Origin of the sequence: Novosphingobium sp. NPDC080210, assembly GCF_050281025.1 — a bacterium.
GTDB lineage: Bacteria > Pseudomonadota > Alphaproteobacteria > Sphingomonadales > Sphingomonadaceae > Novosphingobium.
The window spans coordinates 169377-226129 of the sequence record NZ_JBNNWL010000003.1; the positions used below are offsets into that span (position 1 = coordinate 169377).

At 61.7% G+C, this 56753-nt stretch carries 49 protein-coding genes (2 of these 49 cut by a window edge); 15 read left to right on the forward strand and 34 right to left on the reverse strand.

The genetic code is table 11. The features are described 5' to 3' along the window. The 3 genes in view from ACQKOE_RS09770 to ACQKOE_RS09780 are tightly spaced (each overlapping or abutting the next) and all read right to left on the reverse strand, a layout consistent with a single transcriptional unit that may run on beyond the window. Window positions 1–155 carry the 5' end (the start) of an ABC transporter permease gene (locus ACQKOE_RS09770; protein WP_427512618.1) on the reverse strand. The gene continues 2209 nt to the left of window position 1, outside the view, so the window shows 155 of its 2364 coding nt (coding positions 1–155); it begins with the start codon at window positions 153–155; its stop codon lies beyond the left edge, outside the window. Further along, complete coding sequence (locus ACQKOE_RS09775) at window positions 152–850, reverse strand: ABC transporter ATP-binding protein (RefSeq protein ID WP_427512619.1); 699 nt, start codon at window positions 848–850, stop codon at window positions 152–154. The genes ACQKOE_RS09770 and ACQKOE_RS09775 overlap by 4 nt, the downstream gene beginning before the upstream one ends. Further along, window positions 847–2451, reverse strand: coding sequence for an MBL fold metallo-hydrolase (locus tag ACQKOE_RS09780; protein WP_427512620.1), 1605 nt, complete (start codon window positions 2449–2451; stop codon window positions 847–849). The genes ACQKOE_RS09775 and ACQKOE_RS09780 overlap by 4 nt, the downstream gene beginning before the upstream one ends. A 93-nt stretch (window positions 2452–2544) precedes the next feature. Between ACQKOE_RS09780 and ACQKOE_RS09785 the strand changes: the two genes are divergently transcribed. From ACQKOE_RS09785 to ACQKOE_RS09795, 3 genes are all read left to right on the forward strand, one after another. Further along, window positions 2545–4269, forward strand: coding sequence for a class I adenylate-forming enzyme family protein (locus tag ACQKOE_RS09785; RefSeq protein ID WP_427512935.1), 1725 nt, complete (start codon window positions 2545–2547; stop codon window positions 4267–4269). A 128-nt stretch (window positions 4270–4397) separates the two neighbouring features. Continuing rightward, the gene (locus tag ACQKOE_RS09790; RefSeq protein ID WP_427512621.1) at window positions 4398–6566 is read left to right on the forward strand and encodes an autotransporter domain-containing protein; all 2169 of its coding nucleotides are present in this window, start codon (window positions 4398–4400) and stop codon (window positions 6564–6566) included. Between the two features lie 72 nt (window positions 6567–6638). Further along, on the forward strand, window positions 6639–6761 hold the full coding sequence (locus ACQKOE_RS09795) for a hypothetical protein (protein WP_427512622.1): 123 nt from the start codon (window positions 6639–6641) through the stop codon (window positions 6759–6761). Here the strand turns inward: ACQKOE_RS09795 and ACQKOE_RS09800 are convergent. From ACQKOE_RS09800 to ACQKOE_RS09810, 3 genes are all read right to left on the reverse strand, one after another. Beyond that, window positions 6750–7496, reverse strand: a complete 747-nt coding sequence (locus ACQKOE_RS09800) for a sulfite exporter TauE/SafE family protein (RefSeq protein WP_374590321.1) — start codon at window positions 7494–7496, stop codon at window positions 6750–6752. The genes ACQKOE_RS09795 and ACQKOE_RS09800 overlap by 12 nt on opposite strands. Window positions 7497–7509: 13 nt before the next feature. Next, a complete protein-coding gene (gene thrS / locus ACQKOE_RS09805; RefSeq protein WP_427512623.1) occupies window positions 7510–9501 on the reverse strand; it encodes a threonine--tRNA ligase in 1992 nt (663 codons plus the stop codon). 238 nt (window positions 9502–9739) lie between these two features. After that, window positions 9740–11392 carry an alkaline phosphatase D family protein gene (locus tag ACQKOE_RS09810; protein ID WP_427512624.1) on the reverse strand — a complete coding sequence of 551 codons (1653 nt, stop codon included), beginning with the start codon at window positions 11390–11392 and terminating at the stop codon, window positions 9740–9742. A gap of 106 nt (window positions 11393–11498) precedes the next feature. On the opposite strand from ACQKOE_RS09810, the gene ACQKOE_RS09815 reads away from it, so the two are divergent. The 4 genes from ACQKOE_RS09815 (at window position 11499) to ACQKOE_RS09830 (ending at window position 18917) form a co-directional block, all read left to right on the forward strand. Beyond that, window positions 11499–12230, forward strand: coding sequence for an alpha/beta hydrolase (locus ACQKOE_RS09815; protein ID WP_427512625.1), 732 nt, complete (start codon window positions 11499–11501; stop codon window positions 12228–12230). A 13-nt stretch (window positions 12231–12243) separates the two neighbouring features. Continuing rightward, a complete protein-coding gene (locus tag ACQKOE_RS09820) occupies window positions 12244–13059 on the forward strand; it encodes a tetratricopeptide repeat protein (protein ID WP_427512626.1) in 816 nt (271 codons plus the stop codon). 76 nt (window positions 13060–13135) lie between these two features. Next, window positions 13136–14116 (forward strand): LLM class flavin-dependent oxidoreductase, encoded by a 981-nt coding sequence (locus ACQKOE_RS09825; RefSeq protein ID WP_427512627.1) that lies wholly within the window; start codon window positions 13136–13138, stop codon window positions 14114–14116. Between the two features lie 130 nt (window positions 14117–14246). Next, window positions 14247–18917, forward strand: coding sequence for an NAD-glutamate dehydrogenase (locus tag ACQKOE_RS09830; RefSeq protein WP_427512628.1), 4671 nt, complete (start codon window positions 14247–14249; stop codon window positions 18915–18917). 105 nt (window positions 18918–19022) lie between these two features. Here ACQKOE_RS09830 and queG read toward each other — a convergent pair whose 3' ends face one another. Continuing rightward, window positions 19023–20096: a tRNA epoxyqueuosine(34) reductase QueG gene (queG, locus tag ACQKOE_RS09835; RefSeq protein WP_427512629.1), complete on the reverse strand. Its 1074-nt coding sequence runs from the start codon at window positions 20094–20096 to the stop codon at window positions 19023–19025. A gap of 68 nt (window positions 20097–20164) precedes the next feature. Between queG and ACQKOE_RS09840 the strand changes: the two genes are divergently transcribed. The 3 genes from ACQKOE_RS09840 to ACQKOE_RS09850 all read left to right on the forward strand — a co-directional run bounded on the left by ACQKOE_RS09840 (window position 20165) and on the right by ACQKOE_RS09850 (window position 23805). Continuing rightward, entirely contained in the window at window positions 20165–21130 is a 966-nt protein-coding gene (locus ACQKOE_RS09840) for an ABC transporter ATP-binding protein (protein ID WP_427512630.1), read from the forward strand. Beyond that, window positions 21127–22359, forward strand: a complete 1233-nt coding sequence (locus ACQKOE_RS09845) for an ABC transporter permease (protein ID WP_427512631.1) — start codon at window positions 21127–21129, stop codon at window positions 22357–22359. The genes ACQKOE_RS09840 and ACQKOE_RS09845 overlap by 4 nt, the downstream gene beginning before the upstream one ends. 111 nt (window positions 22360–22470) lie before the next feature. Further along, entirely contained in the window at window positions 22471–23805 is a 1335-nt protein-coding gene (locus ACQKOE_RS09850; protein WP_427512632.1) for a cytochrome P450, read from the forward strand. Between the two features lie 21 nt (window positions 23806–23826). On the opposite strand, the gene ACQKOE_RS09855 is transcribed toward ACQKOE_RS09850, so the two are convergent. Genes ACQKOE_RS09855 through ACQKOE_RS09865 form a run of 3 tightly spaced genes read right to left on the reverse strand, consistent with a single transcriptional unit; the run spans window position 23827 to window position 27642 of the window. Beyond that, window positions 23827–25629, reverse strand: a complete 1803-nt coding sequence (locus ACQKOE_RS09855; RefSeq protein WP_427512633.1) for a hypothetical protein — start codon at window positions 25627–25629, stop codon at window positions 23827–23829. Further along, a complete protein-coding gene (locus ACQKOE_RS09860; RefSeq protein ID WP_427512634.1) occupies window positions 25626–26033 on the reverse strand; it encodes a GtrA family protein in 408 nt (135 codons plus the stop codon). Before ACQKOE_RS09860 ends, ACQKOE_RS09855 begins: the two co-directional genes overlap by 4 nt. Window positions 26034–26037: 4 nt before the next feature. Next, window positions 26038–27642: an NAD(P)/FAD-dependent oxidoreductase gene (locus ACQKOE_RS09865; protein WP_427512635.1), complete on the reverse strand. Its 1605-nt coding sequence runs from the start codon at window positions 27640–27642 to the stop codon at window positions 26038–26040. 236 nt (window positions 27643–27878) lie between these two features. On the opposite strand from ACQKOE_RS09865, the gene ACQKOE_RS09870 reads away from it, so the two are divergent. Then, window positions 27879–28019 (forward strand): hypothetical protein, encoded by a 141-nt coding sequence (locus ACQKOE_RS09870; protein WP_427512636.1) that lies wholly within the window; start codon window positions 27879–27881, stop codon window positions 28017–28019. Continuing rightward, entirely contained in the window at window positions 28019–28180 is a 162-nt protein-coding gene (locus ACQKOE_RS09875; protein WP_427512637.1) for a hypothetical protein, read from the forward strand. Before ACQKOE_RS09870 ends, ACQKOE_RS09875 begins: the two co-directional genes overlap by 1 nt. Window positions 28181–28320: 140 nt before the next feature. Here the strand turns inward: ACQKOE_RS09875 and ACQKOE_RS09880 are convergent, their stop codons facing one another. From ACQKOE_RS09880 to ACQKOE_RS09975, 20 genes are all read right to left on the reverse strand, one after another. Next, window positions 28321–29361, reverse strand: coding sequence for a tyrosine-type recombinase/integrase (locus ACQKOE_RS09880; protein WP_427512638.1), 1041 nt, complete (start codon window positions 29359–29361; stop codon window positions 28321–28323). Between the two features lie 10 nt (window positions 29362–29371). Continuing rightward, a complete protein-coding gene (locus ACQKOE_RS09885; RefSeq protein ID WP_427512639.1) occupies window positions 29372–29836 on the reverse strand; it encodes a hypothetical protein in 465 nt (154 codons plus the stop codon). A gap of 119 nt (window positions 29837–29955) precedes the next feature. Continuing rightward, a complete protein-coding gene (locus ACQKOE_RS09890) occupies window positions 29956–30360 on the reverse strand; it encodes a hypothetical protein (RefSeq protein WP_427512640.1) in 405 nt (134 codons plus the stop codon). Window positions 30361–30598: 238 nt separating this feature from the next. Then, window positions 30599–30787, reverse strand: a complete 189-nt coding sequence (locus ACQKOE_RS09895; protein WP_427512641.1) for a hypothetical protein — start codon at window positions 30785–30787, stop codon at window positions 30599–30601. Further along, a complete protein-coding gene (locus ACQKOE_RS09900) occupies window positions 30787–31797 on the reverse strand; it encodes a hypothetical protein (RefSeq protein ID WP_427512642.1) in 1011 nt (336 codons plus the stop codon). Before ACQKOE_RS09900 ends, ACQKOE_RS09895 begins: the two co-directional genes overlap by 1 nt. A gap of 28 nt (window positions 31798–31825) precedes the next feature. Beyond that, window positions 31826–32098: a hypothetical protein gene (locus ACQKOE_RS09905; protein ID WP_427512643.1), complete on the reverse strand. Its 273-nt coding sequence runs from the start codon at window positions 32096–32098 to the stop codon at window positions 31826–31828. A gap of 410 nt (window positions 32099–32508) precedes the next feature. After that, on the reverse strand, window positions 32509–33117 hold the full coding sequence (locus ACQKOE_RS09910) for a phage adaptor protein (protein ID WP_427512644.1): 609 nt from the start codon (window positions 33115–33117) through the stop codon (window positions 32509–32511). Between the two features lie 6 nt (window positions 33118–33123). Further along, on the reverse strand, window positions 33124–33441 hold the full coding sequence (locus tag ACQKOE_RS09915; protein ID WP_427512645.1) for a hypothetical protein: 318 nt from the start codon (window positions 33439–33441) through the stop codon (window positions 33124–33126). A 62-nt stretch (window positions 33442–33503) separates the two neighbouring features. Next, window positions 33504–34427: an SU10 major capsid protein gene (locus ACQKOE_RS09920; RefSeq protein WP_427512646.1), complete on the reverse strand. Its 924-nt coding sequence runs from the start codon at window positions 34425–34427 to the stop codon at window positions 33504–33506. 36 nt (window positions 34428–34463) lie between these two features. Next, window positions 34464–35483, reverse strand: coding sequence for a hypothetical protein (locus ACQKOE_RS09925; protein WP_427512647.1), 1020 nt, complete (start codon window positions 35481–35483; stop codon window positions 34464–34466). Continuing rightward, entirely contained in the window at window positions 35480–35785 is a 306-nt protein-coding gene (locus ACQKOE_RS09930) for a hypothetical protein (RefSeq protein ID WP_427512648.1), read from the reverse strand. The genes ACQKOE_RS09925 and ACQKOE_RS09930 overlap by 4 nt, the downstream gene beginning before the upstream one ends. Window positions 35786–35787: 2 nt before the next feature. Continuing rightward, window positions 35788–37833, reverse strand: coding sequence for a portal protein (locus tag ACQKOE_RS09935; RefSeq protein ID WP_427512649.1), 2046 nt, complete (start codon window positions 37831–37833; stop codon window positions 35788–35790). After that, window positions 37833–39416, reverse strand: a complete 1584-nt coding sequence (locus tag ACQKOE_RS09940; RefSeq protein ID WP_427512650.1) for a hypothetical protein — start codon at window positions 39414–39416, stop codon at window positions 37833–37835. Before ACQKOE_RS09940 ends, ACQKOE_RS09935 begins: the two co-directional genes overlap by 1 nt. Continuing rightward, window positions 39416–40057: a hypothetical protein gene (locus ACQKOE_RS09945; protein WP_427512651.1), complete on the reverse strand. Its 642-nt coding sequence runs from the start codon at window positions 40055–40057 to the stop codon at window positions 39416–39418. Before ACQKOE_RS09945 ends, ACQKOE_RS09940 begins: the two co-directional genes overlap by 1 nt. 237 nt (window positions 40058–40294) lie before the next feature. Further along, entirely contained in the window at window positions 40295–43015 is a 2721-nt protein-coding gene (locus ACQKOE_RS09950; protein WP_427512652.1) for a hypothetical protein, read from the reverse strand. 341 nt (window positions 43016–43356) lie between these two features. Next, window positions 43357–44673: a hypothetical protein gene (locus tag ACQKOE_RS09955; RefSeq protein WP_427512653.1), complete on the reverse strand. Its 1317-nt coding sequence runs from the start codon at window positions 44671–44673 to the stop codon at window positions 43357–43359. Between the two features lie 14 nt (window positions 44674–44687). Continuing rightward, a complete protein-coding gene (locus tag ACQKOE_RS09960) occupies window positions 44688–45824 on the reverse strand; it encodes a hypothetical protein (protein WP_427512654.1) in 1137 nt (378 codons plus the stop codon). Between the two features lie 11 nt (window positions 45825–45835). Then, entirely contained in the window at window positions 45836–46156 is a 321-nt protein-coding gene (locus ACQKOE_RS09965) for a hypothetical protein (RefSeq protein ID WP_427512655.1), read from the reverse strand. 170 nt (window positions 46157–46326) lie between these two features. Beyond that, window positions 46327–47964, reverse strand: a complete 1638-nt coding sequence (locus ACQKOE_RS09970; protein WP_427512656.1) for a hypothetical protein — start codon at window positions 47962–47964, stop codon at window positions 46327–46329. 6 nt (window positions 47965–47970) lie between these two features. Beyond that, window positions 47971–48444 (reverse strand): hypothetical protein, encoded by a 474-nt coding sequence (locus tag ACQKOE_RS09975; RefSeq protein WP_427512657.1) that lies wholly within the window; start codon window positions 48442–48444, stop codon window positions 47971–47973. Window positions 48445–49759: 1315 nt separating this feature from the next. Here ACQKOE_RS09975 and ACQKOE_RS09980 point away from each other — a divergent pair. From ACQKOE_RS09980 to ACQKOE_RS09990, 3 genes are read left to right on the forward strand one after another with little or no spacing between them, the layout of a single operon-like run. Further along, window positions 49760–49936 carry a hypothetical protein gene (locus ACQKOE_RS09980; protein ID WP_427512658.1) on the forward strand — a complete coding sequence of 59 codons (177 nt, stop codon included), beginning with the start codon at window positions 49760–49762 and terminating at the stop codon, window positions 49934–49936. Between the two features lie 24 nt (window positions 49937–49960). Next, window positions 49961–51850, forward strand: a complete 1890-nt coding sequence (locus ACQKOE_RS09985) for a hypothetical protein (RefSeq protein ID WP_427512659.1) — start codon at window positions 49961–49963, stop codon at window positions 51848–51850. A 28-nt stretch (window positions 51851–51878) separates the two neighbouring features. Continuing rightward, window positions 51879–53003 carry a hypothetical protein gene (locus ACQKOE_RS09990; protein WP_427512660.1) on the forward strand — a complete coding sequence of 375 codons (1125 nt, stop codon included), beginning with the start codon at window positions 51879–51881 and terminating at the stop codon, window positions 53001–53003. A gap of 588 nt (window positions 53004–53591) precedes the next feature. On the opposite strand, the gene ACQKOE_RS09995 is transcribed toward ACQKOE_RS09990, so the two are convergent. From ACQKOE_RS09995 to ACQKOE_RS10010, 4 genes are all read right to left on the reverse strand, one after another. Further along, window positions 53592–53900, reverse strand: a complete 309-nt coding sequence (locus ACQKOE_RS09995; RefSeq protein WP_427512661.1) for a hypothetical protein — start codon at window positions 53898–53900, stop codon at window positions 53592–53594. A gap of 354 nt (window positions 53901–54254) precedes the next feature. Further along, window positions 54255–55790: a hypothetical protein gene (locus ACQKOE_RS10000; RefSeq protein ID WP_427512662.1), complete on the reverse strand. Its 1536-nt coding sequence runs from the start codon at window positions 55788–55790 to the stop codon at window positions 54255–54257. 208 nt (window positions 55791–55998) lie between these two features. Further along, window positions 55999–56556 (reverse strand): hypothetical protein, encoded by a 558-nt coding sequence (locus tag ACQKOE_RS10005; protein ID WP_427512663.1) that lies wholly within the window; start codon window positions 56554–56556, stop codon window positions 55999–56001. Between the two features lie 29 nt (window positions 56557–56585). Further along, window positions 56586–56753: the 3' portion of a hypothetical protein gene (locus tag ACQKOE_RS10010; RefSeq protein ID WP_427512664.1), read on the reverse strand. The gene runs 72 nt beyond the window's last position; only the last 168 of its 240 coding nucleotides appear in the window; its start codon lies beyond the right edge, outside the window; its stop codon occupies window positions 56586–56588.

The window sequence follows — 56753 nt, forward strand, 5'->3', positions numbered from 1 at the left end:
GCGTAATAGGCGTCCCGCGTTTCCACCAGCGAGCGGTGCACGCCCAGAGAAAGCACGAAGGTCGCCGTCGCCGCCGCCAGGACCAGGGCAATGGCAAAGACCTGCCCGCGCATGTGCCACAGGTCGCGCAGCAGCTTGAGATCGAGCGCCTTCACCAGGTCATTTCCGTGGGCGAAGCGCGGCGCGCGTTGCGCTCGATCCGCGCGATCCGCCCGTCAAGGAAGTGGAACACCCGGTCCGCCATGGCGGCGATCCCCGCGTTGTGGGTGATGATCACCAGGGTTGCGCCCGTTTCGCGGTTGGCCGCCGCCAGCGTCTCCAGCACCTTGACCCCGGTGGCGCTGTCCAGCGCGCCGGTCGGTTCATCGCAGAGCAGCACGCCGGGCTGCTTGGCAATGGCGCGGGCGACAGCGACGCGCTGCTGCTCTCCCCCGGAAAGCTGGGCCGGAAAGTGATCGCGCCGCTCGGTCAGCCCCACCAGTTCGAGCGCGCGGGCCGGGTCCATCGGATTGCGGGCAATGTCGGTGACCAGCCGGACATTCTCTTCCGCAGTCAGGCTGGGGATCAGGTTGTAGAACTGGAAGATGAACCCCACCCGGTCGCGCCGGAAATTGGTCAGGTCCGCATCGTCCAGCGCGGTCAGGTCGAGATCGCCGCTCAGCAATCGGCCAGACGTGGGGCGATCCAGCCCGCCCAGGATGTTGAGCAGGGTCGACTTGCCGCTGCCCGAGGGACCGAGCAGGACCAGCACCTCGCCCGCTTCGATTTCCAGGTCGACGCCGCGCAGGGCCTGCACTTCGGTCTCGCCGGTGCGGTAGACCTTGCGCAGGTCTTCCCCGCGAAAGTTCATTGGCGGTGCCGCTCGCGCCGCGCATCGCGGTGCGCGGTATATTCGTCGAGCACCTTGCGCATCGCCCGGATCGCTGCCTCGCGCTGACGTTGATCGTCGATCCGGGCCAGCTCCCGCTTCAGTCCGGTGACGAAATCGGCATAGGAATTCTGCCAGTCGCGCCCCAATGCCTCGCGAATGTCCATGCGCCCGGTCTTGAGACGCCGCGCCGGCGCCGCAGGCGGCAGGGCGTAAAGCTCGCCAATCTCGGGCGTGGTCACGTTGGTGCCGGGCAAGCGCTCCGCGGCCAACTTGCGCAGGGCTTCCACCGCACCGGCCTCGCCGTGGTCCAGAAAGACAGTGCCGCTGACCGGCGCGCGAGCGGCGATCCAGTCGGCCAGTTCGGTCTGGTCGGCATGGGCGGAATAGGAATCGATCCGCCGGATCTGCGCCCGCACCATCACGTCCTGACCCGAAATCCGCACCCGCTGCGCGCCTTCCAGAATGACCCGGCCCAGCGAGCCTTGCGCCTGATAGCCGACGAACAGCACAGTGGATTCGCGCCGATGCAGGTTGTGCATCAGGTGGTGGCGAATGCGCCCCGCCTCGCACATGCCCGATGCCGCCATGATCACCGCGCCGGACACGGCATTCAGCCGGATCGATTCGGCCACGCTTTCGACAAAGCGGAAGGCCGGGTTCTGGAATACACTGGTTCCGTCGATATCCTCCAACCCCTCGGCATGGCTGGCGAAGACCCGCGTCGCCTCTCGCGCCAAGGGAGAGTCGATGAACACCGGCACGCTGGGCAGGGCCTTTTCCCGCACCAGCCAGGCAATATCCAGCAGCAGTTCCTGCGTCCGTTCCAGGGCAAAGGTCGGGATCACCAGATTGCCGCCCCGCGCCAGGGCACCCCGGATCTCTGCCGCCAGCAATTGCCGCCGCGCCTCGATCGTCGTCTGCTCGCGCTGGCGGTCACCATAGGTTGATTCGCAGATCAGGTGATCGATCCCGCTTGGCGCTTCGGGATCGGGATGGAACGACTTGTTGTCCGGCCCCAGATCGCCCGAACAGACCACCCGCGTTCCCCCCGCCTCGATCTCGACCGAGGCAGAGCCCAGGATATGCCCGGCATTCCACAGCCGGGCGCGAAAGCCCTCAGCCGGTTCGAACCAGTCGTTCAGTTCCACCGCATGGGCCTGTCCCCAGGCGGCCAGGGCGTCGGCTTCGGTATAGAGCGGCTCGAACGGTTCCTCCCCGGCGCGGTCGCGCCGGCGGTTGCGGCGTTCGGTATCGGCTTCCTGGATGCGCCCGGCATCAGCCAGCATCGGGCGCAGCAGGTCGGCAGTCGCGGCGGTGCACCAGATCCGCCCTTCGAATCCTTGCGCGACCAGGCGCGGCAGCAGGCCGGAATGGTCGATATGGGCGTGGGTCAGGATCACTGCGTCGATCTTCTTCGGATCGAAGGCAAAGTCCTCGCGGTTCAGGGCTTCCAGGCTGCGCGATCCCTGGAACAGGCCGCAATCGACCAGCACCCGCGCGCCGCCCAGCGTGAACTCCATGCACGAACCTGTCACGGTCCGCGCCGCTCCGTGGAAAGCCAGCGTCAGTTCCCTGCCCATGACGGCATGGTGCGACTTTTCCGGGGCTTTGCCAATCCGTTTTAAAACGCTACCGAAGGTCCAAACAAAAGGAGAGTGCGTGTGACCAAGGCAATGGGATTTCCCGGGGCAATTCCCGCAGGCTGGCCGGCCAAGAGCCTGCCCGAAATCCAGGAATTGCTTTGCGCACCCGGAATGCCGTTCGAAATGGAAACGGTCGAAGTGCGCGGCATTCCCACCCGCGTGTGGAAGAATGCCCTGCCCAGCCTGGCCGCGCTGGCTCGTCACGGCCGCAGCCATGGCGATGCGACTTTCCTGATCTATGAGGACGAGCGCGTTTCCTATGACGCCTGGTTCCGCGCGGTCGCTGCCCTGGCCGCGCACCTGCAGGCGCTAGGCGTGCAAAAGGGGGACCGGGTGGCCCTGGCCATGCGCAACCTGCCGGAATGGCCGGTCGCCTTCTTTGCCATCACCGGCATCGGCGCGATCTGCGTGCCGCTGAATGCCTGGTGGACCGGGCCCGAGCTGGAATACGGCCTGGCCAACTCCGGCGCGAAAGTCCTGATCTGCGATGCGGAGCGGCTGGAACGCGTCGCCCCGCACCGCGCCGCCCTGCCCGCGCTGGAACAGGTCATCGTGGCCCGGCTGGACCACGCGCAGGAAGGCGTGTCGCGGCTTGAGGACGTGATCGGCACGGCGGCGGACTGGGCCAGCCTGCCCGATGCAGACCTACCCGCAGCCGACATCGCCACCGACGATCCGGCCACGATCCTCTACACCTCTGGCACCACCGGCAATCCCAAGGGCGCGCTGGGCACCCACCGCAACCTGACGACCAATATCCTGTCCGGCGGCTATGCCGCGGCCCGCGCCGTGCTGCGCCGGGGCGAAGCGCTGCCCGCGCCCGCGCGCAAGACCATGCTGACGGTGATCCCGCTGTTCCATGCCACGGCCTGTTCGGCCACGATGATGGGCGCGATATTCGGCGGGCACACCCTGATCTTCATGTACAAGTGGGATCCGGTGAAAGCCTTCGGCATCATTGAGCGGGAAAAGGTCAATGCCACGGGCGGCGTGCCGACCATTGCCTGGCAATTGCTGGAGCATCCCGAACGCCAGAACTATGACCTCTCCAGCCTGGAATCGATCGGCTATGGCGGCGCCCCTTCCGCGCCCGAACTGGTCCGCCGCATCTTCGAGGAATTCGGCGCCCTGCCCGGCAATGGCTGGGGCATGACCGAGACGACCGCCACGGTCACCACCCATTCGGGCGAGGACTATCTCAACCGACCGACCAGCTGCGGCCCCGCCGTGGCCGCTGCCGACTTGGAGATCCGCGCCGAGGACGGGGTGACCGTCCTGCCTGCGGGCCAGATTGGCGAACTGTGGGCGCGCGGGCCGATGATCGTGGCCGGTTACTGGCAGAACCCCGAAGCCAGCGCGGCAACCTTCGTCGATGGCTGGGTCCGCACCGGCGACCTGGCCTATCTGGACGAGGAAGGCTTCTGCTTCATCGCCGACCGGGCCAAGGACATCGTGATCCGTGGCGGCGAAAACATCTACTCTTCCGAAGTCGAAAACGCCCTTTACGAACACCCCGCCGTGATCGACGCTGCCGTGGTCGGCATCCCGCACCGCACCCTGGGAGAGGAACCGGCCGCCGTGGTCCAGCTTTCGCCCGGCGCCACGACCAGCGAAGCCGAATTGCAGGACCACGTGCGCGAACGCCTCGCCGCGTTCAAGGTGCCGGTGCGCATCCTGTTCCACGCCGAAACCCTGCCGCGCAATGCAAATGGCAAGATCCTGAAACGGGAATTGAAAGCGCTGTTCGCCGACTGAACTAAAAAAACAGCAAAATTAGAGTATTCTCATAAATAACTGAAAATACTTGAACTTCTTGCGCATTCGTGTTTGACGCCGGGCTTTCCACCTTAGCCCGGGGTCGCATCTCCATGAATACCGCAGTCATGCTTCGCGCACGCCGCCGCACGCGCTTTTCAACGCTCCTTTCGGTCCTGGCCGGAACCACCATGCTGGCCATCGCCAGCCCCGCAGCCGCGCAATCGGCACCGTCCATTCCCTACGATACCTTGGTCGAAATCCCAGGCTTGCCGGAAAGGCCGTTTGTCGAACTTTCGGACATCAGCGACGATGGCAACGTTGTCGTCGGTGGAGCCGCGATGGGCGTGGAAATGAGGCCGATCGCGGTCCGCTGGACGACCCAGGGAATGCAAGGCCTTGGCTCGCTGGGCGGCAGCTTCAGCATTGCCCGCGCCGTCAGCGGCGATGGCAAGGTGATCGTTGGCGATAGCAGTACCGGGGACGAAAGGCGCGCGTTTCGCTGGACGGAAAGCGGCGGAATGCAAAGCCTGGGGAACCTGGGTTTCGCTTCCTATGCCATTGCGGTCAGCGGCGACGGCAGCGTCATTGCCGGCGAGATCATGTTCGAGAACTTTGACTATCGCGCCTTCCGCTGGACGGAAAGAGGCGGGATGCAGGATCTTGGCACTCTGGGGGGAAATGCATCCTACGTAGCTGACATCAGCGCTGACGGGCGGGTCATCGTTGGCGGGTCTTATCTCCAACCGGATGTCTACGAAACCAGGGCCTTCCGCTGGACCGAGGCCACCGGAATGCAAAGCCTCGGCTCGCTCGGTCGTGAATCCTCCGCCTACAAGGTTAGCCGGGATGGCACGGTCATCATCGGCTTTGCCAATCTGGAGAACGGATTCTCCGTCGGCTTCCGCTGGACGGAAACGGGGGGAATGCAGACCATCCAGAGCCTGGGCGGCGACTTCTATCAGGTCAGCGACCTGAGCGACGATGGCAAGGTAATCGTCGGTGCTTCGGTACTTGCCGGCAACAAGTTCAGTCACGCTTTTCGCTGGGTCGAAGGACGTGGCAGCCAGGATCTCGACACCCTGGGCCGGGAGTGGTCGTCAGCCACCGCTGTCAGTGGTGACGGGTCCATCGTCGTGGGCAGGGTCGCTGCTTCTGCTGGCTTGGCCGAGTTTGCTGAGGACAGCCACGCCTTCCGCTGGACCGAGGAAGACGGGATGCAGGATCTTGGCACCCTGGGCGGGCTCCGGTCCGAAGCGACCGGGATCAGCCGGGATGGCAGCACCATCTATGGCGGATCACAGAACGCCGCAGGCGATTGGCGCGCCTTCATCTACCGCAAGCGAATGATCGACTTTACCAACATGATCGCCTCTTTCGCGCTGACCGCCAGCGATGTCGAAGCCGTGGGCGAAGGGCAGCGGCAGAACCTGGGCTGGGTGCTGGACAGCACGTGCCAGGTCAGCATCGGCGGCAAGGGCTGCATCGGCGGGGCGGTGCAGGTGATGCGCGTCGCTGCTGACGACAAGGCCGTGCTGATGCGCCGCCACGATCAGGGGGTAAAGGCCAATGTCGGCGTGCGGCTGACTGGCGCGCTGTCCATGGGCGCGGGCTTTGGCCTGTTCCAGCAGGAAGACCGCGCCTTCTCGCTAAAACCGGGCACCGCCTTCCACTATGGCGCCTGGCTCGATCTCGCGCCGGGCGGCACGGGTCCGCTGGGCTTCAAGGCGCGGCTCGCGGCGGGCGGCGCGGTGCAGGGCAATACCATCGAACGCGGGCGCGGGCTGGACAATGTCGAGCTGACCCCGGGCCGGGCGGATCTCGCCACGCTCACCGCGCAGGGCCAGGTGCAATATGGCATTGCCTTGGGCAAGCTGGCCCTGATACCCAATGCCGGGATCACCTGGCAGCGCAGCACGCTGGGCGCCTTTACCGAAGCGGAAGGGGATTTCCCGGCGCAGTTTGACCAGACCCGCTGGCAGACCAGCTTTGCCTCGCTTGGCGCGGACCTCTCCGTGCCGCTCGGCGAAGGCACCCGCGCAGTGCTGGGTGGCAAGGCCGACTTTGACCTCGATAGCGATGCGGTTACCATGACCGGCACTTCGACCATCCCCGGCATGGAAGCGGTCAAGGCCACGTCGCTCTACACCCGCAAGGACCGCCGCGGCCGCTTCGAACTGGGGCTGGAGCACCTGTCCGGCAAACTGGGCTTCAGTGCCCGCGCCGGTGTCCACACCCCGGTGATCGGTTCCAAGCCGACATTCGTGGTCGGCCTCGGCTTCGGCGCGGGGTTCTGATCTGACCCGCTCACCCTGCGCACCGCATCGGCGTTTACGGTTTCGTAACGCAGTGCGGCGCAGGGTGAGTGGATGCAGACGCAAAGCCCCATCACGCCGCCCCGCAGCCTGGAGTTGCTGCGCCGGTTCATCGTCTGGGGCTGTGCCGCGGCGGTGATTGCCGCCGGCCCGGCGCTGCCTGCCTTAGGCCTGTAACAGCTTCCACAAGGCGGCGAGGGCCGAGAGGCCGAGCACGCCCCCGGTAAAGATCCGCCAGGCGGATTCGCTGACCTTGCCAAAGGCCAGGTGCCCCAGCCAGTTGCCGAGCAATACTGCCGGAAAGAGCACGAAGGCCAGCAGCGGCTCTCGCCAGGTCGCCACCCGCAAGGCCAGCGACGATCCGACGCCGGAAATGGAGGTGGCGAGGAAAATCGTCATCATCGAAGCGCGCGCCAGCTCGGGCGCAATCTCGCGCCGCAAGTAAAACGGCACGACCGGAAGGCCGGGCATTCCGGCAAACCCGGTCAGCGCCCCGGCGGCAAAGCCTGTCGCCCCGGTCTCGATTGCTCCGGGCGCATAGTGGGCGGGCTTCTTCGGCAGCAGGACCAGGGCAAAGGCAGCCAAAGCAATCATCGCGATCAGCAGCCGGGCAAAGGCCGGATCGGTTCTGGACAGGACCCAGACGCCCAGCGGTGTGGCCGCAATCGCCAGCGCCGCGATGATCAAGGCGCTTTTCTCGCTCGCGCCGATGATCTTTTTCAGGCCGACCAAGCCGATCAGCAGGCCCAGCCAATTGCTGACCACCACCGCTTCGGCAGGGGGAACGGCCAGCCCCAGCACCGGCACCAGCAGGATTGCCATGCCGAACCCGGCCAGGCCGCGAACGAAAGCAGCAGCCAGCGCCGCCGTGATGGCGACGCCGATCTGAACTTCGGTCAGCCCCAGGATCAACGACGTGCCGATCCTAGACCAGGTCCGGCGCGGTGGCTTCGCGGCGGATCAGGGCGATGGCATCGGCCAGCGGCATGACCTTCTGGTGCTCTGCCCCCAGGGTGCGGACGGCGACGGTGCCTTCCTCTGCCTCGCGCTTGCCGACGACCAGCAGGTGCGGAACCTTTTGCAGCGAGTGTTCGCGGACCTTGTAGTTGATCTTCTCGTTGCGCAGGTCGGTCTCGGCACGGATGCCCGCCGACTTCAGTTGCGCTGCGACATCTGCGGCATAGGGGTCAGCATCGGAAACGATGGTCGCCACCACGGCCTGGACCGGCGAGAGCCAGACCGGCAGGCGGCCCGCGAAATGCTCGATCAGGATGCCGATGAACCGCTCATAGGAACCGAAGATCGCGCGGTGCAGCATGACCGGGCGGTGCTTTTCCCCGTCCTCGCCGATGTAGCTGGCATCAAGCCGTTCGGGCAGCACGCGGTCGGACTGGATCGTGCCGACCTGCCAGGTGCGGCCAATCGCGTCGGTCAGGTGCCATTCCAGCTTGGGCGCATAGAAGGCGCCTTCACCGGGCAGTTCTTCCCACCCGTATTCCTCGGTCGCCAGACCGGCCTCGATCACGGCGTTGCGCAATTCATCCTCGGCCTTGTCCCAGTCAGCATCGCTGCCGAACCGCTTTTCCGGGCGCAGCGCCAGCTTGATCGAATAGGTAAAGCCGAAGTCCTTGTAGACCCGGTCCGCCAGTTCGCAGAAGGCGCGGACTTCCGAAACGATCTGGTCTTCGCGGCAGAAGATGTGCGCGTCGTCCTGGGTGAACTGGCGCACGCGCATCAGGCCGTGCAGCGCGCCGTGCGGTTCGTTGCGGTGGCAGCAGCCGTTCTCGTAAATGCGCAGCGGCAGGTCGCGGTACGACTTGATCCCCTGACGGAAGATCAGGACGTGGGCCGGGCAGTTCATCGGCTTCAGTGCCATCCAGTCCGCATCGCCCGAGACGACGGGGCCTTCGTCCTCGGTATTCGGGACTTCGTCGGGGATGACGAACATGTTCTCGCGGTACTTGCCCCAGTGGCCGGACTGCTCCCACTGGCGCGAATCCATTACCTGCGGCGTCTTCACCTCGCGGTAGCCGGCAGCGTCGATCGCGCGGCGCATATAGGCTTCCAGCTCGCGCCAGATCAGGTAGCCCTTGGGGTGCCAGAAGACCGAGCCGTGGGCTTCCTGCTGCAGATGGAACAGGTCCATTTCGTTGCCGAGCTTGCGGTGGTCGCGCTTGGCGGCTTCTTCCAGGCGGTGGAGGTGCTCTTCCAGCTGCTTCTTGTTGAGCCAGCCGGTGCCATAGATGCGGCTGAGCATGGCGTTGTTCTGGTCGCCGCGCCAGTAGGCGCCCGACACGCGGGTCAACTTGAAGGCATTGGGATCAAGCTTGCCGGTGCTGGGCAGGTGCGGGCCGCGGCACATGTCGAGCCAGTCCTCGCCGGACCAGTAGACCGTCAGCGGCTCATCGTCCGGCAGTTCGGCCGCCCATTCCGCCTTGAAGCTTTCGCCCTGCTGCTTCCACCGGCTGATCAGCTGTTCGCGGCTCCACTCCTCGCGCCGCAGCGGCTTGTTGGCAGCGATGATCTTGCGCATTTCCGCTTCGATCGCGGGCAGGTCCTCGTCGGTGAAGGGCCGGTCCTTGGGCGCGAAGTCATAGTAGAAGCCATCGTCGGTCGACGGACCGAAGGTGATCTGCGTGCCGGGAAACAGCGCCTGGACCGCTTCGGCCAGGACGTGGGCGAAATCGTGCCGCGCCAGGTCCAGCGCATCGGCCTCGTCCCGCGCCGTGACCAGGGCGAGCTGCGCATCCGCGGTGAAGGGGCGGGTCAGGTCGACCAGTTCGCCATCGACGCGCGCCGCCAGGGCCGCCTTGGCCAGGCCGGGGCCGATTGCCGCCGCCACGTCGGCCGGAGTCGAGCCAGCGGGCATTTCGCGCACGGAACCATCGGGCAGGCTGATCTTAAGGAGTTCGGACATTCGAATAACTCTCACCGGTTTCGGCGCGCTTTGGCACAAGCCGGGGCGCACCGGAAGGGGCAGCGTCTATGGAGCGGGTTTCGGGAGGAGACGCCTGCCACCCGAACCCGGGTGGCGGCACGCTTCGCCTAGGCGAAAACGGCCCGCCCCGGGAAGCCCGGGGTGGTGGTAGTAGTCAGCGTTGAGGCGCAAACCTTGTGCATGGCGCGCCTTTAGCAACGGACCGGTTAAAGGGCAACTAAACCGAAAACCTGCGCTGACCTGCCAGCACCACCATGCCCTTGGTCCCGGCAAGCGCCGTGCCCCGCTGGCGGACATTGGCCAGGAAGCGCCATTCGCCCAGCGCAGCCGTGGGGGTCAGTTCCACCGCCAGGTAACCGCGCCGCGAAGTATCGCACCATTTCAGTTGCTCGTTGCGGGCGACGATGTCCTTGGCCAGGTCTTCCGGCCTGCGCCAGCGGACCGAATTCTCGGCGCCCGGTGAAGTGACCGAATGGCCCGCCATTTCCACACCGACCCTCTGCCCCTGATGATCCAGGTCGAAAGCCCAGGCATTGTGGCTGTCGCCGGTAAAGACCAGCAGGTTGGCCTCGGCTTCCAGCGAGGAGCGGTAGAGCCGTTCGCGCGCTGCGGGGTAGCCGTCCCAGGCGTCCATGTTCCACGGCAGCCCCTGGGCCGAAGCGGTGGTGGCTGACTGGATGCGCTGCTTCAGCCAGCCGGGCGCATCGGCGGCCATGCCTTCGGCCAGGTTCTGCGGCATGGCAAGATTGCCCATGATGACCTGCTGGACCAGCACCTGCCACGGCTTCTTCGCGCGCGCGCTGGCCTTCAGGCCCGCACCAAGCCAGACCTCCTGCTCTGCACCCAGCAGGCCCCGGCGGGCATCGCGCCATTCCCCGTAGCGGAAAGCCGCCAGCGCGGCCTCGGCCTTGCCGGGGCCGGCGGCGGCGAAGATCTCGTCGAGTTCGAACGGCTTGTCGCGCGCGATGTGCCGCGTCTCCAGCCGGAACAGCGTGGCCAGATCGCCAAGCTCATAGCTGGCGTAATAGTCGTCCGACACCGGCAGCCATTCGCGGTAGGCCTTTTCCGACATCGCCTTGCGCGTGGCCCAGTCACCTTCATCGGGCTGGTGATTCTCGGCCCCGTCGCGCCAGGTGTCGTTGGCGGTTTCGTGATCGTCCCAGACGGTCACGGTGGGATAAAGCTGGTGGAGCCGCTGCAAGTCCGGGTCGGCGCGGTAGGTGGCAAAGCGTTCCCGGTATTGCGCCAGGGTCACCGTCTCGTTGATCGGCACCAGCCGCTCTGCCAGACCCTGCTTTTCGCTGGGATAGACCCCGCGCTGATACTCGTAGAAGTAGTCGCCCAGATGCACGGCCAGGTCGAAATCGCCCGCCTCGCAGGCATGGCCATAGGCGTTGAACCAGCCAAAGCCGTAATTGGAGCACGAGAATACCGCGATCTTGAACCGCGGCACCTTGCCCACCGGAAGGGTCCGGGTGCGCCCGATCAGCGACACTTCGCCGGTGGGCGCAATGAAGCGGTAGTAATACCACTGCCCCGCCTCCAGCCCCTTGGCCCAGGCCTTGGCGCAGCAATCGTTGGCGGGGGAGGCGGTGCAATCGCCCTGCGCCACAATCCGGGCAAAGTCCGCGTCCTGCGCCACTTCCCATTTCAGCGCCGTGTCCTGATCGGCCAGGTAGCGGGTCCAGAGCAGCACCTGCTGCGGCCCCGGCTCGCCGCTCGCCACGCCGTGGGTAAAGCCGCGCGCGCCCTGGGCCAGAGCCGGCGCGCCAAGACCGGTCAGGCCGAGCAGGCCCAGCTTGAGCGCATTGCGGCGATTGGCGGTGAGCAGCGGGGTGTGATCGGCGGCTTCGGGCAGCGGGCTTGGCATGGCGGTTCCTCCCTGGCTTTTGCCGCGCAGACTAGCCGCCTTTCGTGACAGGACAATGGCTGTTCGATCCGCTTGCCCTTGGCGCGCCGCTCCACCACAAGGCGGCATGACTGAAACGCGCTTTCATAACCTTCCTGACGGCCGCCGGATCGCTTTCCGCCATGCGCCCGGCACCGGGCCGACGCTGGTTTTCCTGCCCGGCTACATGTCCGACATGGCGGGCGGCAAGGCAACCGCGGTGTTCGATTGGGCCCGCGCCCAGGGCCGCGCCTGCCTGTTGCTGGACTATTCCGGCTGCGGGGAAAGTTCAGGCACATTCGCCGATGGCACGCTGAGCCGCTGGCGTGAGGAAGTCACCACCCTGATCGAGGCGCATTGCCCCGGTCCGGTCGTGCTGATCGGTTCGTCCATGGGCGGCTGGCTGATGCTGCTGGTCGCGCTGGAACTGCAGAGCCGGGTAGCGGGACTGATCGGGATTGCCGCCGCGCCGGACTTTACCGACTGGGGTTTTGACGCGGAGCAAAAGGCCCTGCTCGCCAGCGGAGAGACGCTGTTCGAAGACAATCCCTATGGCCCGGAACCGACGCCGACTCATGCCGCCTTCTGGCAGGATGGTGAGTGGTTGCGACTGCTGGATAGCGCAATCACGCTGGATTGCCCGGTGCGCCTGCTCCACGGTCAGGCCGATCCCGACGTCCCGTGGCAAGTGTCGCTGCGGCTGGCAGAGGCGCTGCGTTCAGCCGATGTGCAGGTCACGCTGATCAAAGACGGGGATCATCGCCTGTCGCGCGATGCGGACATTGCCCTGTTGCTGCGAACCGTCGCCGCGCTGGGCTGAGCAGGACCACGCCATGCCCCTTTCCATCCTTATCCCCCTGATGCTCCAGGTCGGACCCGGCGGCGCCTTGCCGCAGGCGCCGCTGGCGATCCCCAAGAAAAAGGCCGAAGCCGTGGCTCCTCCGCCCCCGCACAGCGATATGCTGAAAGACTGCCTGCAGCTCGCCATGACCCGCCCCGCCGACGGGATCGAAGTGGCAGAGGCATGGCTGGCCAAGGCCAAGACCATGCAGGACCGCGCAGGCGCGAAGCAATGCCACGCCATGGCCCTGACCCGGATCGAGGGCTGGGCCGAAGCGGCGCCGCTGTTCCTCGCGGCCCGCGCCGATACCCCGGAAAGCCAGGCCGACGAACGCGCGCGCCTTGCTGCCCTGTCCGGCAATGCCAGCCTGGCCGCACAGGACCCGGCGGGGGCACTCACCGCGCTGGATCTGGCGGCGGCGGATTCGGCCAAGGGCAGCGACCGCAAGCTGCGCTCTGCCGTGCAGGTCGACCGCGCGACCGCGCTGGTTTCACTGGACCGCCCTGCCGATGCGGCTGCAGCCCTGGCGGCGGCGCGCAGCGCCGATCCGGTCAATGCCGAAGCCTGGCTGCTTTCCGCCACGCTCTCGCGCCGGCAAGGGGATCTGGCCGCAGCGCAAGCACAGATCGAGCAGGCCGCGCAGCTGATGCCGGTCGATCCCCGGATCGGGCTGGAGGCGGGCGTCATCGCCCTGCTGCTCGGCCGCGAGGATGCGGCGCGGAAAAGCTGGCAATCGGTCCTGACGGCCGCGCCCGGCAGCGATGCGGCAAAGACCGCGCAGACCTATCTGGACCAGCTGGGGAAATAAGCGCGGCATCCGGGCTTGCGCAAACCGCGCTGGATTGCTTCGCTGCACTCGCAATGACGACTCTATAGGCTGAACGATGGTTTCCTTGTCCGTCCTCGATCTGGTCACCGTGCGCGAAGGGGGCAGCGTGGGCGATGCGCTGCACGATGCGGCAGCGCTGGCGCAGACGGCAGAGGCCGCCGGATACAAGCGGTTCTGGGTGGCCGAGCATCACGCGATGGAAGGCGTGGCCGGGGGCGCCGTCTCGGTCGTCCTGGCCCATATCGGCCAGGCCACGCGCGCGATCCGGATCGGTTCGGGTGGGATCATGCTGCCCAACCACAACCCCTTCGTGATTGCCGAGCAGTTCGGCACGCTGGATGCGCTGTTTCCGGGCCGGATCGACCTGGGCCTGGGCCGCGCTCCGGGTGCGGACGCGCGCTTTGGCCAGGCCCTGCGCAAGGACCTGTCCCGCGCGGCGGAATATTTCCCGCAAGACGTGATGGAACTGCGCGCGCTGCTGACCGGTGAGCCGGAGCTGCCGATCCGCGCCACGCCCGGCTATGGCGCGCAGGTGGAAATGTGGATGCTCGGCTCCAGCTTGTTCGGCGCGCAGCTCGCCGCGATGCTGGGCATGCCCTATGCCTTCGCCTCGCACTTTGCGCCGGACCATCTGGACCAGGCGCTGGACATGTACCGCAAGCAATTCCGCCCCTCAGCCTGGCTGGACAAGCCGTATGTCATGGCGGCCATCAACGTGATCGCGGCAGAGGATGACGAGGAAGCCGCGCTTCTCGGCACGTCGATGGACCAAAGCTTTGTCGCGCTGCGCAGCGGCACGCCCGGAAGGCTGAGGCCACCGGTCCCCGGCTATCGCCAGACCTTGCCGCCCAGCCAGCTCGCCATGCTGGAACATATGCGCCAGGTCAGCGCGATTGGCGGGCCGGAAAAAGTCCGTGCCGATCTTGCGCGGTTCGTGGAACGGACCGGCGCGGACGAGATTATCGTATCGGGTGCCACCTATGATCCAGCCATGCGCCGCCGCTCGCTTGAATTAACGGCAAAAGCCGTGGCTTAGGCTTAATTCCGTAGGGGAAAGGTGGTTGCAGCTGTGACTACTTTGGCCTAGGGTGTGAAAAATTGCTACGCATGATAGCAATAATATAACACACAGGAATGGCGGTTTCCCCGCCGAGGAGCCAGAAGCGATGAGTTCGAAGCCCGCCCCGGCCAGCCCCCTTGCCCCGGTTCTGGCCCAGCGCCTGTCGGGCGCAATGTTACCCGGCGATCCGCCGTTCCAGGGTGACGGTCTGGCCCAGGCTGCCGAATTCACGATTTCCGCCGCTTCCGCCCGCCAGGCCGGTGAACCAGCCATCCGGATCGAATCGGTTTCAGGCGCCGCCGGTGAGCGCTTCATGCGCCTCGCCCTGATCAACGACGACATGCCGTTCCTGGTCGATTCCATTGCCTCCGCGATTGCCGCGCAGGGCCTGTCGATCGACCGCCTGATCCACCCGGTCATCCCGGTCCGCCGGGATGCGGAAGGCCGGTTGACCGAGATCGTGGCGGGCGAAGCTGCCGGCGAAAAGCGCGAATCGATGGTCTATGTCGAGACCCGCCGGGCCGACGCACGCCACCGCCGCGAACTGGAGCGCGCCCTGCAGGCGACCCTGGCCGATGTCCGCGCCGCCGTGCAGGACTGGCCCCGGATGCAGGCCGTCATGGCCAGCGATGCCGACACTTGCCCGGACAGCGAAGGCGCGGCCCTGCTGCGCTGGTTCAAGGACGGGATGCTGACCCAGCTCGGCCATGTCACCCGCCACCGCGATGGCAGCCAGACCGATGCGCTGGGCATCTGCCGCACCAGCGCGAGCGAATTGCTCGGCCCGGTTTCCTATGAACGCGCCTTTGCCTGGTTCGAGGGGCAAAAGGGGGCGCGGGTTCCGCTGGTGGTCAAATCGAACCGGACCAGCCAGGTCCATCGCCGCACCCCGCTGGACCTGTTCATCCTGCCGGTGATCGAGCAGGGCCGCGTGACCGCGCTTTCGGTCCACGCCGGAATCTGGACCAGCGCCGCTCTGGCCGCTTCGCCCACCCAGGTCCCGCGCCTGCGCTCCAACCTGGCGGACCTGACCAGGCGCTTCGGCTTTTCCGCGCAGGGCCATGCGGGCAAGGCGCTGGTCCATGCCCTGACCACCCTGCCCCACGACCTGCTGGTCAGCTTTGGCGAGGCCGATGTCGAGCGGCTGGCCACTGCAACGATGAGCCTGACCGACCGCCCCCGCCCCAAGCTGGCCCTGGTCTGCGCCCCCTTGCAGCGCCACCTGTTCGCTTTCGTGTGGATTCCGCGCGATGCCATGTCGACCGGAACGCGCCTGCAAGTCCAGGCCATGCTGGTCGAAGCCGCTGGCGCCCCGGTCATGGACTGGAGCACGCAGATCGAAGGCCAGCTCGCCCTGATCCAGGTCGTGCTCGACCTGCCCGAAGTCGCGCGCTTGCCGGACGAGGCGGCGCTCGATGCGCGGCTGGGCGCCATGCTGCGCGGCTGGGCGGACGCGGTCGAGGCAGAGATTGCCGCCAGCGAGGAACCCTCGCGCGCGGCGGCCCTGGCGCACCGCTATGCCGAAGCTTTCCCGCTGGCCTATCGCAATGATTACGGCGCGGCAGAAGCGGCAGTCGATATCGGGCGTCTGCGCCGGCTGGCTGGCGAAGGCGAGGCGGGTCTGCGGCGCGGCGCGCGCCTGCACCTGGTTGCGGGCGACGATGCCGGAGTGTTGCGGCTCAAGCTCTATCAGCGCACCGGGGCGCTGGCCCTGTCCGACGTAGTCCCGGCGCTGGAGAACTTCGGCTTCCGCGTGATCGAGGACGTGCCGACCGAACTTGACGGCGGGAAGCTCGGCACGATCCACGACTTCCTGCTGTCCGTTCCAGCTGGACTGGAGCCAGCCACGCTGATGGACCGGGCCGAAGCGATCGAGGCGGCGGTCGGCAATGTGCTGAACGGCGCGGCGGAAGATGATCCGTTCAACCGCCTGATCTCTGCCGTCTCGCTTTCCGCAGGGGAGGCGGACTGGCTGCGCGCCTGGTATCGCTATCTGCGCCAGGCGGGGCTGAACTATTCGGTCCCCACCGCCGTCGATGCCTTGCAGAACGCGCCCGGCGTTACCCGCGCCCTGGTCGCGCTGTTCGTCGCGCGGCACGATCCGCTGTTCCAGGGTGACCGCGCGAGCGCCGAAGCCGCAGCACAGGAAGCAATCCGCGCCGGGCTGGCCCAGGTCAAGGCGATCAACGACGACCGCCTGCTGCGCCAGTTCCGCGCCGTGGTCGAAGCCTGCCTGCGCACCAATGCCTTTGCTCCGGCCGGTCAGGCGGCCCTGGCCTTCAAGCTGGATTCGGCGCTGGTTCCCGGCCTGCCCAAGCCGCTGCCGTGGCGTGAAATCTTCGTCTATTCACGGCGGGTGGAGGGCATTCACTTGCGCTCCGGCCCGGTCGCGCGCGGCGGGCTGCGCTGGTCGGACCGGCGCGACGACTTCCGCACCGAAATCCTGGGCCTGATGAAAGCGCAGAAGGTGAAGAACGCGGTGATCGTTCCCGCCGGAGCCAAGGGCGGGTTCTATCCCAAGCAATTGCCCGACCCGGCGCGTGACCGCGATGGCTGGCTGGCGGAAGGCAAGGAAAGCTACAAGCTGTTCATCCGCACCCTGCTGTCGATCACCGACAACATCGTCGGCGGCAAGGTGGTCCACCCGGCCCAGGTGGTGATCCGCGATGGCGAGGACCCCTATTTCGTGGTCGCCGCCGACAAGGGCACGGCCACCTTTTCCGATACGGCCAATGCCATCGCCGAAGAGCATGACTTCTGGCTGGACGATGCTTTCGCCAGCGGCGGATCGAAGGGCTATGACCACAAGGCCATGGGCATCACCGCGCGCGGGGCCTGGCTTTCGGTGCAGCGTCATTTCCTGGAAATGGGCGTGGACGTCCAGAGCGAGCCGGTCCGCGTCGCGGGCTGCGGCGACATGTCCGGCGACGTGTTCGGCAATGGCATGTTGCTGAGCCAGGCGATTCTGCTGGTCGCCGCCTTCGACCATCGCCACATCTTCCTCGACCCCGATCCCGATCCGGCGAAAAGCTGGGCCGAGCGCGCCCGCATGTTCGCCCTGCCGCGTTCAAGCTGGGAAGACTATGACGCCAGCCTGATCAGTCGGGGCGGCGGCATTTTCCCGCGCAGCGCCAAGGAAATCCCGCTCAGCGCCGAGGTCCGCGCCATGCTGGGGATCGAGGCGGAGAGCATCGATCCCGACAGCCTGATCACCGCGATCCTGAAAAGCCAGGTCGACCTGCTGTGGTTTGGCGGGATCGGCACCTATGTGAAAAGCAGTGCCGAAAACAACGTGCAGGTGGGCGATCCGGCCAACGACGCCCTGCGCGTCGACGGCGCGGATGTTCGCGCCAAGGTGATCGGCGAGGGCGCGAACCTGGGCTGCACCCAGGCCGGGCGGATCGAATTCGCCATCCACGGCGGGCGCAACAACACCGACTTCATCGACAATTCCGCGGGGGTCGATTGCTCCGACAACGAGGTCAACATCAAGATCGCCCTGGCCGGAGCCAAGCGTGCGAGACGGCTGGACGAAGATGGCCGGGTCAAGCTGCTGGCCGAAATGACCGACGAGGTCGCCGATCTGGTGCTGGAGGACAACCGCCTTCAGGCCCTGGCCCTGTCCATTGCCCAGGCCGATGGTCCGCAAGCGACGGCATCGCACTTGCGCCTGATCGAAACGCTGGAAAGTTCCGGCCAGCTTGACCGCAAGACCGAAGGCCTGGCCGATAGCGAGGTCTTCACCCGCCGCGCCGCCGACGGGCGCGGGCTGACCCGCCCCGAACTGGCCGTGCTGCTGTCCAGCGCCAAGCTGGCCCTGCAAGCCGCCATCGAGGATTCCGCCCTGCCCGACGATCCGGGCCTGGCCGATGACTTGCTGCGCGCTTTTCCCGCACCGATGCGCAGCGAGTTCCAGCAGGACATCCTGGACCACCGCCTGCGCCGTGAGATCATCGCGACCAAGCTGGCCAACCGGATGATCAACCGCCTGGGCCTGATCCATCCGTTCGAACTGGCCGAGGAGGAAGGCGCGAGCCTGGCCCAGGTCACCGCCGCATTCGTCGCGGCCGAGCGGCTGTTCGGCATGGCCGACATCTGGCAGCGGCTCGAAACCGCTCCGATGAGCGAAACCGCGCGCATCACCCTGTTCAACCGCGCCGCCGCTGCTCTGGCAGATCACATCGCCGACCTGCTGCGGGTGGGCGGACACACCTGCACCCCCTCGCAACTGGTGGCGGAACTGCAGGCCGGGGTGCAAGACCTGTCGCGCGATACCGAAAGCCTGTTCTCGGGCGAGGTCCGCGCGCAGTCCGAACGGATGCGCTCGCAACTGGCCGAGGCCGGGGCACCTCCGCAAGAGGCGGCGCTGGTCGCGCGGCTGCAGGACCTGGATGGCACCGTGGGCCTGGCCCGGCTGGCCCGCGAAAGCGGCGCACCGGCCCGCGCCATCACCGCGGCCTTTGCCGACCTGGGCGGGCGCATGGGGCTGGACTGGGCGCAGCAGACCGCCGCGCGGATGAGCCCGTCCGACCCGTGGGAGCGCTTGCTGGTCAACGGCCTCGCCCGCGATTTTCAGCAGATGCGGCTGGAATTCCTGCGCCGCAAGATGGCTGAGAATGGCGACGCGGCCAGCGCCGTAACGGCCTGGGCCGAGCAGCACGCCGAAGGCATTGCCCAGTTCCGCCGCGTCATTGCCCGCGCCCAGGCCGCCGTTCCGGTCGCTCCGGCCATGCTGGCGCAACTGGCCAGCCAGGCACGCAACCTGCTGGGGCGCTAGGGGGCACAAACCCTCCTCGTCATTGCGAGCGAAGCGAAGCAATCCAGGGCCGCACAAACCGCCCTAGATTGCTTCGTCGCTGCGCTCCTCGCAATGACGATTGGCTTAGTCTGGCACCAGTTCCCCCAGCGCCCAGGCCGCCGCTTCGGCCACCACCGGATCGGAATCGTCCAGCAGCGCCTGCACCGGGCCGGTCAGCTTTGCATCGCCGCTGTTCCCTGCCGCATAGAGGCAATTGCGGACAAACCGGTTGCGGCCAATGCGCTTGATCGGGGAACCGGAAAACAGCTTGCGAAACCCCGCGTCGTCCAGCGCCAGCAGGTCAGCCAGGCGCGGCGCGGCGAGTTCGGCGCGAGGCAGGAACTGCTTCATCGCATGGGCGCTGCTGGCAAACTTGTTCCACGGACAGACGGCCAGGCAATCGTCGCAACCATAGATCCGGTTGCCCAGCGCCTTGCGGAATTCCAGCGGGATCGCCTCCTTCAGCTCGATGGTCAGGTACGAAATGCAGCGCCGCGCATCGAGGCGGTAAGGCGCGGGAAAAGCGGCGGTGGGGCAGGCGTCCTGACAGGCGGTGCAGGAGCCGCAGCGATTGCGCCCCGGCGGGTCCGGTTCGAATTCCAGCGTGGTATAGATCGCCCCCAGGAACAGCCACGAACCATGGTCGCGGCTGACCAGGTTGGTGTGCTTGCCCTGCCAGCCCAGGCCCGCCGCTTCGCACAGCGGCTTTTCCATCACCGGGGCCGTATCGACGAAGACCTTCACGCCGGTTTCGCCCAGCCCGCGCTTGTCCGCTTCGGCCACCAGCCAGCGCGCCAAGGCCTTCAGCGCCTTTTTCACGGTATCGTGATAGTCGCCGCCCTGGGCATAGACCGAGATCCGCGCCCGGTCCGGCAGGTCAGCCAGGGCGAGGGGATCGCGGGCAGGAGCATAGCACATCCCCAGGGCAATCACGCTGCGTGCTTCGGGCCACAGGCCTTCGGGGCTGCGGCGGTGATGGGCGCGGCTTTCCATCCAGTCCATGCCGCCGTGCAGTCCTTCGCTCAGCCATTGTTCCAGCCGCGCCGCGCGCAGCGGGTCTTCCGCCGCCGGGGCAATCCCGCAGGCGGCAAAGCCCAGCCGCAACGCCTCTGCGGCCAGATCCTGGCGAAGCGCGGCAATAGACGCGGCGTTAACCAAAGTTCCTGTTGCTCCTGTTCATTCCCGCTCCATAGTGGGCGGAAATGATGAAACTAGGCGATGGACCGATGACGAGCAACGCAGGCGGCGCAGAAACCCGGCCGCTGGCAATCGAAGCGGTCGGTCTGGTCAAGCGGTTCGACGGATTCACGGCGGTGGACGGGGTGAACCTGGCCGTCCCGGAAGGATCGATTTACGGCATCCTGGGCCCGAACGGCGCGGGCAAGACCACGACCCTGCGCATGTTGCTGGGCATCATCGATCCCGACGAGGGCCTGCGCCGCGTGCTGGGGACCGAGCGCCCGCACGAGGTTGCCCACACCATCGGCTACCTGCCCGAAGAGCGCGGGCTCTATCCGGCAATGAAGGCCTTTGAGGCGATTGCATTCCTCGGCGCGCTGCGCGGCCTGCCGCTGCGCGAAGGGCGCAGGCGCGGCAAGGAACTGCTGGAGGAGCACGGCCTGGGCTATGCCATCGACCGTGAGATCCGGCAGCTATCCAAGGGCATGGCCCAGCAGGTGCAATTGCTGGGAACCCTGGTCCACAATCCCCGCCTGGTCGTGTTCGACGAGCCGTTTTCCGGTCTGGACGCCCTCAACCAGGGCAAGCTGGAACGGATGATCCGCAGCCTGGCGGAGCGCGGCACGACCGTCATCTTCTCCACCCATGTCATCGCCCATGCCGAACGCCTGTGCGACGAAGTGGCGATCATCGCCGGGGGCAAGGTGCCCTTTGCCGGGCCAGTCGACCTGGCGCGCGACCGGATCAGACCGCAGGTGCGGCTCGAAACCCGCGCCCGGGACGGAGCCTGGCGGGCCGCCCTGCCAGCGGACGCCCGCCATGAAGGCAGCTTCTGGTTCTTCAGCCTGCCGGAAAGCGGGATCGAACCCCTGCTGCGCGCCCTGATCGAGGGAGAAGCGGGCATCCTCTCGCTCTCGATCGAGCGGGCCGGCCTGCACGATGCCTTCGTGGCGATTGCCGGGGAGGCCGCCGCCCAGGCCCTGGCCGAAGAGAAAGAGGAGTTGCGCCGGTGAGCAGCCATAACCGGACCGGACGTCTTTCCACCCTGACCGCCGCCTTCGTGGTGGCGCGCCGCGATTTCACCGCGATCCTGTTTTCGCGCAGCTTCATCTTCTTCCTGCTCGGCCCGCTGTTCCCCTTCGTGGTCGGCGCGCTCGCAGGCGGGGTGGGAGAGCAAGTGAAGGACAGCATCCAGCGGCCCATGCTGGGCGTCGCCATGGCGCCTGCGGACGCCGAGGCCATGGTTGCGGCACAGCAGGCCTTGGCCGAAAGGATCGGGCCGTCGATTCCGGGCCTGGTCGTGGTGCGCAAGTTGCAACCGGGCGAGAGTTTTGACCCGGTCGGCGCGATGAAATCGAACGAGGCGAACCTGGCCGCTGTCGTCACCGGAACGCCCCAGGCCCCGGTCCTGACCGGACCGATCGAGCGGATCGAGGACTGGCAGGGCCGTGTCGCCCTGATCGCTGCGCAGGCCGCCGGCAACGGACCCAAGGCGCTTCCCGCAGTTGCGCTTTCCAGCATTGCCACGTCCAAGGCGGACCAGACGCGCAGCCGCTTGCTGACGGCGCAAGTGGGCCAGACGGTCCTGTTCCTGCTGACCATGCTGCTGGCGGGCATGGTCCTGTCCAACCTGGTCGAGGAAAAGGGCAACAAGATCATCGAGGTCCTGGCCGCAGCGATCCCGATGGATGCCGTCTTCCTGGGCAAGCTGTTTGCGATGCTGGCCGTATCCTGGGTGGGAATCACTGTCTGGGCCACGGTGGGCGGAGCCGCCTGGTTCACGGCGGGCCACAGCCTGTCGGACTATGCCGATCCGGCGGTGGGCTGGCCGGCGTTCCTGCTGCTGGGCGTGGTCTATTTCTCGCTCGGCTACCTGCTGCTTGGCTCGGTGTTCCTCGCCATCGGTTCGCTCGCCACCACGGTCCGCGAGGTTCAGACCCTGTCCATGCCGGTCACCATGCTGCAACTGCTGAACTTCTTCTTCGCCGGGTTCGCCATGGCCAAGGCAGGCACCTGGATCGAAACGGCAGCCATGGTCATTCCGTTCTCTTCCCCTTTCATGATGCTGGCCAAGGCGGCGCAGCATGAGGGGCTGGTGGTCCACGGACTGACCATCGCCTGGCAGGTCCTTTGCGTTGCCGTCTTCGTCCGCCTGGGTGCCGCCATGTTCAGGAAGCGGGTGATGAAAAGCGGTCCGGCGGTCCAGCGCAAACGCAAGTGGTTCGGCCGCGCCGCTGCTTGACCGACGCTGCCCGCAGTTCACCGAGGTCCTATTGACATTTCGGTAAGTTGCGCCGGATAAGTCTCGACAAGCAACGCATCGACCAAGGTGCGGCATTTGGAGAGAGAAGCGATGGCCACCCAGGCAGCCAGTCCGGAAAAGTTCATCTACCGCAGTTCGCCCACCGCGACCGAAGCCTTTGAAGGCTGGTTGAAGGAACACGGCCAGGAACTGCCCAAGCACACCCATCCGTGGGACGTGTCGCGCTCCGACATTTACGTCGAGGACCGCTGGCAGCCGATCTTTGCCGAAATGCGTGCCAAGGAGCCGGTCAACTATGTGCCGGAATCGCCCTATGGCCCCTATTGGAACATCGCCAGCTCCAAGGCGATCCAGCATGTCGAGGCCCTGCCGGAACTCTATTCGTCGTCCTGGCAGTATGGCGGCATCACCATCACCGAACCGCCCAAGGACGTGACCGAAGAGCAGCTGGCCGAGCGCCGCCTGCCGATGTTCATCGCCATGGACCGGCCCGAGCACACCGGCCAGCGCCGCACGGTGGCGCCGGCCTTTACCCCGGGTGAGATCGAGAAGATGGCCGAGGAGGTGCGCGCCCGCACCGCGGCCACGCTCGACACCCTGCCTTATGGCGAACAGTTCGACTGGGTCGACAAGGTCTCGGTCGAACTGACCACCGGGATGCTGGCGATCCTGTTCGGCTTTCCCTGGGAAGACCGCCGCCTGCTGACCTTCTGGTCGGACTGGGCCGGCGACGTGGAACTGAGCTTTGCCCGCGAACTGAACGATACGCGCTGGGAAATCTTCCAGGAGATGGCGCAGTACTTCAAGACGCTGTGGATCGACCGCATGGGCAAGCCGCCCAGCCGCGACCTGATCTCGATGATGATTCATTCCGACGCGATGAACCAGATGAGCCCGCAGGAATTCATGGGCAACCTGATCCTGCTGATCGTCGGCGGCAATGACACCACCCGCAACACCATGTCGGGCATCATCCACGCGCTGCATTCCTTCCCGGACCAGCGCGCACTGTACGAAGCCGATCCGTCGGTCATCCCCAATGCGGTGCAGGAAATCATCCGCTTCCAGACCCCGTTGGCGCACATGCGGCGCACGGCGACGGCGGACGCGGAGCTGTTCGGCCACCAGATCAAAAAGGGTGACAAGCTGATCCTGTGGTACATCTCGGCCAACCGGGACGAGGAAGTGTTTACCGATCCCGACAAGGTGATCCTGAACCGCGAAAACGCCCGCCGCCACTTGTCCTTCGGCTATGGCATCCACCGCTGCGTCGGTGCCCGCCTGGCCGAACTGCAGCTGAAGATCCTGATGGAGGAAATGCACAAGCGGCGGATGCGGGTGAACGTCACGGGCAAGGTGGAACGGGTCCGCGCCAACTTCGTCCACGGCTTCCGCAAGATGGAAGTGACGCTGGAGAAGTTCTAGGCGTCGCTGCGAAGCCGGTCGTCAGGGCCTGACCGGCCCTGCGCCGGCCAGCCCACCGGGGGGCAGCACTTCCCACAGCAGCGCACCGCTTTCGCGGGGCAGGGGCATGGGACGAAGCCAGCCGGGCGTCTGCCCCGCAACCAGCCGGGCCATGAACCCGCCCGGCGCAGCCCGGCGGTATATCCCCGCTTCCACCAGGCCCGGGCAGATCAGCACGTAGCGGGCTCCGCGCTTGCGGACGATCGCTTCGGCCTGACTGGGCGCGGCAAGAAAGGCGGCGATGGTGTCATGCAGTCCCTGGGCCGCGCGATGGTGGGCGGTTGCCACGACGCTGTGGGGGGTATGCACCAGCAGCAGGGGGCCGCTGTCGATCGGGGCAAATATGGTTGAAGCGGGCAGGCGGCGCAGCGCGGTGGCAGCGGCGGGAACGTCGCAAACCTCTTGCACCGCCGGACCGGAGCTGGCCCGCGCCGGTGAAGCGATCCGTGCCACGCCAAGCGGTGCGTCGGGCAGGAGGATGACCAGCGCCATCGTTGCCAGCGCGGCCTTTTCCCCGCGCTTGCGGGCATTGAGCGCGCGCCGCCGCCAGTTGTAGAGCAACCAGCTGAGCGGGACGGCCACCAGGGCGGCAGCGAAAGCCGCGGAACGGCTGACCAGCAGCGCCAGGGCTATGCCGCCCAGGACAAGCAGCAGATACTCGCCCCAGAACCGCCGCAGCCATCCGGCGCTGGCCTGCCAGAGCTGCCATACCGCCCACAGGCCGGCCAGCGATGGCACCAACAGGCGCAGGAGCGTGCGCCCGTCTTGACGCCACGCCGGCATGCCTTCGCCCACATTCGCGTACCAGTATTGCTGGACCAAAGGATCGAGCATGACGAAAGGCCCGCGCGAACATTGCGGCGCAATCGCCAGAACCACGCCCAGCCCGGCGGCCGCAGCTCCCGCCAGACCCAAGGCCCGAGCCGGTGCAGGCAGATTACCCGCCAGCGCCAGCAGGGAAAGACCGGCCGCAATCACCACCAGCCCGGCCAGGTAAGGCACCGACAGCGTGTCGCAATGTCCGGCAAGATCGGCCAGTCCGCGCGTGGCGAGAAATGCGATCGCCGCACTGACCGCAAGGGCGCGAACGTAGGACAGGCACAGCGCGGGCGCCTTGGGATCGCGCAACCAGCGCAGCGCGGCGACCCCGCCGATCAGCGCGGCAAGCGGCAGAAGCTCAAGGCTGATCGTCATGCCCAGGCCCATGGCCACCCCGGCAACGCGCCCGCCGGTGCGCTCATCCCGCGCGGCCAGACCGTTCAGCGCGGCGAGCAGGCAAACGATCTGCCAGCCGTGATGGTCGATCCGCAATGGCTGCAATTGCACCAGGGCGCCAAGCGACAGGACCAGTGCGCCACAGGCATAGAACACGGCATCCTCGCCCACCATGCGCCAGGCCAGCCGCCCGACCAGCAGCAAGGCAGCGCCCAGAGTCAGCAAGGGCACGATCACCACTGCCGCCTGTTCGGCAGCATGGCCGCCCAGGAGCGGCGCAAGGACCGCGTAAACAAGGAGCAGGGGCAGGTCGACCAGCCGCGACCAATGCATCAGCACCCCGTCCGGCGGGGAGATGCGATATTGATGCAGATCGAACCAGGACTGCCCGGCCAGCAGATCGCGCAACTGGACCAGACGCAGATTGTCGTCCGAATCGGTCAGCCGCATCGCCGCGATGTCGGGCCACCGCACGGCGACAAGGAATGCCGAGACCAGCAACCAGACCAGGCCGACCCGCTGGAGCAGGTCGACCGAGAGCGGCGGGCGGCGGCGTTCCATCAGGATCACGGCGCAGGTGCCCGGCGGAATACCACCCGTTCGCGCAGCAACCAGGTGAGCGTGAAACTGGCACCGATGGCCAGGAGCTTGGCCAGTCGGGGATCCAGGCCCAGCGCAGTGCCCAGGCCGACGATGGCCGTGGTCAGCGCCAGACCCACCAGGGCAGAGCCGACGAACAGCACCTTCTGGCGGTGCCGCTCCGGCCCCCGTTCGGCAACGCCGGCAGTAAACACCGCCCGGCTGGAAATCAGCCAATGGGCCACGATCCCCAGGCCATAGCCTGCCGCCGCCGCTGGCGCGGCGGGATTGCCCAGTGCCAGCAGGGCCATGAAAGTGCCCATGTCCACGGCCAGGGCAAAGCCGCTGGCGGCGATATAGCGCAGAAACACCAGATCGGCGGCGCGGCGCAGCATAACGTCAGGCCGCGTCGCGCGTGACCGGGACCACGCGTTCCGGCACGTCCCGCAGCGAGGCCAGTGCCGCAGCCTGATCGGCGCTGGGGGCGCGGCGGCTACCCAGTTCCGCTTCGGCGCCTTCCGCTCCGGCTTCGTGGTATTCGGCATCTTCGTTGACGCACCAGACGTCATAGACCCGCTCGCCCGCCAGGATGTTCTCCACCGTCAGCATCGCGGTCATCATGGCGTGATCCTGGTTGTTGTAGCGGTGCATGCCATTGCGCCCGACCAGGTGGAGCGTCGGGTGCCGGTCCTCCAGCTCGCGGCGCATGGCCGCGACATGGCTGGCATAGTCCTCGTCATAGACCGGATAGGCCTTTTCCTGCCGGACCACGGCTCCGCCAAAGACCTGACCGGCTTCGACCAGTCCCAGTTGCGTCAGCTCGCGCGTCGCCAGGGCGATCAGATCGTCATCGGCCATTGACCACAGGCCGTCGCCTTCAAAGCAGAAGTATTCCAGGCCGACGCAGGCGACGCCCTGTTCGGGCACCATTTCCGGCGACCAGGACCGGAAGTTCTGGACCCGGCCGACCTTCACCTTGGAATCGTGGATATAGATCCAGTTGTCCGGGAACAGATCGTCGCTGCGGATCTTGAGCGCGACGGTCAGGAAATCGCGATAGCGCAGCTGCGTGGCATTCAGGCTCGATTCTGGCAGCGGGTGAAGCCGCGCGGCAAGTTCGCGCATCGGCGCCGAGCTGATCGCATGACGGGCCCGGATCACGGTTTCGCCCGCGCCGTGGCTGGCCGTCAGACGCCAGCCGCCACTGCCATCGCTGGAAAGCTGCTTCAGCGCGTGGTCCATCAGCACTTCGCCCTTGCCGCTGGCAAGGATCTTGTCGCGCGCCGCTTCCCACATCATGCCGGGGCCGAGACGGGGATAACGGAAGGTTTCCAGCAGCGTCTTGGCCTGCATCCCGTCGTTGGGAACCTTGTTCAGGCCCAGACTGCGCTTGAGGCCGTCAACAACCGCGCCCCACAAGGACAGCCCCTTGATCCGCTGCGCCGCCCAGTCCGCACTCATTTCATCGCAGGGCATGCCCCAGACCTTCTCGGTGTAGGTCTTGAAGAAGATCGAATAGAGCTTCCAGCCGAAGGCATTGACCGTCCAGTCCTCGAAGCTCTTGACCTGCCGGTTGGGAAACAGGCGCGCCTTGGCAAAGCTGGCCATGCACAGGGTGGAGCGCAGGATGCCCAGGTTCCACAGCGCTTCGAAGGCGCGCAGGGGATAGGAGTAGAACTTGCCCTCGTAATAGATCCGGCTCATCCGCGGGCGCTCGATGAAGTCATCGGGCAGGATCTCGTTCCACAGATCGACGACTTGCCGGGACTTTGAAAAGAAGCGGTGCCCGCCGATGTCAAAACGGTAACCCTCGACCTCGACGGTGCGGCTGATCCCGCCGACATAGGTTTCGTCCTTTTCGATCACCGCGACCGAAAGGCCTGCCTTGGTCAGCAGATAGGCGGCGGTCAGGCCGGCCGGCCCCGCTCCGATGATCGCGACATCAACGCTTCGTTCACGCTGCGGCGCGATAGTGTTTGCGCCAGTAAAGCCGGTAACAGCCATTTTGCCCCCAAGTCTATGAAGCGACACTGGTGAAGGAAAATGCCTAACTGGCGGTTAATGCCGACGATTTTCCGGGCGGGATCTCGCCGACTGCGTGGAATTGCAGGGGGGTGGATTAAGCCGGGATAAGGCCAATCCCTATACCATCATTTGACCATCGCCGCTGATCCCGCATTAACGGGTCGGCCCGCACAGTGCCTTTCGATCGAAATGCGGGGCACTTTATGGAATCGATAATGGGGGAGCGCGGCCCTGACGGGTTTCAGGCAGACCTGAACGCCTACCGCCGTCTGCGGTTTCAATTGGCCGAGCTGGAGCGCAAGGGCGATCTTGACGAAGCGCTGATCGAAAATGTCGCGCCGCCGAAGACCGGCTGATGGCGGCCGCAGCCACCAGCCTAACCGTTGTTCTGACCAAATTCGAAATCGCGGCGAGCCACCAGTTCCTGGTCAACCGGGCCTGGTTCGACACGATCCGCACCGACCTGATGCTTCTGTGCGGACTGGACTCCTCGCCACTGGGGGCGCCTTTGCTTTAATGGGGAGACCGTCGCGGTTGGAAAGCGTGGTGCGGACGGTGGGACTCGAACCCACACGATCAGGGATCAGGGGATTTTAAGTCTCATTCCGTGACAGTCCGAAAAACTTAGGCCCTGATATTCAGTGGTTTACGAAACGGTCAGTTCAGCGTGGGAGGGGTAAATGAGGCCAATTCCCCCACCTTGCTCCCCCTCCCCTCATGGAAGGAAAGGGCATCCAAAGCGGCATCCGAAAGTGTCTTATCGTCTACGTGCGCATAACGCAGAGTAGTGTTGATGGTCTTGTGACCCATGAGCCGCTGAAGGACACGTATGTTCACCCCAGCTTGGACAGCCCTCGTAGCATAGGTGTGGCGACAGGCGTGGAAGACGAAAGTATCATCATCGTCAAGACCCATGGCCTTTCGTGCCTTCTGCCACTGGTCCCTAAGCTGGAAGTAACCGGGGAAGCCGCTGTATACTAGAGCAGTGAGGAGCTTATACAGTTCGTCATTTATAGGGACCGACCTGGATAGTCCGTTCTTAGTCTTCCAAAGGTGTATCCAGCGCGGCTCTACCTGATCCGGCTTGAGGGACAAAAGTTCTGCTGCACGAAGCCCTGTGCGAATGGCAATGTACACGATTGTAGAGTATGGCGCTGGCAAAAGCTCCATAAGCTGACGTTCCTCAGAGTACGTGATCCAGCGGATACGCCCTTGGTCTTCGTCTCGCCACTCAAGCTCAGGAAGCTCTGCCTTGTACAGCTTACGGCGCTTACAGAACCCAAGGAACGCACTGACAGCGGAGAGGTAGCGATTGATCGTACCGTCCGAGCGCCCATTGTTCTGAAGGTGCCTCACGATCTTATCAACCGTGTTCGCGTCGAACTCTTCGAGGGCCATATCAGGACCCACGATGTCAGACATGATAGCCAGCTTACGGAAGCTGCGTCCTTCGGTTTCCTGACCAGCCCAGAGGATACCCTGGGACTGGCCGATAGCTTCCTTCAGGGTGAGCGGCTTTGGGGCATCCTTGGGGTTAGATGCCTTGGGCTTTATCTCACCCTGAAGGATAGAGAGTTCGAGAGCCTTGGCTTCATCAAGGCTACTCGCTCTCATACGAATACGCTGACCACCCGACTGCACCTCTACTCGGTAGCGTCCGGTCAGCTTTCCGTTCTTGCGGTCGGGATAGATAGACATTGCAGTCCTCTTATTCTTCGTCCTGGGAAGCCACCAGCTTCGCAATGACCTTTCGGCCTCTCGCAGTCAGAGAGTACATATTGCGCCGAAGCTCATCAGGATCACTCTCACGACTGAGCAGTTGGTATCCTGCGTCTCCCTTGCGCGTCTTGTCCGACAGGTTCAGCAGATAGCGACTGGCCGTGGACTGGCGCATATCGGAAAGCTCTGCGAGTTCCTTGAGGCTTGAGCCTTCGTTCAGGGCTGCGGTGAGGAAGATGGATATTTCTCCTACCGGCATCGTCGGGCTTAATTCCCGAAAGTGCGACAGGGCATCAGAGATGGCCCGAAGACGCTGACGCTCTAGGCCCAGCTTGCTATCGGCATCGACTGTTGAACCCTTCGGAATCTTAGTGTCTTGTGGAGATAATTGCATGGTTGGTTCCTTTCCCAATTGCTCAGAGGGTATAATCCCTAATTGGGGAATGAGTTCCATCCTGTAGGGACTTACATTTGTGTATGCAACAGTTTTCTGCGAAAAACACAGATCGACCGGCCCCCTGCTGAGGGGACCGGAAGATCGTAGGTGTGCGCAAGACGCTGGTAAACAGCGGCTTACTTTTTGCCAAAGCCGAATTTGTCAACAAGGGCGCGAATGCCAAAACTGGCAGCGATAGTCACCAGAAAGGCGACCTTATACCATTCGGGAGCGGTGGAGATGGCCGCGAAGCCGTCTGAAACAGCCTTGCGCCCCCAGTCTCCGAAGAAGGCGAGGATCATTGGAGCAGACAGGAGGAGAGTAAGGTACTCGTCCTTCCAAGAGGTAGACATCTGGCGGGTGGCCTCTCGGTCCCAGTCTATCTCTGCGTCTTGGAGTTTGTTGAGGCGGGCAATCTCAGCCTCTGCTTGAGCAACCGCAATCCTGGTGCGGCCCTCGATTTCGATTTCCTTTAGCTTCTGACGCTTCTCTAGGAGATTGCCTCCTAGACCTAGGATGGTGGAGATTACGTTCCAGATCATTTGATAAGGACATCCAGGAGGCGAGGACCGGCAGTACCGGCCACAAGGGCCACGACAGCGCCCATGCCTAGCAGTCGAGAGCTACTGTTCTCAATTACTCGGATGCGGGCTTCGTGGTCATCATGGCGGGCTGCTTGGTCGATTGCGCGGGTGATGAAGTTGTCAATCTTCTCCTCCACGCGGGTTAGTCGTTCGATGACTTGATGGTCATGTGTCACCAGTAGGTCTCCGGTGGGGGTTAGGGGATGAAGGTGCGGCGGCGTTTGGCTACCGGAGCAAGCTCCTCAAACATCGCCACGTAGGCTGTTTGGCTGGACAGAGTGATCTGACTGGTGAGCAGAGCCGCGTAAGCCGTCTGGGCGGTAGCGTTAAGCCCCTGACTAATCATCGGGACGTACGCGGTCTGACTGGCTACGCTGGCGGTCATTAGGTCACACTCAGGTAGCCGAACTCGGCGCTATTGAAGCTGCTCTCGGTCCATGCTGTGCCGGTCGCTGGGTTTGTGTCGTATCGGGCCGGTAGAGGGACAAAGCCAGTTCCGATGCCTGGGAAGTTGGCGGAGTTGTCGTAGTTGGTCGTACCTTGGCGAACCACGGATTTGATGTTGGCCGGGGCTGCACCATCGTTTTTCGCACGGACGAAGTGGAACGTAGACAGGATCGCGTAGTTAGCCGGAACAGTAACATCACCCATGGCGTAAGTCTGACGAAGCCCTGCCGTGGTAGCGCTATCGACAGTGGTATCACTGTTTACCGCTTCGTTCACATTGTCGACTGCTCCGGTCCATTCGCTGTTACCCCCTGATGCGGAGGGGCGACTGTACTTTACCTTAGCTCCAATCGTGCTGCGGTTGTTTGTAATCAGTAGCTGACTAATGCGAGCCGAGTTGGTTTGACCAAGAAAGCGCATACCACGGGCGCTTGTGAAGCTGGACTGGGTAAACGTACCGGAAGACACCAACGTACCGTTGACGTAAAGTTCGGCTGAGTGTGGCGAACCTAGTGTTACCTTCAGGTCCACAGCCACCTTAACAAGACCGCCGATTGTGGTGGACCCTGTTCCAAGCTGTGTCCACGTAGGAGAGGCCCCTGTACCGCTGTTGTACGCCAGCAGCAATATCCCAGCACTAGCTCCTCCGCGCACAGAGACCCATTGATTACCGGCGCTGTCAACAACTTGAAGGAAGTTTGAGTTGGCCGGTAGACCAGTGCTGGTGAAGTTCACTTCGCAGTGATACCAGCCCGTGTCGCCGCTTACGAGGTCAGTAGGTGCGTTAGAAGCATCCAACTGATCCACCCTCACGTTCTGCCCGGTAGCTAGGCTGACAGACGCATCGCAGTATGTTGGATCGAATGTTCCTGCGGTGGTGACTTCAGTTGGGGTCCCAGACTGAACCGTGAGGCTGTCCAAGCGACCCCCAGCAAACAAAACGGTCATGGTCGGTTATCCTTGTTGATTGGGTTCATCACGACCGGGTCCCCTTCAGAGTGGTCGCTAGGTTGGCGACAGTCGCATCTGCACTTGCGGGGCAAATGACCTTGATGGTGTCGCCAGCGGCGAAGGACAGGGTGGTCCCGGTGGTGGAGAAGGTGAACACGCCAGCGGTGGAGACAGTGATGCTCCCTGCGGCTGTTCCGTTCTTCTCAATAGAGATTACGAAGCTGGACGTTGGGTTGGTCCCTACGACCCCGGCAGCACCTGAGAAATCGTCCGGGAACACCACGTTCTCTGCGAACACATGGTACAGCAGAACGTCACTAGCTACCGGAGTTTCGAGGAAATAGATCGGCAGGGAGTAGGCAGTAGAACCGGCAGGACCAGTGGGACCGGCAGGACCTTCAGGACCTGTGGGGCCGGTTGCGCCTGTGGGGCCAGTAGGACCGGCAGGACCGATAGGGCCTTCTGGGCCAGTCTCGCCAACAAGACCCTGAGGACCAGCGGGACCTTCAGGACCTACAGGACCGGCGGGACCTTCTGGGCCAGCGGGACCGGCAGGACCTTGGATACCCTGAGGACCTTCGATACCGGGAGGACCCTGAGGACCGGGTTCGCCTTGGGGACCCTGGGGACCGATCAACTGATCTACGATGATGTCCGCGCCGGATACCGAGTGGAATGAAGTGGGGGATGAAACTATGACGGGCATTATCAGTATTCCGCAGGGTAGGAGTAGGCGGGCTGGATGCGCATAGGCCCTGAGAAATCTTCCTGCTGCTGCTGCTCTTGGAGTTCCTGAGCGCAAATGCCGTAGCGTTCGGCAAACCGGGGAAGGCGCTCGTCCTCGAAGTGGTCAGCGGCATACTCAGCGGCTGCGTAGAGGAGAGCGTCAGGGGTCGATACGGTCCAGTGGTTAGTGTCGCTGTCCGTCACCAGAGCCGGTTCTGCGGCGTAGTAGCGAAGGTAAACCGTGTCCGTGGTCGCAGGGGCGGGGCGCATACGGAAGTCGTGTCCCGTCTGCACAAAGACGCGAGGGATACCACCGGACGCAGGGGTCTTGAGGTAAAGCCCCATGTCCACACGTTCCAGTTCACCGTTGTCCGTGAAGATGTCGATGAGTTCCAGGTAGTCTACAGGAACGCGGAAAACGCCGTCAGCCTGAGCGGTACTGAAGCTCACGAACTTCTGCATGAAGCTGAGACGAAGAACACGCTCTAGCCGCATCTGGGCCATCTTGATGAAGGACGCAGCGAGTTCGTCCGTCATGTCACTTCGGTTGATTAGCCCCCGAAGCTGGGCCTTGATTTCGGCGTAGGTCATTTACTCTTAAACGATGCGTTTGGAGGTCGCCATGAGGCCCATCATGTCCAAGCTCTGAAGTCGCTTGATGATGTCCTTGGCGGTGACGTTCTTGTCGTAGATGTTGAAACCCTCGGTCATCCACTTTTCGATGATGACGGTCGGGATGGAAGCTACATGGTGGAAGTCCCCCATGCGGCTGTTAGCTGTATCAATGCGCTTCGCTGCGAGGTTGCTGAGGAAGTGTTTCCCTAGGTCCTGAGTTCGCTTGAAGACCGCCTTGTCACCGTCGATTTTGACGGCATTCTCGGCATCAGCAATCGTGATGCCCTTTGAATTGTCCATGTGTATTTAACTAGAAGGGGTGTGGCCCCACGCCTCGAAAGGAGACGCAGGGCCACGGTAGATCAGGTGAGATTTGTGATGAGAGCGTCACCGGCGAAGTTCTTGTGCTTCAGACCGTATTCGCCAACGATCATGTGCTTCGAGCTATCGCCCGACTTCGCCAGCGGTTCGCGGGTCCAGGCGCGGAGCGTAACGTCTTCCCACATTTCGGGGTCGAGCAGCCAAGCGTCCGTGGACTTCAGGAAGCGGTTCAGGACCACCTTGTACTCACCAAACGGCGAGACGTAGAGGTCAACCACGTTCACAACCTTCTTGGTGTCACCGGAGAACTCACGCGCACGGCCCGAAGACCCCGTGAACCCAGCGACGATCAGGCTGTCCGAAGGCTTAATCATCAGAACCGAGGCTTCACCGCCCTGGTTGTAGACTGCCTGACCAGCGGCCAGGATAGCGTTTTCGGTCAGAGCGCCAGCGGTGCCGGTCGTACCACCCAGCGGCGTAGCGGCCCCGGTGTAGTAGCGGTTGGTGGAGTTCGTGACCATCGAAGCTGCCGAAGCGGTCAGGCGGGCGGTCGAGGTGCTGTCACCCAGTGTTGCGGTCTGGGCGAGGCCGACATAGGCGTGTTCCTTGTCGCGCTTCAGTTCCTCAGCGGCCTTGGAAAGCTGGTAGGCGGTTTCCTTGGCGCGACCGTACTGGTCCACCGCGTCTTCGGTTGCGGCGACCTTGATGGTCTTTTCCATGATCTGCGTGTAGTTCGAGCGCAGGGTCGGCGGGGTCAGCGTAGCGTCCGAAGCCTCGAAGCCTTCGACCTTAGCGTTGGTCTGAACAGCGCGGAGGCTGTCTTCCAGCCACTCGAACTTGCGGCTCGTAGTCTTGCCCTTGCCGATCATGGTCTGGAAGGGGGTCTTCGTCGGGGCGATGTTGCTGATGATGTCCGAGACATCTTCCTTGATACCAACGGTATCGTAGGTGGTGTAAGTTGCCATAATTCTTTAGACTTTGTATTGGGGAAAAGGGTTGGGTTAGTCGTTGTCGCTAGACCACCGCGCCATGAAGGCGTTCGCGGCATCGTCACGGGACCCGGAGCGGCGAAGCTGGGCAATGGCATCACTGCCCTTGTTGCTCTTGCCGATCCGCCCTGAGGGTTGGTTAGAAGACTTCACGACCCGCTTGGGCGAACCCTGCGGAGTAGTCTTCTTCTGCTTGGCCTTGGCCTTAAGCTCATCGTAGCGCATGGCCTTATGGATGAGCTTGATCGCGGTGGGTTCGATGATCGTGGAGACGATCTGCGGCTCCATGCCGCTCTGTACCGCGTAGTTGCAGACCTTGTTGTAGAGTTCCCGGTTCCAACCAGGAATGTCTCGTTCAAGGACCTTGATGCTTTCCTTAGCAGCTTCCGCACGTTCCTGAGCCTTGACCGTCTGGATATTGGACAGGACACTCTCGGTCTCGTTACGGATGAACTGGATTTCGTCGTAGGCATCCTTAGCTTCACGGCGCAGGGCCGCGAACTCGTCTGGGGTCAGCCGCTGCTGGGCTACCAGCCAGTCGATATTCTCAAAGGGTGCGAAACGAGCCTCAGCCTTCTCCATGAGACGCTGAGAGGCGATGATAAACTTCTCGCCATCCTGCTCTGCTGCCTTGCGGGCGGCAGCGACTTCTTGCGACTTGCGAGTGAGGGCTGCTTCCTGGCCGAAAAGCCGCTTCAGCTCCTTTACGGATACAGTCTTCGTTTCGCCGTCAACGGTGACAGATACCTTGTGGTCATCAGTGGCCTCAAGTGAACTATCATCTTCGTCTTCAGCGTCAGACTGGTCCGCGTCAGCTTCAGTGCTTTCGTCAGTGTCCTCTTCGCTATCTTCATCTCCAAACAGGTCGAGGTCGGTCGCGTCTTCCTCATCATCCTCAGGGATGTCGTTTGGAGTTCCCCCTTTACCGCTGTCAGATGGCTTATCAGCGTCTGCCCATTGGTTTAGGAAGGCATTGGTGGCTTCATCACGCGAGAAGCCGGTGTCATTGACGCCCTCATTCGGGGTGGTCATTGGTCAGTGTTACCTTGAATAAAAATGGGGCCTTCAGTCTCGTCTTGATCTTCGAGTTGAGCGTCTAGCGCCTTCACCGCCTCTTCCTGTGCTTGGATGCGGGCGTTGAGTTCGGCTTCGATGGCTTTGAGGCCCTGATATAGATTGTAAGTGTGTTCGCGCTTGTCGGCTTCGGAGGGCTTTGTTTCCGTAAAGGCTGCAAAGCACTCCACGCCGATAGAGCGGACCACGGATTGAAATGTGGGGTTGGAAAGGAGGCTGGACGCTGCCAGCCCCCTCTCGATTACTTCTTCTGTTGTCACGGTTATCCGTTTGGCGACAGGATCGCGGTGGCCTTCTGGTTCTCCTCTGGGGCCTTGGCCTGAGCTTCGATTGCCAGAGCGATTTCCGCTTCCGCCACTTCGATGCGGTTCTCGGTTTCCGCAGCCTTGCGGTCGAGTTCCTGCGTCTTGAGCGCAAATTCCATCGTCTTGAAGCGGGCTTCCATGTCCTTCGATAGCTTTGCGATAGCGTCTTCGGACTGGAACTTGGCTTCTGCGAGGGACTGTTTGCGGTCGTTGATTTCCAGTTCCTGCTTCCGAAGTTCAAGCTCTGCCATCATCATCGGATCAGGTTGCGGAGGCTGTGTCTGCTCAGGGTTCTTCAGGAACATAGAGACGTTCTTGTGTCCCTTCGTTTCCAGCACAGACTTGTAGAGGTTGTAGCGTTCCGTCGCGGTGAACAGGTGGGCAATGGTCTGGTCCTGAGCAAGCAGGGTGCCAAGCTCCACGTATTCGCGGGCGCGGGCTTCACGCTCACCGTAGCCCAACCGGAGGTCGATAGTTACGTCACGCTGCCTATCCCACTGGGAGGGCGTGATCGGGACCCACTCACCGGCAATCTCTACGACACGTTCCCTGTCCTCGTTCTCGACTACCAGGCGGTAGACTTCGAGGAACAAGGGGCCAAGGAACTGCGAAGCGAAGGCGCGGGCCATAGTCTTCTGGCGCTGCATGGAAGCGCCGATAAGCTGCTCCACCATCCCCTGTGAGTTCTGGTTGGAGATAGCGTCCTTGTTCAAGCCCTGCGAGAGACGCGAGACCCCGGTGACATCTTCCTTGTCCTCATCCAGCATACCGATAGTCTGGAAGACGAACGGGTTCAGCGGAGCCTGAGGAAGCGGAAAGATACCGTCTGGCCGCGTCACGTTAACTAGACCACCAAGGCGGTTGTCGAGCAGTTCACGCGGGTTGGTCAGAGCGCCCTTCACTACGGCCATGCGCGGATTGTTTGCTACAACTGCGTGGTCGAGAATGGAGCGGATCAGGACCGTCTTGGCGTTCTGGGTCGGAATGACCCGTGCCGCGAAGTTCTCACCCCAGAAGCGGTGAGGCGTAGGCAGGGGCGCGTAGCTGTAGAACGGGTGTCGAGATACCTGTTCCTTGTCCAGCACTACGTTACCGCAGTGGACCAGCTTCCAGAGGCGCGTACCGCTACCGTCGAGGTCCGCACGAATGTAGGTCTCATAGACTACGTGTTTGCGGTTGCCCGGTTGGTCCTCAGCGTCATTGCCAATGGTGATGTCACCGCCAACGTCAGAGAAGCGGTTAGTGCGCTCTGCATCGTTGCTGAGTTCATCGTCCCGGCCATCTGCAATCTGGGCAATCTTCTTCGGATCGAACCCTTCAGCCTTAAGCTCGTCCTTGGTCTTCTCAGTGCGGTGAGAGATGAGCGAGGCGGTCTTGAGGCACCGGATGTTCTGGGCGACAATGAACTCCTCCATCGGGAGGGCTTCAATGCGGACCTGGGAGCGGTTCTCTGTGCGGACGATCTTACCGGAATAGGTAGAGGTATCCGGGTCCTCCATGAGTTCGATAGGAGCAACCGTGTCATCAGACAGCAGTTCGTCCAGTTCGTCCTCAGCTAGACCCTCGAACTCTTCCTCTACCTTGTTGACCGCCTTGTCCCAGTAGACCTTTACGACCGCGTTGCGGTGCGTCAGGCCCCCGTGGATCACGGTAGCAAACAGGTCGGTCCCATCGTTCTGCTCGAAGATTACGTGCTTGGTGTAGGCCGTGGCTACCTTGGCAAGAGCTACATCATCCTCGCCGCGAGGGGCGAACTGAACGATGTCTCCGTGGGCGCTGAAGGTTTCCAGGAGGGTAGACTTCGCGCTCTCAACAGTGTCGAAAACGTCAGTGGAAACGTAGCGGCTATTGCCAGCATGGAAGGGAGCAGGGAGCTTCCCATTGTAGTAATCCTCAACTTTCCTGCGCTCTTGGGCCAGCTTCGTATCAGTGTAGCGGACCCCTGCCTTCAGGTCGGAGGACAGTAAGGACAGGATTTCCCCGTCCGTCATTTTCTTAGGCATTAAATCGCAGTCAAGTAGTAGTCATCTGTGGAGACAACGGGGGTGAAGATGCCCTCATGGATGTGGTTAGCCAAAGCCAACGCCATAACGCAGTCATCATGGCATCCTTGTTCGGCTTCCATGTTCCCTGTGTCAGTGACAATGAAGGTCATCAGTTCTTGAATGGTGGTGCGGTCGAATAGCTTCAGTTCGTTTTCTCGCAGCGAGGCGCGAAGCTGGTCTATAATCAGCGGTTTAGTCTTGGCGTTCGTTCGGAACCCAAGGTTTACCGTCTCCCTGTCATCCAGCTTGTCCAAGATCGTTTCCGTATAGAAGTTCGGATACGCCATATCTTTGCCCAAGCGGGTACAGGTGAGGATGCCGTGATTATTGCTTTCGACCGCTATCTTGGCGGTGTTGTAGAAGAAGCCCAAAGCCTGAAGGACAGTGGCGAAGTAGTCCGGGTGAACATGGCCTCGCCATATGCCGACCTGACGCTTCTTACTGTCTAGGATTTGAGCAACCGAGTAGTCTCCCCCTCGGACCCCCATCGCTACGTCAGCGCCGATGTAATAGGTCTCTTGGGGGTCTACCTTATGGTAGATCGTCAGTTCGCCCCTGCGGTCCTCCTTGAAGGTCTCGCCTATTAGCCCCATCGTGGGGGCAGATCGCGGGGCAGCACTGGCCATCTGGGATAGCTGGTCTGGATTGAAGACTGGACGGCCAGTAGTCAGGAATGCTTCTTCAGGTGTCGAAGGGTATTCCTGCTTGAACAGGTCAATACCGTTCTGGGCTACCTTTCGACGGCGGAACATTAGCTGTTCGTCATCTAGCCCATGAAGCTCTACCAGGCGTTCTTCCTCTGGGGTGCGAGTGAAGCCCTCAGGGACCTCTTCGCGGTATTCGTCCTGAATGAACCAAGGGAGGAATACAGGGATGTACCCATTCGTTCCCTCTACGGCACCCTTCCACATTTCGTAGAAGACCCCTGAGACACCATTCGCCGTGCTTTCAATGAAGACACAGGTGTTGGGTCGGTTGGGGATCGCCTGAAGGACACCGTTCAGGATATCGTTGGCGGTGCTTTTGGGCCAGAAGGCAAGCTCCGATAGGTGAGCAACCGTGATCGTTTCACCACGGCCCACGCTGTCACCACCGGCAGTAGCAACCGAGTAACCGCTATCCAGCTTGGAGAAGCTGAGTTCCTTACGGGAGGAGTAGCGCGTCTGGGGCTTCAGGGCTTCCGGGGTGTTGTCGTAGTAGCGCCTGGTCATGTCGAACAGCGCCTTGGTGCTGTCCGCGTGGTGCGTAACGACCATCGCCTTCTGGGCGCGGCGTTGGGAGGTCCACCAGTACATGAAGCCACCTACTGCGGTGGACAGTCCCATCTGCCGCGCCTTCAGGATAATGACGCGGACCTTCTTCTCCGTGGAGAGTTGTCCCTTGATCGTTTCCAGAAGCCTACGCTGGGCTTCATTCAGTTTGAGATTGACTACCTCGCCGTCCTTGGTCCTGATCTTCAGGGCCTTCTGGGCGTAGAAGTCGAAATCATCTCTTAGCCGCTTACGTACCTCCAACCGCCTCTTTTCGGCATCAGAAGTCATCAGTCGCTGTCAGCCAATTCGTCCAGGAAGTCCTCAGCGGTCTTCAGGTTGACGTTCTGGGTCGAAGCGGGCTTCGCCATGTTGTATTCGAGCAGGGTGCGGATAAGCTTGATCTTATCGGAGGACGAATTGTCTTCGGCCAGCATTTCCATTGCCCGCTTCATAGCCTCACGGGCGATGGGGTTTTCCGGCAATGAGCCGTCTTTTTCCATTATCTTGTAAATCCTATGTGCGATGATGCGGGCATCTTCCTTAGCCCTCGCCCACTCCTTCATCGTCATCCGATAAGGCTTACCGGAGGCGTTGTAGGGCTTGGCCTTACGCTCTGCGGAGGTAGCTGCCTTCTTTGAGATTTCCCGCAGCTTCTCCGGGTCCTCTCGCTTAAGACGGGCGAAGTAGTTTTCCTTGTTGGAAGGGCGTGGTTTAGGACGGGCGCGAGGCTTTGGCGGCTCAAGGGCCAGGGCTATCAAGCCCTCGACGGTCTTGGGCCTGTTCTTAGACCCCGGAGGTCGGCCCCTTGGGCGCTTCGGCAGTCTCTTGAGTTCTTCCAGCAACCACTTCGGTCGGCTTTTGGAACCCTTTGGTCTTCCCGCCTTGCTTTTGGGTTTGGACTGCGGGCTGTCCTGCGTCTCGTCTTCCATTGTCAATCATTCGGGAAATAGCGTCCCGGACAAGGCGGGCGTGGCTTGGGATGCCAACCATCATGTCGGGGACAGTGTTGCGCAACTCACCTAGGAGTTGATCTTTTTCGTTGTCGGTAAGGCCAGTCGAAGCCTTGATGGTCTCAGCGTCCCGCAAAATCTGGACGGAGCTAGTGATATTGAACATGAAATCCTTTGGAGAGGGGAGGATTGCTCCTCGCCCTCTCTCTTGGTTTGTTAGTTAGCTTGCTTGCGCGGTCGGCCACGCGGGTTGGCCTTCGTACCAGCTTCGTAAGCCTCACGGGTTGCGTAGGGCTTGCTTCCTGCAATTTCGTACAGGTAGCTACGGATGGTGTCGATTTCCTGACCGCTGACCTTAGCTGCCTGAAGATCGGGAACGACCTCATTCTCAACGTAGTTGATAGCTTCGTCAGTGGTCTTGAACTGATCCCTGATCTTCTCAGGGACACGCTTGATGGCGTTTAGCGCACCATCGCCAAGCCGGATGTCACTGTACAGATCGGACATCGCAGCGTTAGCGGCAGACTGGTAGTTCTTCTTACCTTGTTCCCACTGCTGCGGGCGGTCGATCTGGCGGATTTGACGCTGGCCGACAGTAGATACCACAATCGTCCCGTCAGGCATTTCGTCAATGGACCCTACCGTATCGCCTCCCAACTGGGATGCCTGGTAGTCGAGAGCCTGTTGCGCTTCTTCCATGCTAGACACGGTTCCGCGAAGCTCCACCTGGTCTGTACTGCCTTCGACGGGCTTGATGGCCGGTTCATCCTTAGACTGGGCATAGCTAGGCGGAGGAGCAGCTTCAGTCTGCGCAAGACGCTGCTGGGCAGCTTCATCCACCGGGATCGGACGCGGGCTTTCTCCGCCAGCCGCTGCCTTCGGGATACCGAGTTCGTCAGCCGCTGCTGCCATACGTCCACCAAGGACTGAACCGATCCTGCGGTTCTTGGTTGGGTAGTTGAAGCGGATACGGTTGATTTCACCGGCCAGGTCCGGGAGGTCCTGTTCGATCTTGTCGAGGACCTTGGGCAGATCGTCGGGCGAGATGCCAAGACGGGCAACAAAGGCGTTCTGGACCCCACTGTCACCACGAATGCCCTTGGAGATTGCGTCTTCGATAGCCTGATCCTCAGGGCTGATCTTGGCGGGCTTAGGTGCTGGTGCGGGCTTGGGCGGGGTCATGTCGAGCTTCGGAGCCGAAGCCTTCAGCGCAGCCTGTTTGGCAGCTTGGCGCTGCTGGGCGATGCTGAGGATGTTTCTCCATCCAGCTTCTTCTTCCGCAACCTTACCCCTAGGAACAGGGACAGGCTCGACGGAGGCCCACATGGCTTCTTCCTGCCTACGCTTCTCAGCTTCGGACAGGGTAGTCTTGGACCGCTCGTTCTCACGCCATGCAGCTTCTTCCTGGGCAGAGCGCGTACGGCGGGGCTGATTGCCCATCTCCATCTTCTGCTTTGCGTTCCAGGCGGCTTCCTTCTCACGCGCCAGCTTTGCGGCCTCCTTAGCCGCTGCTGCACTCTCCGCGTCCATAGACTTGAACAGATCGTCCAGTTCGGCCTCGGAGGACAGTGCTTCCACCTTGTCCCAGAGGGCTTGTTGGCTTTGGCGTTGCCCAGAAGGACCCACCATACCGGCCAACTTGCTGTAGGCGTTGTTGCGCTTGATTAGGCGCTCAGCGGCGTGGACACGGGCAGCTTCACCGTCTCCGGTGATCTTGCCGAGCTTGTTTAGTCCGGCTCGAACACCAACGGACGCAGCACCGTATGTACCGGGCAAGCCAAACAGAGGCGCAACGTCCGCAGCCCCCGCAGCTATCTTAGCGGTCTGGGCAATCCAACCGGGGTTACGCTTGAGTTCCGGGGTTAGCTGGCGAAGTCGCTGGACCTTCGTGATCGCGTCAGCAACAGCATCGCCTTCCACGGTGCCTCGCAGCGCATCCACCTCCTCTTTCGGGATGGAATACTTGCGGGTCATCGCTTCCTTCAGCTTCAGCTTGGACACATCGTCCAAGTCAGTGCGGTTCAGGAGGTCAGCGAACTGGGCGTAATAACTCTGCTCGACGTTGTTGAGCGTCTTAACGGTAATCTCTGCGCGGCCCTTGGGGTCGCGGGGAGACACTGCACGGCCCTCAGTGGCTTTTGAGATGTCAGCAGCAATCTCAGCGTCATAGGCAGCGAATGGGTTCTTTGCGGCTTCCTTGGTGGCAAACCGGGTGGCCCTGCCTTCAGCCGATACGGCCTGGGGGATACCCCCGGCCTTGTAGCCAGCGAGACCGCCGAGAACGGCTGCACCAGTCTGACCGAGAACACCAGCCCCAGCGTCTTCTGCTAGGCGCTGGCCCGCTGCGGCACCACCGCCAGCTACAGCATCACGGATAGGCGTTGCGCCGAACTCTGCGGCTGCGGTAGAGGCAAGCCCAGTGGTGGCCTTAGAGATTAGCTTGGCGGCACCGGCACCTCCGAGACCCCCGGCAATACCCTTCTGGATGTCACCTGAGAGGCTATCATCGTCCGGTAGGCCGAGCATTTCGCGGGCAGCGTCCCCCAGAGGCATAGGACGCTTTGTTCCCAGGGCCTCGCTTGCCATGACGTTGATAGGGTCAACGACGATGCCTGGGATACCGGCAAGACCTTCGACGATATTGCCAGCGCCGAGCTTCAGACCTTGGAGCAGTTCGTCGGTAGACTTTGGCATACGCCAGAAGCCGCTGCCTTCGTCCTGAGGAGGCTGTGCTACCGCAGTGTTGGCCATGGCGGTCGTAGGAGGAGGCCCGACTTCCGGCATATCCGGGTTCTCTTGGCCTTCAGGTCCACCCCCAAGGACGAAATGCCAGTGGGGGCCGGTCGCATAGTCTACGGGGTTGTTTACTTCATCCCGGTCTTCGATCAGCGTGTAGCCAGCATCAGTGAAACGCTGCTTGGCCTCTTCGTAGGTCATTCCGGGGATCGGGGCCATGTCGATAGCCCCACCGGACCTTACGTGCCAGCTATCGGGGTTCTTGCGGCCAAGGTCGCTATTAGGGTCGCGCTTCCAGTCCGTAATGCGGGCCTCAGGGAATAGGCTTGAAGCAATGGACTGTGCATCAGCAACCGGGGGGACCCTAGGAGCAGCAGGAGCAGAAGGACGCGGTGCGCCTCCCCCTGCGTTACTACCGCCGCCTCCTAGGGCATCCGGGAACTGTCGGAGAACTTCAGCTTGGACCTGTTCATCCGTAGCCCCATCGGGGCCGTCAATGCGGTAGGTTTTCCCGTTCGGGGCTTGGATTTCATAGGTGGGCATTAGTTCACTACTTTAGCTTTGCCCCAGCCTCCGCTTCTTGCAGGGGCTGGCGTTGATCCGCCTCCTCCTGAGGTGGCGATGCCATATTGGCTGGAAATGGCGTTTGCGCGGCCTTGGGAATACTCGCGGCGGCGGCGAAGATTATTAAGAACGATGTCGAGGTTCTTCTTCACGGACTCAGCACTGCCCGTGCCGGACAGAAGCTGGGCCTTGGCGCGCTCTGCGTCACCGTCAGTCTGAACGCCCCTTGCGTCCATCAGGACCGTGTTGCGCAGACCTTCGACGAAGGTGTTAAGCTGACCGTACAGAACAGCCTGATCGTCAACGCCCATGCCTGTTGCCAGCTTGGTCTTGTTGGCGAGGTTCTCAACGATACCGAGCTTAAGAGACCCATCATTCAGAGCGGCCATGATCGGCTCTGCTTGGATCAGGGTGGTGTCGATAGCGTCCACCTTACCGGCGTGTTCGTCGTACTGCTTGAGAACACTCGCGGAGGCTTGCTTGTTGCCGGAAGTCAGGCGGGCGCGGCGTTCCGCTGCGTCTGCTTGTAGCTTGGCAATACGTTCCCTGCTCTCAATTTGGAGCTTGTTCCACTTGTCCTGCCATTCCAGCTTGTTCGCGTCAGACTGAGCGCCGATGTTGGCGACTTCAACCTTTCCGTCCTTACCGATGTTGGCGACGGCAACAGCCTTATCGAACGCCGCCTTGCCACGCGCTTCGATCTGCGCGTCCGTATAGTCAGCAACAGGGGTGCGAGTGAAGGTCGGCCTCCCGGTAACGGGGTCGATCTGATAGGTGTGCGAGAAGTCCTTGGTGAACTGCGGCTTGAGCTTTTCCTTCTCAGCGTCAAGGGTTCCTTGGTACGCCAGAGCGCCCTTACCCAGACCCTCGAAGAAGTCGTTCGCCATCATCATGTTTGCGCCGAAGGCCAGAAGGGCCTGTGCGCCACCAGGCTGCTGCTTGATGCGGCCAATCAGTCCGGGACGCTTGATCTGGTAGTCAGGGGCCTTCAGGTTGTTGGCATTGATACCAGTCTCGACGGGATCATTGTCCATACCGATACCGGCAATGGCCGCTGGTACGTTCCCGCCCATCGCAGGACCCGGAGCCGCACTAGGGGCCGGTACAGGAGCCTGAGCCGTATCCGGGGTTTGCGGAGCAGCACTGAAAGCCTGGTCGAACTGAGATAGGAACGCAGGGTCCAGAACACCCGTATCAGGGGGAAGTCCATTCCCACCGTCAAGGCCAAGAAGCATAGCAGCCCTGCGCCGCTTGGCATCCTCATCGTCTCCGAGAGGGTCCATATAGAGGGCCATAGTTATTCCTTAGATTAAAGGGCGGCGTAGTTGACTGTCTTGAAGCCGCCAAGGGTCGGACCCATCGCCCACGGGCGGAGGTTCTCAACTTCGTCGGCCATTACGCCCTGCGAGTGTTCGCCCCAGATGTAGTCGTATTCGTAGACACCAAGGCCGTCCGCAAGTTCGCCAACCTTGACGATGTTTTCCTTGAGACGCGGATCGGAGAAGAGGCCAAGAGAGGCTGCGGTTGATGCAGCGCCCACCAGCTTACCGAACAGGTTGCCGCTGTTCTTCTCGGTCGTGGTCTGCGTACCGCCCCAGTTGTTCGCCCCAATGATACCGTAGTAACGATTGAGGAGGTCCGTAGCGCGGGTGTCGTTACCCTGCCAACGCATGAAGTCAGCATCAAGCTGGCCCTGACGATCCTGCTGGAACATCTTGCTGGCGTCGATAGCAGCGCCGTAGTTGGCAAGGGACAGGTTGTTGCCGCTGGTCAGGGCATTCAGACCCGTATTGAGGCTGTCGCCGTATAGGCCGGCACTCTGGCCCATAGCCCCCAGGTTCGTGCTACGAGCGCCTTCAGCCAGCGCAAGGCCGCGATTGAACGCATCGCCACGGATGCTGGCGGAGATGTCTCCGATCTGATCCTGAGCGCCGCGCATTGCGATACCCTGGGCCACACCAGCCCGCGAGGAGTTGATGTTACCGCCAGCAGACGCAGCACGGTCAATGCTGGGGATTTGGCCTTCGTACAGGTTGCGCGTTACGTCACGGGACGCAGCGTCAATCATACCGTTGATGGCCGGGTTGTTGGCGTAGGCCGTGGCAGCGGCGATATTGCTCTGCGTGGGGTCAGCCGAAGCTGCCGCACTGAACTGGTCCATAGCTCCTTGGAGCTTCGAGGGGTCAGCTAGTTGCTGCCCGGTCCCGGTAATCTGATCGGCAGACTGCTGGCCTTGCGTCGAGGCTTTCGAGACAAGGCTGTTGATCGCGGCGACCGTCTGGGGGTCCATGCCCTCATACAGATCGCCCGTATACCACGGGGTCCCTTCCTGAGAGGAGTAGATGCTCCCGGCCTTGTTGAAAATGTCTTTGAGTGCGTTACCTTGAGGTTCCCAAGGCTTGCTGTCGGTAGTGGTCTTCTTTTCGCCACCAAAAAAGCTACCCATACTGGATGCTCCTAGATTTTGTAGATGTCGTGGGGTGAGCCGTCATGTCCAATGAAGGACGCGGCGTAGTGGAACCCCATCATCAGCAAGAACTTTTCGTGCTTCGTGTCGCTGGGGGTATGGAGGGCGTAGATCGGGCCTTCGTGAAGCGCCCTAAGGGCTTTCCAGTCGGCACTTAGGCGCTGCTTGATGTCCTTGGTCCACGGACAGAGGACATCGCAGTGAATGAAGGTGAGGCCGCTGGTTCGCTCAAAGTAGACCGTGTACGCCCCCGAACGGACGATCACAGGAACTTTACGCTCCGGGATCGCCTCGGACGGGATTGTTAGCATTAGGGTGTCTCTAAGATGACGATACGAGCTTCCAGAGCTTCGATGTAGGCTTGCATGGCAGCAATCGCCGTTTCGATCTTCTCGTACTCCCGGTCAGTGTGTTCAGGGAGACCCTCAGCAATCGGAGGCCGCAAGTCTCGCCGGTAGGGAAAGTTGGGCAAGCTCATGTCTTACCGCTTCCCTCTGGAAACCATACGGGCATCGAAGCCTGAGTATGAGAAGTCTGCTGGTCCGGTGTACCACAAGCGGTGGCCCAGGTAGCGTCCAGCCCTGCGAACATCGACCTGGTAGTCAACCCGTGGGTCGAAAGTCCTGCGGGCATCCCAGTCGGGTTCGACCCCAGACACATCGTTAGCGCCGAATTGGAACTCAACGGTCGATCCGGTGCCGCGTACAGCCACCTGAGGGTAGACCTTCAGGAGTGACTTGTAGGTGGCAATGGACAGGCTGTTTTCGTCCAGGTCGATACCTGTGCGCTCGACAAAGGCATCCTTCACAAGCGAGGTGAGGACGGGTCGAGCAAGGAGACTGCCGGTGGGAGGACTGAAACCGACTATGCGGTTGTCATCCACGCCTATCGTAGTGTCCTTGCGGATCGTGAATAGCTGGTGACGCTCGTTCTGGTTGGCTTCACCCGCGTAGGTCCCGCCGTACTCTTCGTAGCTGGCGGGCGCAGTGTCTTCGTAGGTGATACCGTTCGCCACTACCGCGTGGGTAGAGGAGGTGACGTTGGGAACATCGTAGAAGGTCCACGTATCGCGCCTGTAGTTGTACGCAGCGATGCGGTTGCAGCCCGTGGTGGTCTTTCCGAACCCTGCCAGTCGGTCCTGGGATGGATAGGCGAAGTGGATTTCGTTTAGCTGCGGGTTGTGAGCGACAAAGCAGAGGTGCTTGAGGTCCCTTACAAGACCTCCGAAGATGAAATCCTTGACCCTGCCGTGGATAATGGACTGCTTGGTGGCCCCATCGTGAACGATGATGTCATTCCGGGCGAAAACGTAGTGCTTACCGTCGATTTCGACCACGCAGTTCGTGTTGATGACCCCTACGTCATCGAAACGCTTGCGGAAGTCGAAGACGAAGCCGCCACCAACGTAGTTCATGGCCCACACTTCGTTCTCGCCGTAGATCATGAAGGTGTCCCGGAGGACATGACCATCAATGATGGCCCCTCGCATCTGGTTGAGGATGTTCTCACCAGCCGAATTGGTCGTGGACGTTTCGTCCCAAGAGGCCGGGGGAGCGCCAAACTGCACAAAGTCCGACCACTTGACCATCTGAGGGTATTCTACGGCCCCCTTCTTGACGTTCAGGGCAATCAGGAAGTCCTTGTAGGCCCTGAGGACCGTACAGCGCCAACCGCTATCCCAAGCAGGGAGAGCAGCGAAGTCCAGGGCGCTACCTGACTTGTAGAGGGGGACGTTGGAGCGCCTGTTGAGGTACGTAATGTTCCCCAGGAAGTCGTGAGAGAACGGGTCCCCTGTGTCCCCGGTCGAGATACCGATGGGGGTTACGTCCGTGATCGTATTGCCGACTACGGAGAGGATTTTGCTGTAGTCGTTGGCGACCGCTACGAGGCTTTCGGAACCTGAAGATACCGAGGGAATGTAGAAGAGGTGCGCGGGGCTGAAGTCTACGTGTTCACCAGCGAACTTGGTGACATCCTGCGGCACTGGGCCGCGCATGACTGTACCGTTCTCAAAGCGGACATTGACCCCAGCGGAGAAGGTGTTGTTCGGGAGGTCGTAGGGGTGGATGTCAGTGATGATCCCCCCGCCCCCTAGGTTGCGGACTGGGAGGTTAGGCAAAGTGACTTAGACCTTCATGATGTAATGCAGACCCAGAGAGGGCTGAAGGGTCGAGGTAGTGAACGAGTGCGTATGGTCCGAAACGGTCGATACATCGTGGGTATGCGCGGTGGCATCTACGGTGATCCCGTGATTGTGCGCGGTGCCTGACCCAACGGAGCTTGAGCGGGCGAGAGTAGCCGCGACGTTACCAGCAGAGGCCAGCTCGATTTCTTCGTTACCGCTGTCCCGGTTAGCCCACGCAAGGGTGCCATCCGGTTCGAGCGGGATGTCCACGTTGCGGATCACGTTGGCGACAAGGCGGTGGAAGTGAGACGGGATCTGGGCTTCGGTCAGCGAGTGACCAAGGACCGTTGCGGTGTGCGTATGGGACCCACCGTTGACCGTGTGGGCGTGGGAGCCTGAAGCCCCGGTGGTCCCTGAGGCCGTAGCGGCACCAGCAGTTGCACCCTGGGCAGCGGTAGTCCCTGCGCCAATCACTACGCGGTCTACTAGATTGGGGGTCGTAATGGTCCCTGCGCCGTCAGAGCGCGTTACGGTCTGTCCGTTGCAGATCGCCCACCCTGCGGGGACGGTGAGATTGCTTCCGTACCAGATGGTGATGAGACCAATGGGGAGGAGACCGGCGATGCTGTTGATAGCGTCCTGGTCTACCGTCACTGGACCGTCGATGTTCGGGAAGGTCGAGCGAAGGGTGGACTTGATGAGGCGGAGGTGTTCGTCGGCTTGGGCTAACTGATCGGTCGATGCGGGGTTAGCGATGTCAAGCTGATTGATGAAGGTAGCGGTTTCTAAGGGCATCGTTGGGTACTTATGGTTTGCCCTTGGATGGGCTTTAGAAAGACAGGAAAGGAAGACCCAAAAGGGAAGACCCAAAAGAGGAGAGATGAAGAGGGCTTTGGAGGGCTTAAGGTAGCTTAAGTGGGCTTAAGTTAGTCCTCTATGATTATCCTTCTAGTTATCTCTCTTTGGTGGACTCTTAGTGGGCTTAAGTGGGGCGTAACGGTCGCTCCGGGATGGCGGAGAGATTGTGTGTTCTTCTAAAGTCGGGGTTATATTCCGAAAAGTGTCATTATCGTGAGAATACAGGGGTTTACTGGTGGGGGGCTAGGGGTGGCGAAACGGGGGCGAAACGGTCGATCAAGGGTGGTTAACGGGGTGTGAAACGAAGGGGGACCGGGGGAACCCGATAGTGGTCGAGAGGGGACCCAAAGTTACCCAGGTGAGACACGAATAATCGCATTTGGGAGGCGGGGAGGTACAATCCGCTCTTATGGGACCCAAAATCGCAGTTTTCGTAGGGAAAACTCCCGGAACCCTTCGCCACTGAACGCGGTCTACAACAACAACCGCCGACCGCGTTTAGCGGTTTTTTTGAAACGATCAGGGCAAGGGGTCGATAGTGTCTATCTGTCCCCGGAAGGGACCCTAAACCTAGGTGCAATCCCCCTCCTAATCCGTCCCCCTCCCCCTGCAATCCCTAGGTTTTCTGCGGTTCTCAAGGGATAGTGCATCCCCTGTTACGTCCAGCCATTAGGCGCGGGCGCGTGGGCGCGTGTGCATCATTAGGTCAGGACATTGAGCGTCCTGGTCGATGGTCGTCCTGATCGGGATGGCTCTAGCCCTGATCGGGCCAAATTGTTTTGTGTGAAAAGGTGAACGAGGGGGACATTCCGCTCCCATTCCGCCCTAATCGCGTTCCCTCTCCCTTTCCCTAATTGTCCTCTATTGCAGTATCTCCGTATTCGTGTATGTAGGTGGTCTAGCTAAGTGAAAGGTCTATCTAATGCGCACTATGTCCTACCTCATCCAGCCGCTGCTTATGGCGCTGTTTGCTCTCTCCGTTGTCGCATTTATCGCTACGTTTGCCGGTGTCGGCTCGGCCTATCTGACCATCCTCGAACACCTGGGAACGTGTGATAGCTCGGCCCCTGTGTCTTGCGTTGCTGAACGCTCCACCATTGAAGAATAACCTCTAAGCGAAAGGTCTAGTCCCATGTCTTACGTTATCGTCAAGTTCGCTGTTCCCTCTCTCGCTGCCGATTGTCTCTATGTGGTCAACGGGGAAGCTGCCGGGGTCGATGCGCGCAATGCTCCCTTTAGCTACACGGTGGGAGACTTCAGCCTAGCGTGTGAACTGGCGCAGGAGGCTTCGGGGCGGTTTGCCCACTGTGCGGCCTATGCGGTCTTTAATGTCACCGGAATGAGCTATGCGTGGGACGTTGGTGGTGTTCCTGCTGTCCTAAATCCCTCTTCCCCGTTCTGCGCCCTTGCCCCTGTCTATGTCCCTGCGCCTAGCGCGGGTCTGTGGGCGCGCTACGGTTCCACCTGGGAGCGTTTGCCATTCATGCTGGGCAATTCGTCCCCTGCTGTAGCTCCTGCTGCTCTCCCCACGTTTGATCCCTCGGCGGCTGTTCCTATCCCTGCGCCCATCCCTGGGCCTGGTCCTGTTGCCAATCCGCACCTTGCTGCCCCCGCTGTAGCTCCTGCTGCCCCTACTGTCCGCTTTGAAGTCCGTGCGGGACTAGTGGGAACTGATCGGGATGGTTGGTCTGCGGTCATGGACTTTGACAACGGCAAGGATGCTGGGGCCTGGGTGTCTGCTAATCGTGCTTCGTTTACTGAAGCGGGCAAGGCGCTGGTGATCGTCAAGGTGGAAGCTAGTGCGGTGGCTTCAGACTGGCGGGAACGGGAGCGTAACCGGCTAGAGGATGGGACATACACGGCGCTGCCGGGTGAATGGGCTGTGCATATTGCTGAGTTCTATCCAGACCATTTCGCCCACGTTGCGCAAAGCGATAAGCGCAAGGTAGCATTTACGGAAAGCGAGAGTTCGGGGGAACGCGATAAGCAAAAGGTGCTTAGTGCATCGGCTTATGTAGAGCGTTTCTTTGGTGACACTGCGTCCTTCTATTGGATGAGCGAGAGGCGCGCCCGGTTCGTCGCTGATATGCTGGGGGATAGCGTTAAGCCGCTATTCGCTCCGCTGGGTGATGCGGACGCTATGGAAGAGATTTACCGCGCTACGGAAGGCGGTCCTGCTCATGGGTGTATGAGTTATTCCGAGCGTTCTTATTCTTCTCCTTTCCACCCTGTCCGGGTGTACGCAATGGGGGGAGATATTACCGTGGCTTTCCTTCGCTCTCATTCGGCGGAAGATAGCGGGGTTAATCCTGATGCTGTCTGGGATGGTGACGGAGATGTTATTGCCCGGTGTCTCGTATGGCCTGAGCAAAAGCAATTCGGGCGGGTTTATGGGTCAACTGAAAATCAACGGCTCTTGCGGACTGCTCTAGAGGCGCAAGGTTATTCCTCTGGTGACTTGTCGGGCGCTAAAATTGCCAAGGTTGAAGCTGGTAGCAGCTACGTCATGCCCTACCTTGATATTGGTGGGGGGCAAGTTGAAGACTGCGGGACTTATTTTGAAGTCGGGGGGGACTTGTGCGCAACCCGTACTGACGGTCTTCTAGAGTCCGGCTATTGCTGTGAGCGATGCGGTGAGATGGTGCCGGAAGATGAAATTTCTACGGTCCACACTTCGCGGCGCAACACTGAAAGCTGGTGTGATAGCTGTCGGGATGATGGCGCAAGCTGGTCTGAGTATGATGAGGAGTACATTGCAGACCATTGCACTGAGCAATTCATCCCTAGCGGGGCGCGTTGGCCTGAAACCATTTCGATCTGGGCGCTAGAGAATATGGGCGCGGTCTATGTGGAAGAGCACGGCGCGTGCTGTGAAGATGCTTTCGTCTGTGACGATTGCGGGGAAGCGTTCCACAATGACGATTGCAGTGAATTGAGTGACGTTTGCGTGTCCTGTTACGATGAACGCAAGGCGCAAGAGGAAGAGGAAGCGGAAGACACTGCGGCGGCTCAAGCTGCCTAATCCTCCCCTATTGTAGAAAGTCTGTATTATGTCGAAGATTGTATATTCTAGCTCGGTGTCTATGTCTGAGCGTTTCGCGTTTGCTGCGGCTCCTCTCGCTGCTCCTGTTCCCCTCCCCGGTGAACTGGAAGAGATGCAGGAAGGCGTTAGGGAACTGCTCGAAATACTAAGCTGGGCGCGTCCTCATGGGTCGCAAGCTGAAGCGCAGTTTGTTGAGCTTCATGTCTGCAAGGTCCTAGACGGCCTGGGCGTTCCCTATGATCGGGACGGCTTCGGGAACGTGTGGGCCGCTGTGCCTAAAGCGGTCAATTCGGGGCCTGACGTTCTCTGGTCCTGCCATGTTGATACGGTCCACGCCAGCGGGGGGCGGCAAGGTGTCCGGTTTGCTGATGATGGGCAGACTGTGGAACTGGTCAAGCGCAAGGCTGGGCGATGCCTAGGTGCTGATGATGGCGCGGGTCTGTGGCTTATGCTGGAGATGATACGCGCTAGGGTGCCGGGGGGCTATGTGTTCCACCGGGGGGAAGAGAAGGGGCGGCTAGGGTCCTGCTATGTGGTCGAATGTGAGCCTGAGCGGCTTCAGGGCTGGGATGCTTGCGTGGCATTTGATCGGCGCGACTATCAGGACATTATCACGCATCAACTAGGGGAGCGTTGCGCGTCTGAAGCGTTCGCTGCGTCTCTCTCCGCTGCTCTTAATGAGACAGGGCGCGGCCTGAAGTACCGGGCAGACGATACGGGGAGCTATACAGATAGCTATTCATATATGGGCGTTATTCCCGAATGCACTAACGTCTCTGTGGGCTATTCCGGCGAACACGGGCCTAGGGAGACGCTCGACGCTCTCCATGTCTGGCGGCTGCGCAAGGCGCTAGTCTCTGCTGATTTATCAGGGCTGGTTATCCAGCGGGACCCTACTGAGCTAACCTATTACGGGTCTGCCTGGGGCTGGGGCGGTCAATATGATGATGATAGCGCTTTCGCGTTCGGTTCCCCGGCTGGTGCCTATGACGCGCAAGGGGAACTGTTAGACCTGGTGCAGCGCTTCCCTGTTCTTGCTGCTGAACTGTTGGATAGCGTGGGCATAACGGCTGATGATTTTCTAGAGGCAATGTCCCCGGCTGAGTTCGGGCAAGCCATGGGAAGGCGCTAGGCTGTGAAGCTCAACATAATAGAGGATATGGCGGAGGGTGTTCTATTCGGTCTTATCCTGTTCGTCCTGTTGCTGCCGTTCTATCTGCTGTGGTGGCTTGTGAAGCTCATTAGGGGGGATTTCGACTAGTTCCCTGTCTCTCCCTGTTATCCCCTCTCTGCCCCTGCCGGGTTATCCTGGCGGGGGTTTTCTTTTGCCTGTTGTCCCGTGGGGTGCCTGGGGCGGCCTATCTCCGTATTTTGCCCTAGGGAGGCGCTGGGGGTGTTTCGCCCCTATTTGGCAGGGCTAGTACCTAGGGCTATCCCCTTGGCGCTGTACGGCCTGTTTCCGGGCAATCTAGAGGGGGTTCCCTTGGTGCCTAGGGGGCAATGGGCGCGTGGGCGCGTAGGTGCGCGCATGGTGTGCGCGTGTGGGCGCGGGTGTGCGTTCATAAGGACAGAACGGTCCCCGGTGCCGACAAGCAAAAACACAGATCGCCGCCAGTTACAGCAGCGACCCGCGTTCTTTATGGCGGAAAAGGTCGAAAAATCCGATCAAATTAAAAATTGGCCTAAGCCTGAAAAGGTCCGAAAATCGGATCAAACAAAATCATCCGGGAGGAGTTTTGGATTCTGCCTTCTCATCCTCGCCTGTGGGCTTGTGGAAGAACTTCTGGTGGACCCACATGGCGCTAGTGATCGCACACATACCAGACAGGCCGTAGATCACTGATGGGGCCAGTCCTTGCTCCCCTTCAACGATTAGTTTCCAGAGGTGGGCCTGGAACATTGCGATGGTGAAGGACATTGCTGCGGCCAGCTTATAGTTTCCACCATTGACTGCACGGCTCTGAAAGCCGAGGGTAAACACCGAGGCAAATCCACCTACGAAGATCATTGCCGTATCTAGTAAAGTCAACGAGAAGTATTCCTCATGTACATCCCCCAGCCGCTACTCCTAGCGATAGTATTCATAGTGATACCATTGCTGATGCACGTTTCCAGAGAGGAGGGACGGCAGCGCGGAGCAGCGGCTGAGAGGAGGCGATTAGAGAGCGAAGGTCGGCTTAGGGATACGGATGAGGACCCTGAGTTTTAGGCCCTGATCCATGCCTTTCGAGCTTCAGCGAACCCACAGGTACAGGCAGGGATCGGATCGCCCCACGCCCCAACATTGGACGCGCAGCCATCAGTGTGCCGAGCGTATTCTAGGGCAGCGTCACCCTTGGACATTAGGTCCTGGATGCGGGCTTCTAGGTCTTCGTAGCTGGGCTTAGATGCCGCAGCTTCCGCCCTTGCCCGATATATCACAAATATCATGGTATTCTTCCTTGAACTCATCGCCTTGCAGTAGCTTGGCGGTGGCGTAGGGAGCCGGGGTCAGCGGTTGACCGCCTCGCGCTCCGTCTGGGTAACAGGTGAACCCACGCAGACGCGGGGCATACTTGGAGAGCTTACGAGCGAAGTCCTCCACGGTGTCTTCATTGTTGAGAGGGGTTCCCCATGCGGGGAGATTGATCGTGGAACTGATAGCCATGTCCACGAAGTCCTGAACGTCAGCCTGAAGTGACAGGCGGCGCTCGTAGTCGGCAGCGAGGTCCACGGCGCTTTCGATCTTCTCAGGGTCAGCCCCATAGAGGTCGATCAGTTCCTGGGCCGTGCCGTCCACTACGTACTGGTAATGCCAGTCCTTATCGCCCTTCAGGTAGCGGCGCTTGTAGGCCACCGCAAAGAGCGGTTCGATCCCCGTGGTGGTCCCGGCAAGGATGCCGATAGTCCCGGTGGGAGCGATAGCGCGATTGGCGACCGGGCGGCTGATAGACAGTTGGTCAGCGAAGGTCCGCGAGGTAGCGTCAGAGACCGTCTGGTATACTGCCAGCCAGTTACGCAGTTCGGGGGTTACTTCGTAGCGATAGCCCTTCTTAATCAGCCATTCGTGGAGACCCATGATACCGAGGCCCAAGCGGCGGTTCTTCTCGCGGGTCTCATAGACACGTTCGTAGGGCAGCTTGGCCTTGAGGGTTCCGCAGATCAGGAACTTGGTGGCAAGCTCCGTAATCGCAATCATCTCATTGAGGTCTTCGATACGACCGAGGTTCAGGGAGCCGAGGTTGCAGACATCGCTGTCATCGGCGCTGGTGACTTCGGTACAGGCATTGCGGAGCGTTTCGTTCTGCTTGTCTCCAAAGTTGAAGGAGAAGCCCGGTTCGGCGGTCTTGAGGGCCTGACGGACATTCTTCAGGAACGTGGGGTTCAAGGCGCGGGCTTCTTCGCCCAGGTTCAACCAAGCATCGTCATAGTTGAGGGAGATGTTGGTCATGTCGAGCGGGCAGGGGAAGTTGAAATCCTGCTGCTTGATGTCGGCATAGGTGAACCCGGTGTTCCCTACAGGGTACTGGTCCCAGTCCTTGATGGTGAGGAACTTGTCAGCGTCCCCATGCTGCCAATTGAGGCTGGCGTAGATCGCGGATCGGCGTGAGCCGCCCTGCATGACCCTGCGGCCAATCTCGTTAATCATCTGCATCTTGGGCAGAGGACCAGAGGCAAGGCCACCAGTTCGGGAGATAGGGGAACCTTCAGGGCGATAGACCGAATAGTCAGCCCCAATGCCACCACCAGTCATCAGGCAGCTTTCAGCTTTCCATGACAGGTTGGCCCAGTCTTCGCGGCTGTCTTCCTCAGCGCGGAGAAGGTAGCAATTATTGTAGAAGGGGTTCGGTCGGCCAGCGTAGTACAGGTAGCGACCACCGGGGATGAACTTCATCTCCTTCATGTACTGGGTAAGCTGGGAGACTTCGGAAGGGGCCATAAGGCCAGAGCAGACTTCAGAGATTAGGGTTTCGCAGAGTTCATCCCAGGTCCGTGCGCCATCGTGGGCGTACTTGTGATTGAAGATGTCTTCGGAGAACTTGGAGCGGAACTGGGGATTAGCGTTAGATTTAAAACGGGTCATTTATGCTTTTGAATTGAGGAAAAATAAGCCCCCACGCCTAGGGGTAGGCGCAGGGGCGATAAGATCAGAAGTGCTTCATCAGGTTCGCTACCTCGACTTCAAGGACCGCAGGGGTGCTGAAGTTGATGATGCGGTAGGCGCAGGGGTAGTCGTTAAGCTGGCCTTCGGACGGGTGATCTGTAGGTGCAGCACTAACTCCCGGACGCTCTACGCGGACCATGCAGCCAAGATTAGCGACAATGGCCTCAGCTTCGTTAGTGAATCGTACATCATCGAACACAACGCTGTAGCCCTGAGACATCAGAGATTTCGCCTTGTTGATGGCGGCGTTGATCCAGAAGTCTTCGCCAAACAAGGTGCGGCCCCATTCGGTGCCTAGGGTCTGCATGGCGTACCTGGGGGTCTTCCCGTTCAATGCCTTCAGGGGCATTTCCTTGAGTTCGGGGTCTGCGATGATTTCGGCAGCATCGTAGGGGTTCATTCCGCTCTCTTCGAGAAAAGTGCGGGTCATGGCCTTCAGGGTCGAGGCGACCGAGAGACGGATGAAGCCGTGATTGCGTACCAGGTATTCAGCTACGGTGGTCTTTCCCGACCCCATGACCGGAGAGCAAAGTCCGATCATGAGGGGGCGAGAACTAAGGGGACGTTGGGTTATTTCAGTGTCATCCATAGGTTCAGGGTTGGCCACAGATTTTGAAGCATCTCGCGGCTAACAATGATCGACATATACTCACCGTCTTCGGTAATCTGTGTGATCGTTAGGCAGTCATGGTCCCCAAGGTAGACCTTGGTTTCGTCACAAGCCGGGTCATTAAGCGT

Excerpts from the sequence above, each read along its gene's own strand:
- ACQKOE_RS09825 (WP_427512627.1), top strand. The coding sequence starts at position 13,136 with ATGGTTTCCTTGTCCGTCCTCGATCTGGTCACCGTGCGCGAAGGGGGC.
- ACQKOE_RS09820 (WP_427512626.1), top strand. The coding sequence starts at position 12,244 with ATGCCCCTTTCCATCCTTATCCCCCTGATGCTCCAGGTCGGACCCGGC.
- ACQKOE_RS09885 (WP_427512639.1), bottom strand. The coding sequence starts at position 29,836 with ATGGAACTCATTCCCCAATTAGGGATTATACCCTCTGAGCAATTGGGA.
- ACQKOE_RS09910 (WP_427512644.1), bottom strand. The coding sequence starts at position 33,117 with ATGACCTACGCCGAAATCAAGGCCCAGCTTCGGGGGCTAATCAACCGA.
- ACQKOE_RS09795 (WP_427512622.1), top strand. The coding sequence starts at position 6,639 with ATGCAGACGCAAAGCCCCATCACGCCGCCCCGCAGCCTGGAGTTGCTG.
- ACQKOE_RS09990 (WP_427512660.1), top strand. The coding sequence starts at position 51,879 with ATGTCGAAGATTGTATATTCTAGCTCGGTGTCTATGTCTGAGCGTTTC.
- ACQKOE_RS09985 (WP_427512659.1), top strand. The coding sequence starts at position 49,961 with ATGTCTTACGTTATCGTCAAGTTCGCTGTTCCCTCTCTCGCTGCCGAT.
- ACQKOE_RS09865 (WP_427512635.1), bottom strand. The coding sequence starts at position 27,642 with ATGGCTGTTACCGGCTTTACTGGCGCAAACACTATCGCGCCGCAGCGT.
- ACQKOE_RS10000 (WP_427512662.1), bottom strand. The coding sequence starts at position 55,790 with ATGGCCCCTTCCGAAGTCTCCCAGCTTACCCAGTACATGAAGGAGATG.
- ACQKOE_RS09950 (WP_427512652.1), bottom strand. The coding sequence starts at position 43,015 with ATGACCTACGAAGAGGCCAAGCAGCGTTTCACTGATGCTGGCTACACG.
- ACQKOE_RS09915 (WP_427512645.1), bottom strand. The coding sequence starts at position 33,441 with ATGGACAATTCAAAGGGCATCACGATTGCTGATGCCGAGAATGCCGTC.
- ACQKOE_RS09935 (WP_427512649.1), bottom strand. The coding sequence starts at position 37,833 with ATGCCTAAGAAAATGACGGACGGGGAAATCCTGTCCTTACTGTCCTCC.
- ACQKOE_RS09850 (WP_427512632.1), top strand. The coding sequence starts at position 22,471 with ATGGCCACCCAGGCAGCCAGTCCGGAAAAGTTCATCTACCGCAGTTCG.
- ACQKOE_RS09790 (WP_427512621.1), top strand. The coding sequence starts at position 4,398 with ATGCTTCGCGCACGCCGCCGCACGCGCTTTTCAACGCTCCTTTCGGTC.
- ACQKOE_RS09810 (WP_427512624.1), bottom strand. The coding sequence starts at position 11,392 with ATGCCAAGCCCGCTGCCCGAAGCCGCCGATCACACCCCGCTGCTCACC.
- ACQKOE_RS09780 (WP_427512620.1), bottom strand. The coding sequence starts at position 2,451 with ATGGGCAGGGAACTGACGCTGGCTTTCCACGGAGCGGCGCGGACCGTG.
- ACQKOE_RS09840 (WP_427512630.1), top strand. The coding sequence starts at position 20,165 with ATGACGAGCAACGCAGGCGGCGCAGAAACCCGGCCGCTGGCAATCGAA.
- ACQKOE_RS09830 (WP_427512628.1), top strand. The coding sequence starts at position 14,247 with ATGAGTTCGAAGCCCGCCCCGGCCAGCCCCCTTGCCCCGGTTCTGGCC.
- ACQKOE_RS09940 (WP_427512650.1), bottom strand. The coding sequence starts at position 39,416 with ATGACTTCTGATGCCGAAAAGAGGCGGTTGGAGGTACGTAAGCGGCTA.
- ACQKOE_RS09980 (WP_427512658.1), top strand. The coding sequence starts at position 49,760 with ATGTCCTACCTCATCCAGCCGCTGCTTATGGCGCTGTTTGCTCTCTCC.
- ACQKOE_RS09785 (WP_427512935.1), top strand. The coding sequence starts at position 2,545 with ATGGGATTTCCCGGGGCAATTCCCGCAGGCTGGCCGGCCAAGAGCCTG.
- ACQKOE_RS09925 (WP_427512647.1), bottom strand. The coding sequence starts at position 35,483 with ATGACCACCCCGAATGAGGGCGTCAATGACACCGGCTTCTCGCGTGAT.
- ACQKOE_RS09895 (WP_427512641.1), bottom strand. The coding sequence starts at position 30,787 with ATGACCGCCAGCGTAGCCAGTCAGACCGCGTACGTCCCGATGATTAGT.
- ACQKOE_RS10005 (WP_427512663.1), bottom strand. The coding sequence starts at position 56,556 with ATGATCGGACTTTGCTCTCCGGTCATGGGGTCGGGAAAGACCACCGTA.
- thrS (WP_427512623.1), bottom strand. The coding sequence starts at position 9,501 with ATGTCCGAACTCCTTAAGATCAGCCTGCCCGATGGTTCCGTGCGCGAA.
- ACQKOE_RS09875 (WP_427512637.1), top strand. The coding sequence starts at position 28,019 with ATGGCGGCCGCAGCCACCAGCCTAACCGTTGTTCTGACCAAATTCGAA.
- ACQKOE_RS09920 (WP_427512646.1), bottom strand. The coding sequence starts at position 34,427 with ATGGCAACTTACACCACCTACGATACCGTTGGTATCAAGGAAGATGTC.
- ACQKOE_RS09815 (WP_427512625.1), top strand. The coding sequence starts at position 11,499 with ATGACTGAAACGCGCTTTCATAACCTTCCTGACGGCCGCCGGATCGCT.
- ACQKOE_RS09775 (WP_427512619.1), bottom strand. The coding sequence starts at position 850 with ATGAACTTTCGCGGGGAAGACCTGCGCAAGGTCTACCGCACCGGCGAG.
- ACQKOE_RS09860 (WP_427512634.1), bottom strand. The coding sequence starts at position 26,033 with ATGCTGCGCCGCGCCGCCGATCTGGTGTTTCTGCGCTATATCGCCGCC.
- ACQKOE_RS09955 (WP_427512653.1), bottom strand. The coding sequence starts at position 44,673 with ATGGCCCTCTATATGGACCCTCTCGGAGACGATGAGGATGCCAAGCGG.
- ACQKOE_RS09870 (WP_427512636.1), top strand. The coding sequence starts at position 27,879 with ATGGGGGAGCGCGGCCCTGACGGGTTTCAGGCAGACCTGAACGCCTAC.
- ACQKOE_RS09960 (WP_427512654.1), bottom strand. The coding sequence starts at position 45,824 with ATGGGTAGCTTTTTTGGTGGCGAAAAGAAGACCACTACCGACAGCAAG.
- ACQKOE_RS09890 (WP_427512640.1), bottom strand. The coding sequence starts at position 30,360 with ATGATCTGGAACGTAATCTCCACCATCCTAGGTCTAGGAGGCAATCTC.
- ACQKOE_RS09880 (WP_427512638.1), bottom strand. The coding sequence starts at position 29,361 with ATGTCTATCTATCCCGACCGCAAGAACGGAAAGCTGACCGGACGCTAC.
- ACQKOE_RS09900 (WP_427512642.1), bottom strand. The coding sequence starts at position 31,797 with ATGACCGTTTTGTTTGCTGGGGGTCGCTTGGACAGCCTCACGGTTCAG.
- ACQKOE_RS09945 (WP_427512651.1), bottom strand. The coding sequence starts at position 40,057 with ATGGAAGACGAGACGCAGGACAGCCCGCAGTCCAAACCCAAAAGCAAG.
- ACQKOE_RS09965 (WP_427512655.1), bottom strand. The coding sequence starts at position 46,156 with ATGCTAACAATCCCGTCCGAGGCGATCCCGGAGCGTAAAGTTCCTGTG.